The sequence below is a fragment of the Bdellovibrio bacteriovorus genome (assembly GCF_001592755.1).
Classification (GTDB): Bacteria; Bdellovibrionota; Bdellovibrionia; order Bdellovibrionales; family Bdellovibrionaceae; genus Bdellovibrio; species Bdellovibrio bacteriovorus_E.
Genome location: NZ_LUKF01000017.1, coordinates 57,118 through 114,788 on the forward strand (window position 1 = coordinate 57,118; position 57,671 = coordinate 114,788).

Here is a 57,671-nt window from a genome sequence, read left to right on the forward strand (position 1 = left end):
TGGGTATGACCTGCGTAAATTGCGCGGCCAAGGTTGAAAAGACCCTCAATTCTTTTCCAGATATTAAGGCTTCGGTCAATTTTGCGACCGAGAAAGCGCACGTCGAGTTCTTAGGAAATACCGATGTTTCTCAGCTTTTAAAAGCCATTCAGGATATCGGCTATCAAGCTTATGAAGTCAGTAACGAAATAGAATCCTCCAAGTTTAAAGAAGAGGCTGCGGCGGAATATAAAAAGGAACTTCGTCATTTTATTATTTCTTTAGTTCTGACAATTCCGTTTCTTATCGAAATGGTTTGGATGTTCACAGGAGCACATCACGAGTTTATTCCGCGCTGGGTGCAATTGGTGTTAGCAACCCCAGTTCAGTTCTGGATCGGTTGGAGATTCTATCGCGGTTCTTTCTTTGCCTTAAGATCTAAAAGCGCCAATATGGATGTCTTAGTCGCATTAGGAACATCTATGGCTTATCTTTTGAGCGCCGTGGTGACAGTTTTAAATTGGAAGGATCAACACGTTTACTTCGAGGCCAGCACTGCGATCATCACTTTGATTCTTCTTGGAAAATTAATGGAAAGCCGAGCTAAAGGAAAAACTTCCGAGGCGGTAGAAAGTCTTCTTCGTTTGCAGCCAAAGAAAGCCTTCGTTGAAAAAGATGGGCAGATTATCGAAGTCGCGACTTCAGAATTAAAAGCGGGGGATATCGTCGTTGTTAAAAACGGCGAAGGCGTTCCTGTGGATGGTGTCGTCTCTTCTGGAGAATCTTCGATCGATGAGTCTATGTTAACGGGTGAAAGCATTCCCGTGCAGAAAGTCGCGGGCGACGCGGTTTATGCGGCGACATTGAATCAAGAAGGCACACTAAAAATCAAAGCGACAGGGGTCGGAAGTAAAACTCAGCTAGCGCAGATTATTAAGATTGTGACAACGGCCCAAGGTTCGAAAGCTCCGATTCAAAGAATGGCTGATAAAATTTCAGGCGTCTTTGTTCCCGTCGTTGTTCTTATAAGTATCATTACATTCTTTGCGACTTGGTTCCTTGCAGGGGATCTGACTTCCGCATTTATTGCATCTGTTTCTGTATTAGTCATTGCGTGCCCTTGTGCACTGGGGTTAGCGACTCCGACAGCAGTGGTCGTCGGAATTGGTAAGGGAGCTCAAGCTGGAGTTTTATTCCGCGATGCCAAAGCTTTAGAACTCGCTGAAAAAATCAAAGTCCTAGTTTTAGATAAAACTGGAACTATCACTGAAGGTAAGCCACAGGTGACGGATGTAGTGGTGACGCAGGGATCTCAAGAGGATTTACTTCGTTGGGCCGCAAGTCTTGAAATGGGCTCCTCACATCCATTGGCTCAAGCTATTGTTGATGAAGCCCAAAAGTATGGCCCGTCATTACCTGCAGTGACGAATTTCCGATCCGTCGCGGGCCAAGGGGTCGAAGGTGTGGTTGAAGGGCGACAAATGCGCTTAGGTCGTCCTCATTGGGTGGCCCCGGAATATTCTTTGAACAAAGAAACCCTTTCCCGTCTAGAAGGACAAGGAAAGACCGTAATGACCTTGGCCGATGATTCTCGCGTGCTTGGCTACATTGCTGTGGCTGATAAGATTCGTGAAACTTCGAAAAAGGCCATCGCCGAACTTCAAGAAAAAGGCATTCGCGTGATGATGCTCACTGGGGATAATGAAGGCACGGCCAAAGAAATTGCTGCCCAAGCGGGAATTAAAGAATTCAAGCACAGCGTGAAGCCTGCGGATAAGGCGAGTGTGATTGTTGCATTGAAGCGCCAGAAAAACCGTGTGGCCATGGTGGGCGATGGGATCAACGATGCTCCGGCTTTAGCGGTCGCAGACGTTAGTTTTTCGATGTCTTCAGGGACTGATATTGCCATTGAAACGGCAGACGTGACATTGATGAAAAACGATCTTCAGTCTGTGGTTCAAGCTATCGAACTTTCGGAGATCACTTTAAAGAAAATTCGCCAGAACTTATTCTTCGCCTTTTTCTATAATGTTCTAGGAATTCCGCTCGCAGCACTGGGCATGCTGAATCCGGTCATTGCAGGAGCGGCTATGGCTATGAGTTCTGTGTCCGTGGTAAGTAACTCATTGCTTTTAAAAAGGAAGAGCTTGAGCTAAAACGATGACGCCCTCCTAAAACGTTGACTTCAAAAGGACGCGCTTTAGGATTAAGGCATGACGCGTTTTTCAAGAATGAAGTTTTCGCAGAAGATCTTTTTAGCCATCTTTGGCACTGCTTCATTCTCGGCCCTGATTCTGTGTCTTTCGCTTTATGCGACCCTTTCCCGCTATCAATCCAGTGATTTTGAAGACAGTTACGTCGATCATATGAATCTTTTTGGTAAAGCTTTAGGGCGTATTGAATCGGCTCAAGCGCGTATCGCTCTGAACGCGGCTAAGGCTGTGGAACTTCGTGATCAAGACATTAAAGGGAAGTGGACGAATAAAGATCTTCGGGCTTTAGCTGATGAACTGGGTGTTAGCGAAGTGAACGTTTTCAATCAGGATGGCAAAGCCTTGGCTTATTCCGATGACTTGCCGGAACCTTTGTTCACAGAATTTCCGGATTTACTTACGATCAACTCACTTGTTTATCAAACTCATCTTTTACGTGATTCTGACTCTAAGGTTCGTCACCACACGATTCTGCGCACGAAAGATTTGAATCGTTATATTGAGGCCGCACTTTATTTTGATGCCGTGACACTGCTTTTGAAGGAAATGGCCGAACACGATGTGGATAATCTTGTTATCGAGATGTTCGGGCCCGACGGCAAGAGCTTAGGGCGCATCCAAAAAGAAGACTTCACCGAAGCTTTGGATCTTTCAAAGTCTTTGAGTTTGCAAGACGGCGCTCATTGGGATCAAGGGCGGCTGATTGTTTTAGCTTCTTCAACAAACGCGAATCAAAAAACTTATCGCCTAGCTGCGGTGATTTCAGACCGGTTTTTGCGACAAGGGCTGCAGAAGATTCAAATGACCTTGGCAGTCGCCGCCCTTATTTTAATTTTGATTTCTTGGGTGTTGTCGCAAGCCTTAACTAAAACTTTATTGGCTAAGGTTGAAACCATCCGTTCCTTGCTATCACGAATTACGCGGGACCAGGATTATTCAAAACGTGTGTCTATTGTTGAAAAATCAAAAGATGAGTTGGATGAGCTGGGCGGTAATCTGAATCATATGTTAGAGACCTTGCAGGCCCATCAGTTTCAACTTTTAGGGGCGGAACGCGATAAGGCTCGCGCACAGATCGCGGCGCAAGTGGCTCATGATATTCGCAGTCCGCTGATGAGTATGAATATGGCACTCAGCCAAATCGAAAGTCCGCAAAAAGAGTCGTTGGCGATAATCAAAAGCGCCGTCGCCCGGGTGGCTGGTATCGTACAGAAGCTGTCTTCATTGTCGGCCAAACCCGATGAGTCCGCTAAGACGGAAGAGCCGAAATTAACGCTGATGGAGCCGGTCATCGCAACGGTCGTGAACGAACACCGTGTGCGTAAAGCCGATCATCAAAATTTGATATTTACAGGGATGAGTGCGACTCCGCATCTTTGGAGTGTAGTTCAAGTGAACGAAATCCAAACCGCTCTTTCTAATATGATTAATAACTCCTTTGAAGCGGAAGCGACCGAAGTTCATCTGACTCTTTCCGAACAACCCAAAGCTTGGACGTTGGAAGTGAAAGACAATGGAAAAGGTATTCCGTCGACAATTATCGATAAGATTTTTGAACGCAGCTTTACTTTTGGAAAGGCGACGGGGACGGGACTAGGACTTTTTCAAGCAAAAGCCGCCATTGAATGGAGTGGCGGAACTTTAGAGCTGCGATCAGAAGAAGGCAAAGGGACAACGTTTACTATTCGCATTCCTCGAGAGAAAACTCCGGGTTGGCTGCCTTCCTTGATCGAATTGGCGGATGATCAAACCATTTGTTTTGTAGATGACGACGCCCAAATTTTAGAAAGCTGGAAAGCCAAGGCTCAGGTCGCCTCCCTAAAACAGGCCCATTTCTTTGAAAGTATCGAAGCTTTGGAAAAGGCTTTCCCACTATCTGATTGGCCCCCAACAGCATTGCTGGTGATTGATCAGAATTTAAGTGAGACTAAAAAAGGCCTTGAGGTGATGAGTGCTTTAGCCATCGGCAAAAGAGCTTATCTTTGCACCACGGATTTTGACGAAAAGTGGATTCAAGATCAAGTGCGCAAAATCAATGGCTTCCTGATTCCGAAATTATTAGTCAGTCAGTTTGAAATTAAAGTGAGAGGTTCCTAATGCGTGTTTTGATTGTGGATGACGAAACGCTAGTAAGAAAAACCATGCAATCACAGATCGAATCACCGCATGTGGTTTCGCTCGCGGATTCTATGGAGGAAGCATTAGATATTCTGGACAAGCAAGTGATTGATCTTGCTTTTGTAGATCTGTCTTTAGATGACTCCACGGATCGTATTGGTTTGCAGTTGATTCAAGAAATTGCGAAAAGTCATCCAACGACGGTTGTTGTGGCGATGACTGGTCATGACGAAGGCCCTCTTGTGGAAACATGTATGAAGGCTGGCGCCGTTGATTATCTTCTAAAACCTTTCGATCGCACCACGCTGACTCAAGTTCTGCGCAAGGCTCCGGTGTTGCATCGTCTGCTTCGTCGAAATCAAACTTTGAAACATCAAGCAGGGTCAAAGCTGGTTCAGCACATCAATCTATACACAAAATCACCGGCCTTTAAAGCGGTCCTAGATACAGCCAAAAAAATTCGTGGCGCCAATCAGTCGATCTTGATTCGCGGGGAGAGTGGATCCGGTAAAGAGATCATGGCGCAATATCTGTGGAGTCTTGAAAACGACAGCTCACGTCCTTTTATCGCTGTGAATTGTGGAGCTATTTCGGGGCAGCTCGCAGAGTCGGAACTCTTCGGTCACAAAAAAGGTGCATTCACAGGGGCGACGGAAACTCGCTCAGGGAAGTTTGAAAGTGCGGATGGTGGAGATATTTTCCTAGATGAGTTAGCTACTTTGAATATGGACATTCAAGTAAAGCTGTTGCGTGTTCTTAGTAGTGGCGACATTTATCCAGTAGGACAAGATGTCGGTAAGAAAGTAAATTGCCGTACTATTGCTGCTACGAATGAAAACCTAGAAGAACTTATCAAAGAGAAAAAGTTCCGCGAGGATCTGTTCTTTAGAATTAAAAACTTCACGATCACTCTGCCACCGTTGCGTGAACGCAAAGAAGACATTTTAGATTTAGCGCACGAGTTTTTAAGAAAAGGGAACTATGGCGACAAACACTTTAGCTCTCAGGCGGAGGCTTTGCTCTTAAGCTATTCTTGGCCAGGAAATATCCGTGAATTAAAGTCGGCCGTGGAAGTGGCATCCGTACTTGCAGATGGCAATGAATTGCAACCCGGGGATATTACACCTCACTTGGTTCAGTCCGCGCCGGTGTATGAAGAAGTTCTTAAGAATCATTCGATCACGGAAATTGACGAAAAGGCTTTAGAAGGGCGCTTCAGTCACTTGGTTTCCGAATTTGAATTAAAGCTGATCGACTTTGCTATGCAGAAAAAAGGCTCTGAATCGGCAGCGGCTCGTTATCTAGGGATTCCAAGAAGTACTTTAGGGGATTTACGTCGTCGTTTGGCGGGAATTAAGAAATAGTGTCTTAGAAGGATCTCTGATAATTCTGGAGGTCCTTTTTTTAGCCGCATTTAAGTTGCGCGCTATTCTTTGTCTTTCGTTTTAATATACGCTTCCAGAAGCCACTTACGAAGGTGCTTCAGGTAATAATCTTTCATTCCGAAAAACACGAAATGATTCAAATAGCCTTCCCCGGATTTATTGGGTTCGTTGAAGTTCACGGTTCCAATGATCTCGGGCGTATCGAGTTCTTCGGGACGCCATAAGATAAACTCCCTAAAGGCTCCAATGCTGATGGCGCGGTAATATTTTAGAACTAAGCCTGCTTCGGAAATCTGTGTGATCTGAACTGGGTTAGCCACTTTCAGAGCACCTGAATCTTTCACGCTCCCCAGTGTTGTGGCTTCTTTGTTCAGAAGGTGCGGGTTTAAGCACAGTGTCTTTTTTAAGATGTACGACTTATCAAGGGGAGTGAAATAGATCTCTTTCACCCATTCAGATAAGTCCTTCATCACTTCAAAGCTCAGTTTTCGTTTTGAAACCAAATAAAGATCGGGGAAGTTCTGCAGTTGAACTCCGTGTTTGGCGGCGCGATCAGTAAGATATTGCTGAATTTGTTCCCAGCGCTTCTTTTTTTCGATATCAAAGATTTCATAGTTTGCAAAAACCATGTCGAAAGTTTCTGGAAGCTGCTGGCGATGAACCGTGTCTTTGTCAGAAAGGTCAGAAAGAAGCTGACCCAACAAAGAGTATTGGAAAACTTCCGCATTCTTAAACTTATCCGTAAAGAAGTTTTTGACCTCAAGACCCAAAGCGGCGTCTTCATCTAAAACTAGTATTCGTGTCTGACGGCCATGAGTATTTAAAAGTTCCGTTGTTTGATGAGCTTTATCTTGAAGAATATTTCTTCGCACCTGGCTGACCTGCTTGTTGTCGGCCCCAAAAAAGTGAAATTCGCAAAGAAAGTCTTTGTCGCTTACGGGCTTACAGGATTTGCAATAAGCAAGAACGCTCTTGATATTGCCAGAGGTGAACGAGTCACTGTAATACTTCGTCATAGCCCCGATTTTAATCTCGTGATTATTCATCGTCGTAAAGCCGATTTCAGAAATCGAGTTCAGTGAAACCTCTTTCAGCATTTCAATGGTGGAGCTGATGTTCATAGAGGCTACGGTCGTTGAAGTGACCGGGTGGTGGCCTGTCAGTGCATACTCTAAATGCTGCTTTAAGATAAGCTTATCAAAGGGCTTAAAGATGACATTATTGATAATACGTTCTTCGGCCAGGGCGATATTAAAGTCCGGGCTATCAAAAGCCGTCAGAATCAGAGCCGTAGGTTCTTGCTCGGAACACATTTTCTTACGCATAAAAAAATCACGGGCCCGTTTTATCAGGCCCATGTTTTGTATCCCTAGGAATTCATTTTTTGCGATGACCAAACGAAGTTCGTGTGTTGCTGCCGGAGAGACGTCTTCACTTGTGTCGTCTTTGTGTTTACGGCCTCCCGGGGCTAATGCCAAGGGGCCTGCGGTCAGTGCAGTTTTAAGCCATTCGTGAAATTCTGAAAGGTTGAGGAAGAAGCGAATATGAAGCTGGGGATCTATACTTTTTAAGGTGTCGAATAGATCCTTCTGGATACGTTCATCATCTTCGAGGACGTATATGAACTTCATACTTTTATTATATCTTGAAATGAGTCACGAAAGTAAAATTATTTTTAAGGGGACCGAAAAATAAAATAAACAGCTCCAATCAAACACAAGCCAGCCCATAAGAAATCTAGCTTCAGTGATTGTTTCATATAGAGAACTGAAAAGCCGGCAAAGACCACCATGGTGATCACTTCTTGAATGATCTTGAGCTGTGGCAGGGTGAACTGAGTGTACCCTATACGATTGGCAGGAACTTGAAGCAGATATTCAAAAAAAGCAATGCCCCAACTGACAAGAATAGCCACCCATAAGGCAGATTCTTTGAAGGACTTTAAGTGTCCATACCAAGCAAAGGTCATGAACACATTTGAAAGAACTAAAAGACTGATAGGAAGGATGGCTTGGCTCATTACGAAGACCTTTGGTTATAAGCATGATTGCACAGCAAGCTTGCGATACGACGATACTCACTCAACAGATCCAAATGGATGGAACTTGTATTGATCGAAGAGTTCATTCCACGGTTCAAGCGGCTGATGTGGTTTTCACGAAGAGTGATTTCCGTCTTCGCTAAATCACGTTTCAGCTGAATGGCTTCTTCTGAAAGTTCTTTGTTCTGATAGGCATTAATGGCCATCGCCGCCACTTTCACTACTTGTTGGTGCATTTGGCAGATTTCCGACCAACCTTCGGTAGAAAACTCAAGTTTTAAGGCGTTCTTTTTAATGGCTAAAGCCAGGATGTTGATGTCAATCGCGTCAGCGGCTCTTTCTAAGTCGCTGAGGAACATGATCATATTCATCACGTTCTGATGCACAACTGTGTTGGACTTGTTCGCGTGATCTAGAAGGAACATTTTGGTTTCGCGGTATAAGAAATCGACTTTGTTGTCGCGGTCTTTGATCGAATCGAAATCTTTAGGATCATTGGTCTCAAAAAGACGAATGGAATCTTTAATCATTCCTAAGACGATATCCGCTGTGCGCATGATTTCGCGATTCGCATAAGACACGGCCAAGGCTGAAGACTGATAGTTATCAAGTTTTACAAACTCTGTTCCAAACTCTTCGGAAGCTTGTTTGGGGAACATTTTTTCGATCAGCTCTGCACCTTTATTGATGAATGGGTAAAAGATCACCGCTGACAGAATATTGAAGATTAAGTGAGCATTGGCGATTTGGCGCGACGTGGTCGTGTCGAAAGTATTCAGGAAATCAATGAAGAGCTGAGTGAACGGATAGAAGATCACGACACTGATTGTTTTATAGAAGAAGTGAGCCCACGCCACTTGACGACCGATATAGTTACCGCCCGCAGCCGCAATCAAAGCGACTGACGTCGTTCCGATGTTGGCTCCATACACCCAAATCATGGCGTCGTAGAATGTAATCGCTTTTACGGCCGCTAAGCTCATCGCAAGACCGATCGTGACGGCACTACTTTGAACAAAAGCACAGAACACAATAGAGATAAGTAGCGAGTATCCGGGATTGTCACGAACGTTTTGGAAAAGATCCGTCAATAGTGGATTTTCCGCAAAGTGATGAGAAGACACCGAAATCAAATTCAAACCAAAGAACAAAAGACCGAAGCCCATGAAAACCAAAGACAGATTTTTGAAAACGGTTTTCTTGGATTTAAAATAAAACGCAAACGCAATGGCAAATACAGGAAGGGCATAAGAACCCAAATCCAAAGAGATAAACTGAACCGTGAGTGTCGTACCGATGGCCGTACCAATGATCACGCCCATCACTTGGCGAAGATTGATCACGCGTGCTGAGCCCAAGCCCACAAGCATAGAGGTCACGGCGCCCGAACTTTGCATCAATGTCGTAAGAACAACCCCTGTAAGAATCGCGAGAAATTTACTTTGCGAAAGACGATTCAAAAGAATCGTGATTTTCCCCGCCATTAGTTTTTCTAAAGACGAAGAAGCCAGTCCCATCCCGTACAAGAAGAGAGCCACCCCGCTGATCAGGATGATGAAATAGGAGTTGTGCGTATCAATCATGATGTAGTTCCATTGTGCTCATTAAAGTGAATTAAGCTCCAAAAGAATAAGATTGTAGCAATGATGCCAGGAATAAGGAAGCCCCAATACTGTGCGTGAAGATAAACGTAAGCAGATACGAGTGAACCTAGAATGAAAGACGAAATCAGTCCGACACGCATCCAGTTGGCGCGAATTTCATTCGTGCGTGGCTGAATTTTGTGAGAACGCGTGATCACACGCACAAGGCCGATTCCTAAGTCTGTGGTGATACCAGTGAGGTGAGTCGTGCGAATAATGGCGCCGAATGCAGAAGTGACGGTGGCATTTTGAATTCCGCAGGCCAAGCAAAGAGCTGCAAGTAAGATATATCCATGACGAGCCAAAGGAGCACCAAATTCACCAAAGACACCGAGATTTCCCAGAGTCGCCACCATGATGGTTAAGAAAAGAATCAAAAGCATCACAAAAGGATAAAGAGGTTTGCGACCGGTTTGAATGCGACGATCGACGAAGAAAGCTGAAAGCATGGCTCCCCCGATGAAGAAGCCAGGGACAGTCAACATTCCTAGGGACTGTATCCACTTTCCTTGTGCGGCCTCCGTGCCGATCAAAGTTCCAAAACCCGTGACATGAGAAACAAAGCGGTGACAGGCAAGGTATCCGCCCGTGTTAATAGCTCCTGCTTGAAAGGCCATCGAAAGCCAGATGGTGACGTTAGAGCGACTGAAGTGAGAAAGAGTTTGGTGATAGGAGAACATTCTCGAAATAGAGTAAAACAACTCTTCTAAAAAGACAAAAGACCCCTATATACTTAGACCTAAGAAAGAGGAAAGACTCATGACAGCCAAAACACCGGTTTTAGTCGTTGCAGCGGTGATCCGCCGTTTTGCTGACACGGAAAAAAGAATTCTGATCGTGCGCCGGGGTCCAGAGCAAAGTGGCGCCGGTTTTTGGGAGTTTCCGGGTGGCAAGGTGGAATTGGGGGAGTCTCCTGAACAAGCTTTGCAGCGTGAAATCGATGAGGAGTTGGGGATCTCTATCCGCGTAGGAGATCTTATCGGTGAAGCTGACTTTTCTTATCCCACAAAGCTCATACGTCTTCGCGTGTACTGGGCCGAAACCTTGCAAAGTGATTTGGTGCTGACAGAACACGACGCCTTTAAATGGTGTCTGCCTCATGAAATCAAAGTCGATGAGCTTTCCGAAGCGGATCGGCCTTTTGTTGAGAAGATCTTAGGGAAGTAAGTAAGAGCGCTCTTCCGGGGTGGGAAGGCGACAGAACTCTCTTTCGCCAAACCACTTGTAGCGATTTTTTGCCACGTATTTGTAAATGAGATCACGCAAAGGTCCGGGAATGATCATCGCGAGAGAGAAGATTCTAAAAAAGCCTCCCAGTCCCGACACAATTTTAATGACCGCAGCGGAGCGACGATAGATCTTACCTTTCTCAAAGTAGATCACTGTATCAAGATCTGTCCGGTCTTGAGCGGGCAGAAGTTCTTCAGCCGTGCTTCCTTGAAGGGGGGCAAAAAGGAAAAGATGAGTTTTATCGCGACTGATCACAGCGTCGACAAAACCATTACAAAGGTGGCAAACACCATCAAAAAAGACAACGTTTCGCATTTTTAAATCCACCTTTTCCATAGCAATTCCAGGCTACAGTCTTTATAATGAAACTTCAAGTTGAGGAGTCCTGTTCATGGAAGTCTTTTTATTTCCTCTAGTCAACGTCACTTTGTTTCCGCGAACGACGAAGCCTCTCAATATTTTTGAACCTCGTTATCTTTCCATGATTAAAGAAGCCGTGGCCACACAGACGCCAGTTGCGTTGGGTTTTATCGAAGACCCGTCAAAGGTCGCGTCAGTTCGTCCGGGTGAAAACGTCCCTTTTGTTCGCGAAATTGCGGGTTATGGATACGCGCAAATCGTAGAGGAAAGATTGAACGGGACTCTTTTGGTCTTTTTGCAAGGGCAAGGCAAGTTACGTTTGGGCAAGGTCCTTGATCGCGGCACTCCTTACATCATTTGCGAAGGCCACATCATTCCTGAAAAAACAGTTCTTGAGCCGAATTATCAGACAGAACTCAACGCCATTCATCGCATTCTTGTGCGTTGGATACAGACGCACATTCCAGATCCGCAGCAACGAGACATTTTCATGCGCAATCTTGTGCATCCCGAAGAGATCATCGGAAGTTTCGCTTCTTATTTAGTGCGTGATTACGATTTGCAACAAATGGTGCTCGAATATGACGACATCAACGAGAAGGTGCATTTTCTGCACCGTCTGATTGAGTCCAATGAGCTTACGACTTAACCGGGCTCGCTTCTAAATTATCCAAGTGCACAGTCTCTGCACGAACAAAGAAAACCCATTGAAGTAAAATCACCCACACTGAGTGCGCTAGCGCGAGATGCACAATCTTCATCCAAACCGGTGCGTGCAAAAGTAAGGTCAGAATTCCAAACACGATGGCTGTGATCAGCGCTAAGCTCATTTGGTAAGAGCGACGTTCCACTAAAAGAGATTCGGCGGTTTGCGCTTTGATCCAGAAGAACAGGGCCAAACTTCCTCCACCTAAAAGGGCAAGCACCGGATGTAGGCCACGCAAGCGAACTAAGAAGTGAGAGTTCGAATCAAAATCGGCCAGCAAGCCCTCCCACAGATTTTCAGTCGGGAAGAGTGAGTTAGAAAGCGACGCCCAAGCGCCAGTGATGCCGATGATCACAATAGCCCACGGCAAATAGCGATAGCGTTTGTCTTCTTTTGAAGGCGCTTGCAACTCTGATTGCAAAGTCGCCGCCGAAAAAGCCAGAGCCGCAGAGCCCGTCAGCATAAATGAATTCAATTGGTGAAGAGCCATAACAAAGGCGCGATAAGGTGTGTCGTTCGTCGTGACCAATCCAAACAGAACTAATTTTGCGCCCAAAAGAGCTTCGGTAATCGTAAAGATCAAAGTGGCGAAAGCCATCTTTCTGGCAAAGTGAGTTTTCGGATAAATTTTGCGGGCGGCCCACCAAAAGTAAATCACGACGAGCCCGTAAATACCTGACATCAAGCGGTGGCCGTACTCCACCCAGGTCTTTCCGCGTTGGGCTTCAGGAATAAGTTGCCCGTGGCATAGTGGCCATGTGTCGCCACAACCATCACCTGAATGAGAAATGCGCACCCACGCGCCCCAAAGAATCACCAAGATCGTGTAAAACAAAAGGCCAAATGCAAATTTCTTGAAAGTAGGTTTCGTCATAGAAAAAAGAAGTATCATGCCCCGAAAATGCGGTCAATCTCGAGGGGCGGCGATTGACTTCCTGACAAGGAAAAGAGTTAAATAAGGCATGTCAGAAACATCAAAGTCCGCTCACCACCATCATCATCATTCACATGCCCATGGGCATCACCACCACCACTCGCATGGCGCCGTTATGGGTCGTATGAAATGGGCTTTGGCATTGAATCTAGGTTTTGCTTGTATCGAGCTTGTCGGTGGCTTGTGGACGAACAGTGTGGCGATTCTGAGTGATGCCTTGCACGACTTCGGTGACGCCTTAGCCGTGACCCTGGCGATTGTGCTTGAAAAGTTCTCGCATAAAAAAAGTGATGGGAATTTTTCTTACGGCTATAGACGTTTTTCCACCCTCGGTGCTTTGATTACCGGAATCATATTGATTGTCGGGTCGGTGTTGATTTTGATTGAGTCCGTGCCCAGACTTTTGAATCCGCAACAGCCTCATGCTGACGGAATGATTTTGCTGGCCATTTTAGGTGTGAGCGTGAATGGTTTTGCTGCGTACCGAATTTCTAAGGGGGAATCCCTGAATGAAAAGATGTTGATGTGGCATATGATCGAAGACGTGATGGGGTGGGTTTTGGTGTTAACCGGAGCCATCGTCATGAAGTTCTTCGATCTACCGCAGCTGGATGCGGGCATGGCGATCGCATTGGCTTTGTGGATCATGCACAATGTCTTTAAGAATCTGCGCGAAGCTTTGAAAGTTTTCCTAATGGCATCGCCGACCAACATCGAAGTTGAACATGTTGAGCAGGCGATTCGTAAAATCGAAAAAGTCCAGGACGTGCATCACGGTCATCTGTGGTCTTTGGATGGAGAGAATCACATTTTCACGGGACATGTGGTCTTGGGTCCTGATGCGACTGTTTCAGATATGGAAATCGTAAAAACAAAAGTCAAAAAGCTGGTGAAGGATTTTGGGATCGTCGAAGCGACGATCGAAACCGAAGTCGCTGGTTTTACGTGTCTCGATCCGGAACATAAATAAAAATGATGAAAGAATGTGCAATGTTTCTGTCTCACCACGAAACGTTTTAGGCACAAAAATCTATTTATTCCCTCGGTTTAATAAAAGTTTTTCCTAATAAAGTCCGATAAGTACGTTAAGGAAACGTTAGGAAAAATTATGCGAAATACGGTACGTAACTCTGCAGGTAACGTTTTGTTACAAATCTTGGCGGCCACCGCTGTGATGAGTACCTCTTTTTATTTCCTCACCAACTACGTGATTGGCCAGAAAGAACAAGTAGCTAAAACCGCGAACCTCGTGAATGTTCGCTTCGCGCTGAATAGTGCGATGGACTATGTGATTTTCGGCGTTCGTCAGAAGTATTGTTTTTCTAATGATGACATGCTCTTAGCTGAGCCTGCTGAAAAATGCAACCTCACGAACACGGGCAGCGTTGAACGTCTGATCATGTCGGTAGAGCAGGAAAACTTCATTCGTCAATTGCTTGCTAATGGTCAAAGCGTTGGAGACGTTGATCCGAATAATATTCGTTTAAAAACTATTGATCGTTACATCCGCGTGAATGCGGCATCCACAAACCATCCGTTGTTCCCGGTGTTGCAAAGCTTGAAAATGGTCAAAGGAGCTGATGGAAAACCAGTGGCCATTGATGGTATTGGAGTGAAGATCACCCGTGATGACAGTGCCTTTCTTCCTCGTTCAGGCCGTGAAGTTTATGCGACAATCACGGTACTCTTGAAAACTCATCGTGATCAAACGGAGCCTATTCGCATCGGTAATAAAGATTTAAGTATTAGTTCTCAGATTGTTGTGTACCCACGCGAAGTGGGCTCGTTTGCACTCTTAGTTCCAAATGATTTGCATCTGGATTCGACTTGGGACGCGCAAATGGAAAAAGGTGATCTTTCGATTCATAAATTCAATAATCGTGCGGAGCTTGGTAACAGCCAGGGGTTGGTTTTCTTAAGTCCTGTCTTTGTGAATAAAAACATTCATATCGCCGTGGATAATGGTACTGACGAAACGGATCCTGGTGCTGTTCAGTATTCTGCGGTTACCTTTGCGGACCGGGTTTATCTTGGAAACGGTTGGGTGAAATCTAACGGTTCTAACTACACACCTAGAACTTCAGGTGGAATGACCGATCGCTACTGGGCTGATGCCCGCACTTTCGGTGGTTTCCTAAAGGGAATCGAAAATGACGGTGGTTTGGATTTAGGTCTTCACTATTTCGCAAAAATCTTATCAGGAACGGTACCTAAAAGTGATTTGATGAGCCAGTGTATTGAGCTGACAAAAAAGCAATCAAGTCGTGAATATATGTACCAATCAAAGCTGGGTGTGACCCTGAATTCATCAGAGAACAACAATTTTGATTATCGATTATTTCTGTCTAACGGGAATTATTTCAGTAAGCAAACGGATTCTTTAACTCTTAATAAGGACAATTGGGGGACGGGAACGGCTGAGCTGATTTCTGATGACTACAATGACGCCGTCGTTAAAGTGCGCGTCGACATCGGTGACAAATGGGTTGAGGCTCAGATGCCGCGTGATGCGACATTGAAATTAAAAGTTCAAGTCGGATCCTCAACATATTACAACAGCCTCAAATCTGCGGTTTCAGCGAAAGAATATGCCCGTACTAGCGCCGTTGCTAAATATGATAAATTAGAGGATGACCTTGAGGCGGCTCGCGCAAGTCTAACATCTTGGGAAACGAAGCTTGCCTCTGAAGAGGCGAAACCCGAGAAAAAAGCAAGTTCAGGTGGCGGCACTACCGCACCTTCCACGACTTCCACTTCCACTTCGACGAGTGGTGCAAGTGTTCCTTCTAGCACAACAGAAACGGAGATGGCATCTACCTCGACGGAGTCATCTGGCAGTTCCTCTTCTTCAAGCGGCACGACAGTGACTGAAACGTCACCATCCACGGAAGGCTCAACTTCGAGTGGTACTTCCAGTGGGGCGACTTCGGGTGACAAAGTAGAATATCAAGACCCAGCGAAGATTGCTTACTATGAAGATCAGATTGAGGAAACAAAGAAAACTATCACGAGTCTTAATACTCAATTGGTAGATCAACAGAAGGTAGTTGAAGACGCTAACTATCAAGTGAGTGTCGCAAAAAGTGCGGTTTCAAACTACGAGTATTTGGTAGCAAACCCTCCTTATATTGAGATTGAAACTGACAAAGTAAAATCTTATTGGGGATTTACGTCTTACGATAAATTGGATTTCCAAGTGCGCGTTAAAAATGCCGGAAGTTTGATCGGAAAAGATGGTACTAAGATCGCTCCTGTCGTCGGAGTTCAAGCGTACGATGGTACGTACTGGAGAAGTAATCCTATCGTGAATCCAGCTAACGCCAACCTTCTTGGCTATCTGAATTTTAAATTTGATGGAACGACTTCGAACCTCAATCCTCCCAATGCCGTCTCGCGTACGCCAGCAAGTACTGCTGAAAGTTTGAATGAAGGTGGTACGGACTGGGCGAAACTTGCTGAAGACTGCGAAAATGCTCGTAATGCGCAATCCTCACAATCCTTCGGTGGTGCTGGTTGGAATACCAGCTTTGCACCAAGCACAAGAACATCATGGAATTTCGCAGGTGGGGAAGAAGTAGGTAAAGATCCAGGTCTTCCTAGTCTTGAAATCGTGAACTCAACAAGAAGTACAGCGACGTTCCAGGTTCGTTCTATCGTCGGTAAGTGTTTGATCGATTCAACATCTGACTTTGTCACGGGTTTCTTTGCTTGTGATGAATTGGAAATTGAAGCTCGCTCTAAACCTTTACGCATCATTGGTACTTTCATCGTAGGTAAATTGCGTCTGCATCCAGATGCGATTCGCGCGGGGATCACGTGGAGTACCATTTATCATCCGCAATCGACGAAAGAATTGCGCGCTGCTAAAATTCTGAAGCCACTTTCCGGAGGAGAGGACTGTAATGCCAAGATTGTTGACCCGATTTGGCATCCAATTCCTTCGGTCCAAGGAGTCGCTGATCGTATGGCATGTAACACGATCAGTTTGAGAGCTAAAGCGGATCCATTCCAATGGACATCGGTTGATCCGGATTGTGGTCTGATTTCAGGTGCATCGAATACGACATGTAAACGTCGTCTGGTGCGTTTCTTCGTGGCAGAACAGTCCCGCGAAGGAGGCTTATAATGAAAACATGGAATAACAAAGGTCAGACGCTGGTTGAAGCGATCGTGGGATTTGCACTATTGACTGTCGTAGGTACGGCTTTCGTCGGTGGTATGGCGCAGTTAAGAAAAACAACGGCGCAGACCGTGCAGCTTTCGTCATCGGATAAACAAATCAATGACATCGCAGAGAACATCAAGGCCGGCGTTGAAAACTATCAAGTGAACTTTGACTATGAGTCGGGAACATCTTCAGTGTTGGCTTTGGATAAATTGCCTATGGCGTGGGATACCGGACGCGTGGCTAAGCGCGAGGACTGCAAAGAGTGCGCAGGTACTTACGGTTACACGATTCAACCTTATGAAGAATTCCGTGGTCTTTACAAAGTGACTCTACGCATGACTCACAAATCATGGACAGAGCCTTACAAAGATTACGTTTTCGTGGTGAGTGCAAAATGATGTTGATGAATAAAAAAGGCTTCACAGCCATAGAAGTTGCAATTGGTATTGGTGTGGTCGCAATCCTCACAACGGCCGTGCTTGCGACTCAGTTGATGGTCACTAAAGAGCAGGTGAAACTTCAAACCAAGCTTGAAGATTCCATTGATACGAATTTGGCCGAACGAGTGGTCTTCTCTGACTTGAATGCGGTCGAGCCGTCGTACAATAATCTGACGGTGAAAGACGATAGAGGTCTTCCATTCTTCGATTATTATCCGGATGTACCAGCAAACTTGTTGGGTAAAAAGGAAGATCTAGAAAGAAATATTACTTTGAAGCTGGGCGGCCGTACAGAAATGTTTGTTCTGCTTCAAGACCTCAATGCGGGCGCGTTGATGAACTATGACCCGGTGGCGGCTTATGATATTGGAGCTGTTCCGTCGGATTTCAACAAATCAGCAACGCTGTCTTTTTCCTCACTGAATAAAAGCAAATGGGTCGAAAAGCAAAGACCGGCCTTTTGGGTGCGTGGAAGAGCTTTGATGTTAGATACGCCAGCACGTTTGCGCCCAATTAGAACGGATGGTTCTGTTGATATGAAGGTCGCTCCTCGCAGTCCAATATTTATTGGATATGTTGATGAAAACTCCTTAAAAATAGATGCGACAATTAAGGGGCTTGTTGACCTGAAAGAGCCCGAGTTTGGAAGCACATTGGATTCGGTAGATAAATTCTTGCGGGCGGCGCCGTCTATTGGCGGGGGCCAATCGATCGTGCGTATGCGGGCTGTAAGATTGATTCGCTACTTCCTGCAACCTCAAGAAGATGCCCGTTACGTCGGTAAGCCTGCGAATCTTTATAAATCTGTTTATGAAGATGGGAGATGGTCAGAGCCCTTCTTGATGGCCGATGCGGTGGCAGAGTTTCATCTTCGCCGCGATTCAGTTTTGAAACGAATGATTTATTTTAAAGTTAAGAAAATGGATAAAAAGGACCCGACGAAGACCGCCGGTCTTTAAAGGTTTCAGGGGGAATTATGGGTACGTTATCAAAAAACAGTGTCGCTCTGGGGGCGCTTGTATTTTTCAGTATTCCGTCCTTGGCGGCTGATAAAGATTTTCCAATGTCGGTCAACTCGGCGACATCGGGTGACTCTGTCGTGTCGGCGCCGGCCTCAGGGTTGGTGACGAGATCTGGTAAAACGGAAGTCATGATCAAAGTCAATAATTCTTGCTTTGGAACCAACCTTCGCGGTGTAGGGAATCCTTTGGCGCCTAGCTCTATCATTCAGGCAAGTTTTGTTATGGTGATTGGTGGAAAAGAATATCCTATTACAGTTGAATATCCAGCGATGTTAGTAACGGCTGCGGGCATGTCCGGCGGTGGAACTGTAGCTCCAATGTCAGCAGATAAGTTTTCTATCCCTGGCGGTGGATCTGCAGGAATTTTCGGAAACAGCGTTATCTTGAAAACGCCAATTCCAACGAGTGTTACGATTGATGATGAAGGTAACGTAACGGAAAAAGCAAAAGGTGATGTATATCTAAAAAGCTATGCATTCAATCAGGAAATCACATCTTGTAGTGGTTCAGCTGTTTATGGTGCTTACGGACACTCATCTAGTCATGCCACTTATCCATGCGGTGATTACATGGGGAAAAATGGAGCGCTATCAGCCTCCTTCGGCGGTATCTCCGTATCCTCCGATAAATCCAACATCGACATCAACGTCTCTTTCCCAGGGCAAACAGGCTTCTGCGGTGGTTACTGGTCACCTCTGATGGTGTTCTGGGATGATGAAAGACCGAAGTTTGATGCGATCAGTGATTTCCCTCTAAATCCCTTCGGTAAAACGATGTGGCCCGAGGCGAAGTCTCCAGGTTGGTTCGTGGCTTTGGATCGCGATAAGTCGGGTATGATCGATCAACGTAACGAGCTCTTTGGTGATAACGCAGACAAAGTAAATGGCTTTGAAGTCTTAAAGCAATTCGATTCGAACAAAGACGGCTTTATCGATAAGAAAGATAAAGAGTTTAAGAAACTTGTTCTGTGGAATGATGCGAACGGCGACGGTATTTCACAAAAAGAAGAAGTCGTGAAACTTTCTGAAAAGATCACGAAGATTTCTTTGAACTATGAAAAAGGTGTTGTCAGACCGATCGGCCGCTACGCCGAAGCTCGTGAAAGAGCGAAATTCTGGTACAAAGAAAAAGGCAAAGTGAAGCAAGGGGATATCATAGATATCTGGCTGGCTCCAGCAGAAACAAAGCTGAGTCAAAGATAAGAAAAAGGCGGGTGAATCCCGCCTTTTTTATTTTTCACTGCCATCGTGGCAGTAGCAATGGACCCAACGTCTGCACTTCCACAGTGGAAGTAAAATAGACTTCGTTGTCCTCGTCGAAAAACTATTTCAACAAATCCTGAATCGTCTTTTCCAAAAGTGCCGGCTTATCCGGGCCAAATCCGCGATAGAAAGTCACCGGTTTTAAATTCTTATCAAATACATACAGCGTCGGCAGAGCTTGGACTTTAAATTCTCCCAGCATTTTTCTATCTTGATCCTGATAGATATAGAAATCGAATTTCTGGCCTTTTAAAAATGCATCCCGCTCTTTCAGGTCATCGTCTTCATTAACGGCGATAACAACCAGACCCTTATCCTTATAAGCCTTATAAAGGCGATTGTAGTGCGGTAAAGCCTCTTTGCACGGTGTGCACCAAGAAGCCCAGAAGTCCACCAGGACAACTTTACCTCTTAATTTCTCAAAAGAAATTCCTTGGGCGGGGGATAAAGGAGCGGCAGAGATCTTTTTAAAATCCACATCGAAATTCGTGGGTGTCGCAGCTAACGCAGCCACAGGAAAGAAAAGAGAAATAAAAAACAGACGAGCCAACACCTAAGAAATCCTCTCGACATATTTCAGTAAAAGATCACGTCCACGGATCTTCGCGCGGATGATAGATAAGAAAATAAAAACGCCACCCGTTTTACGATCCAAAAAAATCATCTCTTTTGGCGGAGTTCTCCAGGAGAAGTGACGAATGATCTGAAAGGCCTTTTTTGAAAGACGTTGTGGCAGATCCGTATTCTTCCAATCATAAAGTCCTTCGGCATCGACGCGACCTTCTTGATTGCGCGGGTCTTCGGGAGCAATAAAGGGTTCGACGGTTTCAAAACAGAACTCTTCAAAAAGTCGCTTTAGTTCATCGGCGTCACCTTCGCGGATGAAGCGCAAGTCTAATGCAGAAGATTGAAACAAGTCGCGGTCGTTGTATAATGAACCCTTCACCATGCGACGGTAAGGATTTAAAAACTCGACGTCGTATTCACGTGTAGCGCCAAAATCCAAAAGCACCAACTGATCATGTCCTTGAGGATTCAAGCGAATGCGATAGTTGCCGCTGTGAGGATCCGTTTGAACCACACCCCATTCAAAGATTTCTTTGAAATAGAGTTCCAAGAAATTCATCGCCAGTTTGTTGCGACGATCTTGGGGCAGACTTTGAATTAAAGGATCATCAACACGAATGCCGCGCTCAAAAGTCGTCGCTAAAATTTTAGGGCCTGAATACTCACGAATTACTTTAGGGACGATGTAGCGAGAATCATCTTTCAGTCGAGCATAAAAATCTTCGGTCAACTGAGCTTCAATGTCATAATTCGTTTCCTGCACCAGCATTTCACGAACTTCGGCAAAAAGAGGATTTAAATCAAAATCCTTCGGCAAAAGCTTCAACGTGCCTAATAAAGTGCGGATCGCACGCAAATCGCTGTCGATAGCTTTATCCACATTCGGGTATTGAATCTTAAGAACAATACTTTCGCCCGTCGCTTTTACGCGGGCCCGATGAACCTGCCCCATAGAAGCAGATGCCAAAGCCTCTTTTTCAATTTCTAGCTCAGCCAGTTTTTCTGCTGACAGATGTTTCTTCAGTGTTGGTTCAATAGCTTCCCATGTAAGTGGAATAGAATCAGACTGCAAAGAGCGAAGAAGCTGATTGGCCTCGGGAGGAAGAAAATGTTCTCCATACATAGACAACATCTGGCCCGCCTTCATGAGGCTGCCTTTAAGTTCGCCAAGTTCAGAACTTATTAAGGAGGCTTGGTTCTGCAAAAGCTTTTTCCAGTTTTCTTCTTTATCTTCTTTGGATTTTAAAGCGGATGTGACACCATGTGAAGCCAAGGATGCGCCGGCTTGAATGGTCAATTTTGCCAAAGACAAACTACGGGAAAACATCGAAGATTTGATCTTGTCGAGATTCTTAGTTTGTTTTTTGTCAGACTTCTTGCCGTCCATGGAAACCAAATTTACCTTAACTCGCAGAAATATTAAACTTTTATTATGGCAAATGTGACGTTCTTCTGGTTCCGCCGCGATTTACGACTCAATGATAACGCGGGACTTTATGCCGCACTGAAAGAGAAGAAGGAAAATGTTCTTCCTCTCTTTATCTTCGATACGGAAATCTTAGAGAAGTTAAAGGATCGACGTGACGCGCGTGTGTCTTTTATTCATCAAACCATTGCCGATCTAAAGAAAGAGCTTAACGAAAAAGGTTCTGACCTGTTGGTCAGACATGGAAAGCCTTTAGATATCTTGAAGCAACTGGCTAAGGAAAAGGAAGTATCGGCGATCTATACAAATCACGATTATGAACCCTCGGCGCGCGAAAGAGATGAAAAGGTTTCGCATTGGGCGGCCAAGCAGAATATCGAGTTTAAAACATTCAAAGATCAAACTCTGTTTGAAAAGGATGAAATCCTCACTGACACTAAAAAACCTTATACCGTTTTTACACCCTACAAGAAAAAGGTCCTTTCGAAGCTGACGGACTTCTATTTAAAATCCTATCCGAATAAAAAATACGAAAAGGCCTACGCGAAAGTCAGTCGTCCTGAAAAGCTGCTTTCTTTGAAAGACATCGGTTTTGAAAAAACAGAGTTAGCTTTTCCGCCAGCTAAGATTTCGATCAAAATAATAAAAGAATATGCAAAGACCCGTGATTTTCCGGCTCTAGAAAATGGCACGACTCGACTTGGACTTCATTTAAGATTTGGAACAGTGAGTATCCGTGAGTTAGCAAGGATCGGGAAAAAGCACTCTGAAGTTTGGTTGAGCGAACTGATCTGGCGGGACTTTTTTATGCAGATCCTGTGGCATTTTCCCTTAGTTGAAAAACAGAGTTTTCGTCCTGAATACGACAAGATTGAGTGGAGAAAATCTAAAAAAGATTTTGAACGTTGGTGCGAAGGAAAAACGGGGTATCCTTTAGTGGACGCGGGCATGAGGCAGCTTAACGCCACAGGCTTTATGCACAACCGCGTGCGCATGGTGACCGCGAGTTTTCTGTGCAAACATTTATTAACTTATTGGTATGATGGCGAAAGATACTTTGCAGAAAAATTATTAGATTATGATTTAGCTGCGAACAACGGGAATTGGCAATGGGCCGCGGGGACGGGCTGCGATGCGGCTCCTTACTTTCGAATTTTTAATCCCGAAGCCCAGGCAAAGAAGTTTGATCCCGATGAAGAGTATATTAAAACGTGGGTTCCAGAAATAGGCACGGATGAGTATCCTGAACCCATGATAGATCACGCAGAGGCCCGCGGCCGCTGTTTGCAAGCCTATTCAAAAGCTCTAAGAAAGTAGGAAGTGATGCGCATTCTGATGACGGGGGCCACAGGCCTTATCGGTAAAGAATTAGGAAAAGTCTTAGCAGAAAAAGGTCACGAGATCGTGGTGATCAGCCGCAGCTTAAGCAAAGCTCGCGAAAATTTGCCGTTTCCTTGCGAGGTGGTGGTCGGCGATTTGATGGATGGACCAGTAAAGGACGCAAAACTTTTGCATGTCGATACGGTCATCAATCTGATGGGCGAACCCGTTGTTGAAGGTCGCTGGTCGGAAGAAAAAAAACGTAAGATTTATAACTCGCGTGTTCAAGGCACAAGACATCTGATTCAAAGTATTCCGGAATCCACAAGAACTTTTATCTCTAGCTCTGCCATTGGCTACTACGGTGATTGCGGTGACGAGGTTTTGCGCGAAGAACATGCTGCCGGAAATGATTTCTTAGCTCGAGTGACGCTTGCGTGGGAGGCCGAATCAGAAAAAGCTCCTGGCCGAAAAGTTTTTATTCGTACGGGCATCGTTCTTTCTCAGCAGGGTGGAGCCTTAGAGCAAATGATGTTTCCCTTCAGAGCCGGTGTAGGCGGCATACTAGGTTCGGGTCGGCACTACATGAGTTGGATACATCTTCAAGATATCGTAGGCCTTTACGTATTCGCTTTAGAAAACACCCAAGTGAACGGCCCGCTCAATGGTGTTGCGCCTGTGCCGGTCACGAATCGGGAGTTGTCTGAAGTCTTAGCAAGTAAATTAGGAAAAAAATTAGGACCGCCGGTTCCCTCCGCGGCCCTTAAAGTTCTTTTCGGAGAAGTTGCAACAGTGATGCTTTCTTCGATGCGCGGATCGACTGAAAAAAGTGAAGCTCTGGGATATGAATTCCAGTATCGAACGGTCGATCAAGCTCTTGAAGAAATCTGTGAGCCATTCAGATCTGGAGAAGATATTTTCTACTCGGAACAATTTCTTCCCGATCCACCGGAAAAGATTTTTCACTTCTTTCAGGATGCCTATAATTTAGAGCAAATCACTCCGCCGACTTTGAATTTTCATATCGAGAATATTTCAACGCCGGAAGTGCGGCAGGGGACCCTGATCGATTATAAACTTAAAATCCGCGGCGTTCCCGTCAAATGGCGGACTGAGATCGACGAGTGGCAACCGCCACATCGCTTTGTCGATAAACAACTTCAGGGACCCTATCGCATGTGGCATCACACTCATCAGTTTCGTCCTTTCTGTGGCGGCACTTTGATGATTGATCGCGTTCGCTATCGTTTGCCATTGGGACATCTGGGTTGGCTTGTCGCAGGCAAATGGATTCGCAAGGATGTAGAGAATATTTTTGCGTTCAGAAAGCGCTTTATTTCCACTCTGGAAATTCCTAAGAAGGGTTGAGTATTTGCTCCCATCTTATCATTAGGTTTTCAATAAACAGGAAATTCCGTGTAAATGAAAACCCAAAGACAATGGGAGCGATATTTATTGACCCTCCGTGGGTTTGTTTTTAGAAATCGCTGCATTCGATTTTTAAAAACAACAAGGAGATAAAATGAAAAAATTTGCTCTAGCTCTATTGACGACTCTGGCATTCGCTCAAGCTCACGCACAAACTAATCAAGACTTGGTTCTTGATGGCGAAAGATGGTTGGCTAAATTCACTGCTTACGTTTGCGACGACGGTAACACTCAAGTTGCTACTCCTGAAGAAATCGCTGCCAAAGGCATCCAATTCACAACAGCTTCTGCTGATTACTCTTTAGATAACATCTTGTTGAAAGCGACATTCTCTGAAGATGGCGCGACTTGCAGCTACAGCGCTCTTTTGTTTGCTGACAACGCAGCTTGGACTGTAAAATTGGAAAAATCGAATGCTTATGCAACTGCGGGTACTTCTACATGTGCAGCTGGTAAAGCTTTCCTAGACAATCTTCTTTCTTTCAATGCTTACAAATACCTTCATGGTCGCGTAGCGCTTTACGTTCCAGTGGCTGATGCTGCTAAACTTTGCTCTTCTGACAAAGTGGGTATCCATATCCAAGTTACTGGTCGCGTGAAATAATTGCTCGTTTGCATAGCAAATAGAGGGGTCGCAAGGCCCCTTTTTTTTAGAGTAAATCTCGGTCTTTTTTGCTCTCTGCCAATCTAAGTCCCTTATAGGGCCGCTCGAGGGAAATTCCCTCTGAGTCTCTCTCAATACGTTTGCAACAAATTCTCTATAGGCTTTCAGTCGACTCTCGAGGGACAAACCACCTTGTTCCACTGTATTCCCCATGTTAAAAGCTTTGTTCCGTATTGATTCCTATTTGCAGGTAGCTCGTGAAAAGTCGCTTTTTTAAACTCTTTTATAAAATTCATATCTACGCCGGCTTTTTTGTCGCTATCCACTTATTTGTGTTTATAACCACCGGTGCGGTTCTTCTTTTCAAAGATGAAATCGAAGGCGGGGAGTCTCACGCAGAACATCACGAAGCCATCCAGCTTCCCGCATTGGATGCTCACTTACAAAAAATTCTAGCTCGTTATCCAACGGATCGCCCCTTAGCCTTCAATATTGAAGAGTCCGACCCGGATGTGGCGCAAATTCGCATGGGTCTTAATGGCTCAAAAATGTTTCGGGAATCTCGCCGTGTGTATTTCAATATTCACACAGGCGAGGAAGTCGCAGCGCCGCAGAAAACCAGTTCGTTAATGGATTTTATTTTGCGTCTGCATCGTGAACTCCTCATGGGTTCCAACGGCAAAATCTATGTGGGCTTCGTTGGTCTTCTTTATGCCTTTGTTCTTATTTCGGGATTTTTTATTTATGGAAACTTCGCCAAAAAAACGCAGTTTGGAGAAGTTCGCCAAAACACCTCACGCATGTTCAATAGCGACCTTCATCGCTTTTTGGGAATGAGCATTTTTGCCTGGGGATTGATGATTGCGCTTACAGGTCTTCTTTTAGGAGTGTCTTCAACGCTCATCAAGGTTTTCCAATACAGTGAACTCCAAAAGCTCACAGCACAATATCCGGAAGCTCCGGAGCCTCCTTATGCTTCGTTAGATCTTGTCTTGGCGGAGGCACAAAAAGCTCTTCCCGGTACAAGCTTTGATTACTTGGCGTTTCCGAATTCCCAGTTTTCTCCACCAGGGCATTTCTTGGTGTTGATGCATGGAAATACCGCTTGGACGGAGCGCTTGGTGGAGCTTGTCGTTGTCGACGCGGTTACTGGCAAGCTTACCGAGGTTCGCTCTTTACCGTGGTACTTAAAAGCGGCCATGCTTTCTGAACCGCTTCACTTTGGTAATTACGGCGGTCTGTTTTTAAAAATCGTGTGGCTGATTCTTTCAGTGATTTCTTTATTCTTACCGATCTCAGGCCTGTACATCTGGTGGGATCGTCGCAGCAAGAAAGGGGCAGCGAGCACGGCAACGGCGGCAAAGTCTTCTTTAACCATCGGAAAAGGTAGACTCTTTAAGCGTCCGTACTTAATGCCCACGATCATCGCTCTGACTTCGGTCACAGCCGTCGTTGGAAGTTTCTTAACGACGGGACTCGTGAATACGCTCCTTGCTCTCTTCCTCGCTTTACCTGCGTACTTCGTTCTTCGCCTGGTCGTGCGCTGGCTTCGTAAAGGATCCGTATGAATTTAAGAAGCCTGCTTGGACACTTGAATAGCGCCACTTTCAGTGCGGTTCAAATGATGACTTTCACCTTCATCCCCTTGATGGCGGAGAAGGGAAGCTTAAGTCTTTCTTCTGTAATCTTGAGTTTCAGCGTGGGCTCGTTTTTGTTTTTGTGGTCCAGTCCTTTCTGGGCGGCCCAAAGTGATCGTTACGGACGCATGAAGATCTTAGCTGTGGGCATGCTCGGAGTTTTTGTTTCATCGGGTTTAATTCTGTTCCTGCTTTTAAACCCTGGCTCCATTTTGCAAAACGAACTTTTAATGTGGAGCAGTCGTTTGTTGTACGGTCTAACAGCATCAGCGGTTGTGCCAGTAGCCCAGGCTTTACAAATTGATCTGCATCCAGAACAAACAGCCCTAAAATCCATGCTGAGCAATTCGATGAGTTTAAACATCGGACGCGCTTTAGGTCCGCTCACTCTGCTTTTAGGTGGAGCTAGCAACATGCTAGGAATTCTGCAATTAGCGACAATGTGGTCTTTTGTTCTTTTGGTTCTTAATATTATTGGAACTAGACAATCATTACCAAACCGCACAGTGGCTTCAGAACAAAGTCTGATTAAAACTTGGTGGTCTGATGTGGTGCGTGTTCAAGACGTCGTGATTCTAGCTCTGCTTTTCACGAGCTATATCGGTATCTTGAATTTTTCATTAGCATCTCTTTTGAAGAAAACTTTTGAGCTGACCAGTGCCGATTCGAGCGTCCTTATGGCGCAAGTATTATTGGGAAGCGCTATACTTGCTGTCGTCACCCAGGCCATCGGGAAAATGCTTTTTAAGAATCCTTGGCAAGGCGCGATGGTCTTTGGAGGAGTCAGCCTTTTGCTCGGCAGTCTTGTTCTTCAATACATGCAAAACAAAACAGAGCTCGGGATTGCGATCACTTTCTTATCGGTGGGTATTTCCCTGATTCCACCTTGCTATCTTGCTTTGATGGCGGCTCGTGGCTCCCAAGATCATTTCGGTCGCAGAGCCGGGCTTGCGGCTGCTGCTAACACCATCGGCTATGCGGTCGGCGGAGCTATTGCTTCTTTCACTTTCAAAATAAATCTGATCAGCATTGAAATGGTCATGACTCTGGTCTCTGTGCTCATGATCGCAAGTATTGCCCTGTTATATAAAAACAGAAACCGCGAGGCGAAGTATGTCTAACTTCCAGAGCTTGGCACTGAAACATACGATCTCTTGTTTCTTTAACTCTTTATTTAGAGAGTATCAGAATTATTCCTACCAAAATATTTCTGCAGAAAACGCAAAAGTCGCAATCGTTGTCGACGTCCCAGAGAAGGGGACCGTACTGATCCCACTCGCTAAGAAATCCTTATTGGGTCGCCACGAATATCAAGGAGACTTTCTTCTTAAATCCGCGCTGGGAACCGAGGCTATTAGCTTTGAGACAACAGTCGATCTTATTTTAGATCTTCTGTGCCAGCATTGGAACGAACCTTCAGAAAAGAAAAGCATTTTCGTCGATCGTCTGAAGAACAGTTTGCACAATATGGAGCTTTCTTTAAAAGCTCGTCATCAGGACTTAAAAAACCTTTACAGCCAAAAGATCTCTTTTGAACAGGCGGAGCAGGGCTTGATGATTGGTCACAACTTTCACCCGTATCCGAAAATGCGTGAAGGTTTTGATGACAAGGATTTTGAAATTTACTCTCCAGAAATGGGCGGGCATTTCGGTCTGCATTGGTTTTTTGCGAAGCCAGAAATCTTGCATTTACAAAAAGCAGCGTCCTTTACCACGTCGGCGTGGACGAAAATGCTTTTTGAATCAGAAGTATCCTCTGTCATTCCTGAAGGCATGATTCCATTCCCCGTACATCCTTGGCAAGCACAGCATCTTCTAAAAAACGAGGCTGTACAAAGCTATCTTAAGTCAGGACAGCTCGTTGACGCCAGATTGAGCACGCCGAAGACTTGGTATCCAACTTCCTCTTTACGCTCGGTGTACTCTCGTCAAAGTCCTTATATGCTGAAGTTCTCTTTAACACTCAGACTGACGAATTCAATTCGTCACCTGACGGACGTCGAAGTTGTTAGAGGCCTTCAAGTCTATGACGTGATGAACACAGCGACCGGTCAACAATTCCGCAAAGAACATCCGCAGTTTGAAATTATCTTTGAACCTGCGTTTGCCGCTCTTAAAAATCAACAAGGCGGTATTATTTCTGAGAGCATCGTGGTTTGTCGCGAAAATCCATTCCAGAAGGAAGAAGCGGCGTTTGAAAACATTGTGGTGTCCACTTTAGCTCAAGACAACCCATTAGGTGGCGAAACCTTGATTTGGCAACAGGTGGAAAAGCACGCGGGTTTGTCGAAGGTCTCTTTAGCAAAAGCTAGTGAACAGTGGTTTCAACAGTATCTTCACGTAGCTCTAAGGCCTTTCGTAGTTGCGCAATCCGAGTACGGCGTTTTATTAGGCGCCCATCAGCAGAATATGATTTTGCAAATCAAAGACGGCTTGCCGGTCAAAGCCTACTTCCGCGATTGCCAGGGCACAGGTTATAGCGAGCATGGCTTTAAACTCTTTCACCAAGACGTGGCTTCTTTAACCCGCGAAAATGGCAATGTCCTAGATAACAAGGGCAATATTCTTTTTGCTTACTACCTTCTAGTAAACTCGACATGGAACGTGATGGCCGCTTTATCACATCCCAACGGCGTGAGTGAAGAGCGTCTTTTAGAAATGCTTATCGAGTTTATGACAAGTATGAATAAGCCCACCTTGCCGGACTCAAGCTTTTTAGATTACGTCCTTAAAGAGGCACGTATCTATCAAAAGGGAAACTTCATTTGCAGTCTGCAAAACTTGAATGAAAATACCGCCACCAACCCTCTGGCGATTTACAATTTAATTGATAATCCTCTTGCTACAAAGAAAACGGAGACCGTTCTATGAGCACGATACAAGTATTTAAAACCTATGCCTGCGCGACGGCCGAAAACTTTCAAGTTTCTTTAGAACCTTCGGGCGGTACTGTGAAAACGGGTGCTCAAGCTTGGAACTTTAAATTAGATCAAACAGAGCAAACGAAGATTGTGTCTTTAGAAACGTCTATTTCTTTAACGGGCGCTTTAGCGACTCTTGAAGCTCTGTTTGGTTTGGATCCCGCTTGTCAGAAAATTTCTTTATCTTCGGCTCATCCAGAACTAAAAAACCTTTTGGCTTCAAAGACAGATTCATTGGAAGTCAGTCGTACGGACTTCTTCCAACTTCGTCCTCTATGGGTTCATAATGGTCTTGAAAACGTCGGTCCTGAGCGTTGGACTGAAACTAAAGAAGTACAGCATCCTGTCCGTTCGCGTATTCAAGAAGGCCAAGTGCTTTATCAAAGAACCATCCCGGGGATCGATAAAGTTTTGCGTTTCCGAGTTGCTGATATTGAAAAAGACCTGGATATTTTCCACGAGTGGCACAATCAACCTCGCGTCCTCAAATTCTGGGAACTTGATAAGCCGAAAGAAGAATTGCGCGACTACTTAAAAAAAGGTCTTCAAGACCCTCATCAATTCCCGGTGATCTTAGAGTTTGATGAAACTCCGATTGGTTACTTTGAAATGTATTGGACGAAGGAAGACCGCCTGGGGCCCTACTATGACTCTGAAGCTTTTGACCGTGGCTTCCATTTTCTTATCGGAAATATCGAAGTGCTAGGTTTTAAAAACACAGACGCGATTTTAAAAGCTGTATGTCACTATCTTTTCTTGGAAGAGCCTCGCACACGTAAAATCATGGCAGAACCTCGCTCTGACAATACGAATGTGTTGAAGTATCTGGAAACATTTAAAGCGTGGAGAAAAGTGAAGGAATTTGATTTCCCTCACAAACGTGCAGCCTTGCTTGAATGCAAGCGTGAACTTTTCTTTGGGAATAACTATCTATGATGTCTGTGACCGACTGGCGAAAAATCAATTTGCAAATGATCGCAAAAAGTTTGCAAGAGTTGACCTATGAACAGGTTCTGAATCCTGTTGCGACAGAGACTCGCGAGGAATCTACAGTCGGTCCTTATGAAGTGAAACTTTCTTCAGGCGTCAACTACAGTTTTCAAGCTTGGCGTGGCGCTTGGACTGATTTGAAAGTGCAAGCGGGCAGCATTCTTCGCAACGGCAAATTAGCCGAAAGCGCGGGGCAGTTTTTCATCGATATTCAAAAAGAGACCGGAATGGACGATATCATTCTTGGTAATTTTTTAGAAGAAATGCACAACACGCTTTACGCGGATCTGCATATCCTGCAAAGAAATCGTGGTTACAGTCTAGAACAAATCACCGACATGAGCGGTGAATCCGTGCAAACAGTTCTGAAAGGGCATCCTAAGATTTTACTTAACAAGGGACGCATCGGTTGGAGCGCGAACGATCAAGATCAGTATGGTCCTGAATTTCAAAAGCCCATTCAGTTTGCATGGCTTGCCGTGAACCGGTCATTGTGTCTTGCGGGAATTGATACCTCGTTAGAAGGTGAGGCCTTTTTAGCAGAATGCATTCAAGACGTAGACGCATTTAAATTAGAACTTACCAAAAAATCTATCAAAGAAGCCGATGTCTATTTTGTCCCGGTTCACCCATGGCAATGGGAGCGTTACATAAAAATTCAGTTTGCCGAATATCTCCACACGGGGAAAGCACATTATTTGGGAACTTGGGGTGATCGGTACATTCCACAGATCAGTCTTCGCACTTTTTCAAATATTTCTCGTCCTAAAAATTTAGACGTAAAACTTCCGATCACGATTTTAAATACGTCAGCGATTCGTGGCATCCCAGGTAAATACATGAAGCAGGGGCCCGCGCTCAGTCATGCGCTGACAGCGCTTTGTCGCGGTGATCATCAACTTAGCGCCGTCACCGTCCTAGAAGAAAAAGCGGGTATTTCGGTTTCTCATCCTCTTTACCAACAAATAGGGGAAGCCCCGTATCGCTATAACGAGTTCTTGGGTGTTTTGTGGCGCCAAAGCTCTTCTTCGCACTTAAAGGACGGTGAGAAGGCATTAATCGCGGGAAGTCTTTTCCACGTCGACGAAAGCGGTCGTTCTTTGGTCGGCGCCTATATTGAAAAATCGGGGTTGAGCACCGACGAGTGGCTAAAAGCATATTTCAATAGTGTTTTCATTCCGCTTTATCACCTTCAAGTTCAACACGGGGTGGGGCTTGTGGCTCATGGGCAGAACGTCGTTGTGCGTATGAAAAATCACACGCCTGTAGGGCTTTTCCTAAAAGATTTTCAGGGTGATTTGCGACTGAGCCAGGATTCCGAGGCTCTTTCTGGATTTGATCTGACTCGTTTACCGAAACACTATTTGATTCATGATCTTTTGACTGGTCATTTAGTCACGGTCTTACGATTTATCTCTGAAACTTTGCAAGAATGCGATAAATATCCCGAGGACAAGTTTTACGCAGTTCTCGGACAATGTCTGCAAGACTATTTACAGAAAAATCCTGCGCTCGCGACTTCAAAAGACTTTAAGAGCGTGGATCTTCTGCAGGAAAAGTTTCACCGCGTGTTGGTGAATAAAGTGCGATTTAAGATTGGCTACGCGGATTCTGCCGAGCGTCCGCTGCCAATACTGGGCGATGATTTAGTGAATCCGATTGCCCAGGCGTTGAAAAAGGTGAGTTTATGAACAGACATTATGACCTAATCGGACTCGGTATCGGTCTTTTTAATTTAAGTGTGGCCGCTCTTCTGCACAAAACTCCGGGCATTAAGTTTGCGTTTTTTGATCGTAAGCACCGTTTTGATTGGCATTCTGAAATCATGTTCGCCGACTCTGAAATGCAGACGTCTTATCTTAAAGATCTGGTTACGGCGGCTGATCCTACAAGCCCGTTCACTTTCATGAACTATCTGGTGCAAAAGGGATTGTTTTATTCGTTCATCAACACGAATCGTAAAACCATCACACGTCGTGAATTTGAAATGTACTGTCAATGGGTCAGCCAAAATATGCCTGAACATCTTCACTTCGACAGTGAAGTGCAGTCTGTGCGCTATGATGGCGAGAAGTTCATTTTGCAAATTAATAATGAAACATATACGGCGACAAATATCTGCATCGGCACAGGCCTTGTTCCGCATTTGCCAGATTTTGCGAAAGAACTGGAAGGTCCCGATGTTTTCCATGCTAAATCCAGTTACATCAAAGTATTAGATGCCACGAATAAAGACGTTGTCGTTGTGGGTGGTGGTCAAACGGGCCTAGAGATTTTCCGCAATTGTCTTCAAGGAAAATGGGGGCATCCGAAAAGTTTGAAATTGATTGCTAGTCGCCCCAATCTAGAACCCCTAGATAATTCTCCATTTGTGAACGAATACTTTGCGCCTTCCTACGTGCATGAGTTCTTGCAACTGGATCAATCCTTAAAAGATCCTATCGTGAAGTATCAAAAGCTTGCGAGTGACGGAAATACTCCAGAATACTTAGATACACTGTATCGCGATCTTTATCAGTTAAAGCACGTGTGGGGTGATTCCCGCGATATTCAAATTCTTCCCTATCGTCGTGTGACAAGCATGCAAAAGTGGGGAGAGCGTTACACCTTGAATATTAAAAACGGCTTCAATAAAGCTGAAGAAACTTCGAATGCGGATACGGTGATTCTAAGCACAGGCTTCCGAGTCAATATTCCAAATATTATTGAACCGTTGCGCACCTTGATTGAATTTGATGGCGACGGACGTTTCATCATGAAAGAAAACTTCCAGGTTTCCTGGAAGGGGTCCGAGAAAAACAAAGTTTATGCCTTGAACTTTAGCCGTCACGGTCACGGGATTTCAGAACCACAAACAAGTCTGATGGCGTGGCGTTCGGCGAAAATCATCAACGATTTAATGCAAAAAGAAGTTTTCCCTATCAACAGAGCAGTACCAAATTTTACGACATACACCTAGGTGACACTATGAAAAGACTAGCCCTTCTATTATTGCTTCTTCCGATCAGCGTTTTAGCCCAAGATGCTGAAACAACAACGCCTTCCGAGACTCCACCTGCAGCCACAGAGCCCACCGAAAGCCGCATTGAAGGTATCCAGGTTCAGGGAAATAAAGAAAATAAAACTTATCAAGAAAGTACTGAAAGTATTTCGGTTCTAAAGAGCAATGAAGTTGATGCTCCGGTGCAAAAGGATTCTTTGCAGGTGATTAACGCCGCTCCGAACGTCACCGTGAACAAGAATGACGACAGCTTTAGTATTCGCGGTATTAATAATACGGGTGTCACGGGCTTCCAAAAAGACAATCTTTCATCCGTTATTATCGACAACGTCTTTCAAACAGATCTGGCGATCAAAGCAGGAAGCTTCGAGCTGTGGGACACAGAACAACTGGAGCTTTACCGAGGGCCTCAGTCGACAACTCAAGGTGTGAATTCCTTGGCAGGAAGTATTTTGCTTTTCCATAACAAGCCTTCGGAGCAAAACGAAGTGATGGGACGTTTGGGGTATGGAAGTTACAACCACTTCAACTTAGCCGCTTTGGGAAATACGGCTTGGCTTGAAGGCGCCCTCAAAGGTCGTATTTCTTATAATCACGATCAAGATGACGGCTTTATCAAAAACATCACGACGAACAATTCCAAATGGGGCAAAAAATCAAAAGACGCTTTAACAGTGGACTTGGTTTACGACCTTAACGCCACGGATTTTCTTCGTTGGAATACAAAACTCTTTCAAAACGAAACAGGCGGAAACTACGTGCAAAGCGCCAATCCGTTTGATTATGAAGTGAGTGAAGACGTTGATTCTGACAGCAAGACAAACAATCAACAGACCTCTTTGACTTATTCAAAACAAATCAATGAGTCGTGGAGAAACGAAACTATCGCTGCGTACTCAATGGCGAAAAACGATGAAACAAGTGATGCCGACGGTACAAGCAACCCTTCAGCGGGCGTACGTACCGAAGAACATAACGACCGTTTCATCAGCATCGAAAATCTTTTAAAATACCAAAGTGCGAATGTGAAAAACGTCTTGGGTTTCCACGCGCACGATTATTATCTTAAAGACTATGCGCACTTTAATATTCTGTACCCGCTACCTGGCAACGTCTATACGCCGATTGATTCCATTCAAGAAACTGAAAAATACCGCACGGTCTTTGCCCTATTTGATTCTTATCTTTGGAAGTTTACCCAGAATCAATCGATCAACCTGGGCCTGCGTTATGAGTTCGTGAAAAACAAATACGGTGCTTTGGTCGACGCGACGAGAACTCAAAACTTAGGTGCCGGGATGAATGCGGTTGTCGATAATTACTTGAACAGCGTATCGGGCAGCTACGAAGATACTGACGAAAATTCCATTCTTCTTCCCAAAGTGGCGTACATGATCACTCAGGATCAACATACGTACGGCTTAACTTATTCAGAAGGGTATAGAACGGGTGGCTTAAGTATCAACCGTAAGCGTGTTCAAGTAGATAAGTACGATCCCGAAAAAACGAACAACTATGAATTGTCTTACAAGCTCGCTGAAAGCTTTGGAACTTTAAGCTCCAACGTTTTTTATACAGACTGGCAAGACCAACAAGTCTTGGTTCAGCTTTCGAGCGACATCTTTGATACCCAAGTCGTCAATGCGGCTTCGTCTGAGCTTTATGGTGCAGAGGTCGAGCTGACGATGACTCCCGCTGTTCGCCACCAAGTCACCGTGGGCGCGGGTTACGTGAAAACTCGCTTTAAGGACTTCGTCAGCGGAACAAAAGATTATTCGAACAATGAATTTCCATTCGCACCTAACTGGACGGGTAAGATCAATTACGGGTATCAAGTCAGTGCTGAATGGACTCTCACAAGCACACTAAGATACTTGGGAACATCTTACGGCAATGCCGAAAATACGATTGATTCTCCGGAGCAATTCTATTGGGATGGCACCGTTCAGTATGCTTTAAGCCAATGGAATATGGGCGTGGATTTTTACGTCAGAAATATTTTGAATTCACAGTATGTGATCTATGACCGCACCTCTTCTATCGGCGGGCAGACCGTGAATTACAAACAAGTCAATTCACCTCAAGAGCTGGGCGTGAATCTATCTTGGTATTTATAATCTAAAATCAACCTTTGTTGCGCAGTTCGCGTAAATAAGTGAACTGCTGCACATTGCGTGCAAGTAAAAACGGATTGACCTTTTTTTCGATAAAAAGTTTTAAAGGGACGCTCGGGATATCAAGGCCGCGTCTGTTGGTGAGTTCGTTTTCGTAAAGCTCTAAGTCTTCATCATCGCCCGTGATCGGTGAATCATCCAAGCTAGAAAGCATCTTACAGAACTGAAGATTGGTTTCTGTATATTCGTGAGTGCAGTAAACCAGAGTTTCTGGAGGTAACGCTTTAATACGTTGCAAGCTTTGATACATCTGATCGTAAGTGCCTTCAAAAAGACGTCCACAGCCTAATCCAAAAAGCACATCTCCAGAAAAAAGCCACTTTTTATCGGCACACCAGTAGGCGACGTGTCCCAAGGTGTGACCGGGAAGTTCCATCACTGAAAAAGAAAAGCTTCCAAGTTGAACTTTGTCGCCCTCTTGCACGTATTCAGAGGCAAAGGGGATTTGATTCTTATTTTTCAAGGGGGCATAGATCGGGGCTTTAAAAGCTTCGACAAGCTCTTTCGTGCCACCGATATGATCGTTGTGGTGATGGGTCAGAAGAACGCCATCCAAAGTGAGCTCTCGGTCTTTCAGATACTGAACAATAGGGGGCGCCTCGCCGGGATCCACGATCAAAGCTTTGCGCTCATCTTCATCAATCAAAATGAACACGTAGTTGTCTTCAAAGATAGGGACGAGTTCCACTCGCAATAGGCCTGAGCTCATCCCACTATTGTCCCTTTAATTTGTAGGGACGACAAGACCTAGGTGGGATTGATTGATAACAATAACTGGCCTTGGACGATGACAGACTTCCATCTAAAATAAGTATTCCTATGAAAATCAAAGTGGAACTCGAAGGCCGAGATTTAATTGAAGTAGATTGTGAAGGTGAAAATCTTCAGAAACCAGGAGCTATTAAAAAAGTCTCTATTTTGGGCTGCTCTGAATTCATGGGAATGATGCAACAAATGCGTCGTCATTTTGGAAATGATCTAAGCAAGTGGCCCGTGCCCGAAGGTCACGATCATTCCAGTCTTTTGCTTAAAGAAATGATTTTAAAATTGCGTGGAGAGTGGAACTTTCCCTATGACGAAGAAGAACTTTGTCATTGCCGAAGTGTTCCCGCTCATACGGTAGATCAGACGATCGTTGCTGGAGCACATTCACCGGAAGTCGTGACTCGTCAGACATCGGCAAGTTCTAATTGCGGCACCTGCCGTCCTAATGTTCAAAAAATCATTGATTATCGTTTAGGAAAAAAGACGGCCTAGTCTTTCTTGGGTCCTGGGACTTTTCCAGTCAGGTCCTCGGTTATTTTATCGGGGAAGGTGCCATTTTTAAGGTAATGTTCTAGCAGAGGACCTAGTTTGCGACGGCAAGAACCTCCGCAAGGGCCAACGCCAGCTGAAGTGGTGTCGAATATGTCGTTCAATGTATGAGCGCCATTGCGAATCGCTTCTTCAATGGCTTCCCGGCTTATATTGTTGCAGCGACAGATGATTTCGCTCTTCTTTTTGGCGCCCATCTCACGATTGTAATGCCGTGCGATGCAAAAGGATACGGTGGACAGGCCAAAAGTGCGGTGCGTTATATTGCATTGATAAGTCCAGGAGAATCCTGTAAAACAAGTGTCCTTCTAACAACGGAGAAGAAATGGCCACTAATACTACTGATAAACTTCCCATGACAATTCGCGGAAAAGCGATGCTTGAGGCCGAACTCAAGAAACTTCTGTTGGAAGAAAGACCTTCTGTGATCCGCGCGATCGAAGAAGCTCGCGCTCAAGGCGATATCTCAGAAAATGCAGAATATGAGTCTGCAAAAGAACGCCAAGCTATGATCGAAGGTCGTATTGCTGAAATTCAAGGCAAACTTGCCGGCGCTGAAGTTATCGATACGGCTCAAATCAAAGCAGATCGCATTGTTTTCGGTGCGGTTGTTCAAATCGTGGACACGGAATCTGAAGAGGAAGTGACTTATCAAATCGTAGGCGTCGATGAATCTGACGTTAAAGGTGGTTTGATCTCTATCCTTTCTCCATTGGCTCGTGCTTTGATCGGTAAACGTGTGGGTGACACAGTTACGGTGCAAAGCCCCAAAGGTGACAAAGAATTCGAAGTTCTTAACTTCCACTATAAGTAATTTTCTTTGAAAAGACATTGTCGGTCCATGGCCTCCAAGAGACAATAGGTCATGGACTCGCGCAAACGCTCTTACTCTCGCTCCGCATCTGATAAACATCTCATTGCTGAACAGCCTGGAATGGTCCTTCTTATTTCAGGCTTTTTATTGGCGTTTTTCATTGGCTATACAACGAAGTCATTGTTGTCGCCCTCGCGTGTAGCGGCCCGAATTGAAAAAGCAGCGAGCCACATTCACAAAGACATCAAAGTCACTTTCAACTCGGCCCACTTTAGTTTGGCTGATGGAATTCTTCCACGTATCGCGGTGATTATCACCGGTGTGCGTATGGAGTCCGCAAAAGAATGTTGGGGAGCTCCGGTTCTTGAAGTGGATGAGTTGCGTTTGCCATTTTCGTTTTTGAATGTTTTGAGAGGCCGTGGTCCGATAAAGAATATTGAAGCCAATCTTGTGCAATTGAATCTACGAAATAGTATTAAAGATTGTGCTGCCGAAGAGTCAGAGCAAATGCAAGAAAACGGGACTGTTGCAGCGCCGCTGGTGAGCTTAACTCCGTCAGAGCCTTCAACGAAATACCGCAATGACATCAGTGGAGTTTTCGTACAAAAACTGCGCATCACCGCAGAAAAGTACCCGCAGTATTATTCTGAACTTTTGAATTTTGCCGTGAAGGTGAAATCTTTCGAACCCCGCGTGATCGAACTCACGGCGAAAAGTCATCTGCTGAAAGACGATCAGGTCGGAGACTATCTTTCCCATGCTAATTTGTACATGCAGTACAAAGAATCCCCTGAAGCCACTGTGCAGACGCATTTCTTCGGAAACTGGCGCGAAGGGCATTACAGTATTATCGCCAACTACACCATTGATGACCGCATGCTGGCCATCGAGTCGGACTTAAAACACATTCCTTTAAGTCAAATCTTGGGCATTCTTCAAAAGTACAACCTGGCTTCAAAGGATTTAAACGGTCGTCAAGTGTGGATCTCTTCTAAGGCTCGCATGATGGGAGCTCTTGATGATCTTTACAAGATTCCTTTGGAAGTGCGTGATTTAAGACTTGAAGGCGACCTGGGTGAAATGAAGGTCGATAAAATCGACATCACAGCTTTAGAGCCTTTGAAATATTCGCCAATTATCGTGGATGTAAAGAGGCTGGATATTGCAAAGCTCTTAGTGCTGTTGAATCGTCCTAAGGACACAAGTGTTCTAGGGGATCTTGGAAGCTTCACGGGCCGCGCCGAAATTCATTCGGATCGGAAGATGAAAATGTCCGGAGAACATCGCGGGCTGGAATTCGTATTTTCAAATAAAGGCCAAAGAGAAACACAAGTCATCGAAAACATGGTGGGTGATATCAGTCTTGATGGCGATACCTGGAACTTTCAAGTAAAGCGTGTTGAACCACGTGGCGGCGTTTTCATCGGGGATGTGAAAGTCAAAGCGGACCGTGATTTTGAAGAGATCGATATCAAAGCGGGTGTGGATGAAATTTCTTTTGCAGCCCCGGTGCAAAGCTTGATGACCAATGGTGGAGAAGTCGGTCTTGTCAGCATCGATGGCGATATTCGTTTAAAAAAAGGACAGCTGGATTTCTTAAAAGGCCTTGTGCGTGTCGACGCCATGAATGTCGAAGGCATGCAGTTTAATAAAACCAAAGCGACTTTGGATTGGGCTCATGGCGAAGTTCAACTTAACACCCAGGTCCGCACACTGAAAGTCAGTGACACCTCTGCGGGAGCTGGAATTTTAAAGCAAGTAACGGAACCTGCATGGTGGAACGGAAATACTTTAACCATGTCCGACCTGACGGGGCAGTTTCAGTTTAAAAGTCTTCAGAATTTAACGTGGAAGAACTTCCAAGCGCACACCAGTAGAAACGGTCGATTGCTGACAGAGGGATCATGGAATGAGGAAGGCCGCTTAAAGGGTCAAGTGCACAATCGCGAAGGCAAAGTTCATCGTCGCTGGATCATTGAGGGAACTCGTGAGACGCCGGTGTTTGTTGAGGATAAGAGGAAGTGATGATTTTTTTCGTCGCGCTCTTACTGCTGGGACTCTTTCTTTTCATAAAACACTTCACATGGAAAGCTTTACCTTGGCCAGAAGGTGCGGTGAAACCTCCTCCTTACCAAGGGCATCGAGGCTACTGGAAGGGTGGAGCTCAAGAAAACACTCTAGCGTCTTTTGAGGCAGCAAAACGACGGGGCCTGATGATGATCGAGTTGGACATCCGATTGTCTGGCGATGGTGTGCCGGTTGTTTTTCACGACACGGATTTGAAACGCCTTAAAGAAATAGAAAAGATCGTTTTGCATATGACGGCGACAGAATTAAGAGCGGAAGCTGGAGCCCCCAGTCTTGAAGAGGTTTTTCAGTCTGAACTTATTCCTTCGTTTATCAATATCGAATTGAAGACTTCAGCCATGTGGGATGGAACTTTAGAAAGAGCTGTCGCTGATTTAATTAAAAAATATAAAATGGAAAAGCGGGTCCTCTTTTCAAGCTTTAACCCTTTATCTTTATGGAGACTCAGTCGTCTTCTGCCACAGGTCCCGCGCGCGCTTTTAGCAACGCAAGAAGAAGAACCAGAAAATAAAATCTATTTAAAGCATCTGTGGCTGGCACCCTATGTGCGTATTCACGCTTTGCATTTGGATTATCACTATGTCAGTGTCGAAGACTTAAAGCGGTGGCAGAAAAGAAAAGTGCCAGTGGCGCTCTGGACGGTGAATGATAAAGAAAAGGCCGAAGCTTACTTAAAGGCGGGAGCTTTGAGTATCATTTCAGATACGTTAGGAGAAAAGCCCTCAGCAAATCTGTGAAGGCTTTCCGATAAAAACAATTAAGAATTTTGTGTTTCTGTTTGTTTTTGCGATTGAGTCGTTTGTTGAGACGTGTGGTTCACTTGTTTGTGATCCTGGATGTCTTTTGGATCCACGTCGATTTCATTAAGACCTTGTTTAAAACCACGGATGGCTTTACCCAAACCTTGTCCCAATTGTGGAAGACGGCTTGGTCCAAAGAAAATCAAACCAAGAATTGCAAGAAGTAGAATGTGCGTAAGGCTAAACTCACCCATGGGGTTCCTCCCAGAAATTTCTTTAAGAATACACTTTTTAGACCTGTCTGGGAGGAAAATCAACGAGAACGGCGGTTATTCGACGGGCATTTCGACGATTTCAACCTGATCCGCGTCAGAGGCTTCTTGTTCTAAAGCGTTTGGAGCGTCTTCAGAGCCCACTGTAACAACTTTCGTGCCTTCAGATACTGTCTGTACCGGGGCTGTTTCCGTTGTAATAGCGGTTCTGCCAGGAAGTTCTTTAGCAATACCTTTAACTGGTCGAGCAGCTTGAACCTCTTTAACTGTCGGAGCTGAGTTTTTTGCGGATTTCTTTCCGCCCATCTTTTTCAACTCTTTATCGTATTTGGCTTTCAGCTCAGAAAGCTCTTTTTGATAGTTTTTTCGGATTTCTTCGACCTGGTTGTTGCGAGCCTCTGTGATACACGCAGAGTAAGTTTGCATCGCGATTTCTTTAGCGGAAGCGCGGCATGTAAGCTCAGCGGAAGTCTGCTGAGTAAAAGCATTCGCACCAAACAAGATTGTCGCAAAAAATGAAAGAATCGTTTTCATAAGTTACCCCATTCAACAGGGCTTCCTAATCCAAGATCCGTGCCGCGCCCTTGTTGCTCAAGAGGCCTTTTAAACCTGAGTTCCTTGTGTTTTTTACATTGGTGTACAGACAATTGGCGTCCCTAAAGCGACTGCCCAATTACATATGGCGTGCGGGTAGAGCCCAGTTAAAATTAAAGGACGACGGGGGTCGCCGTGAAAGTGCTGCTCGCCTTACTTATTGGTTTAATCATAAATATCTCCTATGCCCAAGACACTTTTGTGCAAAGAAGTAATCGGCCTACCGTGCCTTGGGCCGTGACGGATCTTCCTCCCTTTTATGTTCTATCAGGCCCGCATGCTGGGGAAGGCCGCATAGATCGAATCCGTGTGTTGATTCAAAAAGAAATTCCCGAGCTTCAGTTTGTGGATATGAATATCGGCATCGGTCGCGCCGTCGAATTGTGGAAGATGAATAAAGAAGTTTGCTTCGGATCGGCTTTGAAAACCAAAGAACGCATGCGCTGGGCTTACTTCACTGTCTCTGCATTTCAGCCGGGTAGCGAGCTGATGCTTGTAACAATGAACCGCGCTTTATTAGAAACGCCGGCGAAAAAAGTGTCCTTGAAAAAGCTTCTCCGAGAGAATCGTTGGAAAGGCTTCATCCCGATGGAGAGATCCTACGGCGAGAACGTCGATAAAATCATCAAAGATAACTATGTTTTGGTGGACGCCAAAGAGTCTCGGACTTTAACCCCAGACTTCGGCAGCATTCTTAAAGTGGTCGCCAAAAAAAGATATGACTTCACGATTGAGTATTCTTCGGTAGTCAACGCTTACAACGCGCGCAATATCACCGAACCGGCTTTGATGATGAAGCCAATCCTAGAGTCGACGGGCTATGTACCGCTTTATTTTGCATGTACGAAAAATGACTGGGGTCGAAGCGTGGTGCAAAAGGTGGATCAAGCTATGCAGAAAATCGCGCCGACCAAAGAATATCAAGAAGCCATCGAGGCCTGGATGGAGCCTCAGACTTTGAAGAAGAATCACGAGGCCCTGCAAGAGTTTTATCATCGCAGGGCTCAGGGACCGTGGAATACTCTTAACGACGAATAGCTTTTGGATCAATGGCGTTTTGTAAGCCGTCGCCAAGATAGTTAAAGCTGATAGTCGTGATAAGGATCATCACACCGGGAAGAATGGCTAAGAACGGAGCTTGGTAAATAAGTTCTTGCGCATTGTTAAGCATATTTCCCCAGCTTGGCATCGGCGGCATGATACCCAATCCAAGGAAACTTAAAGCAGCTTCAAACAGGATGGATTCGCCCACGCCCAAAGTGATGGAAACCAGAATGGGAGCAATCACGTTCGGGAACATGTGACGTACGATGATGGTGCTGTCTTTTGCGCCGAGTGTTCTTGCGGCTAAGACGAACTCACGCTCACGAATTGAAAGAATACTTCCTCGCACTAAGCGCGCGACCGTCATCCAAGAGAAAATACAAAGGATGATGATCATCTTAAAGACACTCTCATTCGATGTGCTTACCAAAGCTTTCAGCCAAGGGATCTTAGTCAAATCGATGGCGGCAATCACGATAAGAACCGGGATGTGCGGTAAAGAAAGAAGGGCATCCGTGACACGCATTAAAACAGTGTCAATCAGTCCGCCATAGAAGCCCGCGATACTGCCGATAAGAAGTCCCACCAAAGCAGAGGCGATGGCGACAAGGACGCCGACACCCATAGAAACGCGCGTTCCATAGACCAGACGAATGAAAACATCGCGGCCCAATTCATCTGTTCCAAAAAGATGGAAGGTCTCAAAGTTTTTAAATAATGAAATCAAGCCTGTAGCTTCTGCCAGGTTCAAAGATTCAAGATGAGATACGGCTTGTTTTACATCTTGAGCCGCTAGCTCATAAATCGCATCGGCCTCTGCAACTTGCACAATGCCTTTTTCGATAAGGGCTTTTTGAATTTTATCAGCGGTCTCTGGATGGACCGTGATGTAGCGTTCGATATCAGTTTCACGAACGTCTTGACCTACTTGCGCCGTTGTCATGGGCGCTAAATAACGGTTTCCTACGTTCTGTGCATCGGGGTCTAAATCTGTGATGCTTTGAATTTGATTTGCAAAGATCGCAATCAGCATCAGGAAACTGATAACAACAGCACCGGCTACGGCTGCTTTATGCTCCATAAACTGCGTAAGCACCATTTTCCACATGGGCTGGGCTTTTTCAATTTTGGCGCGTTCCTCAAGGGAAAGGCCGGTGTCGATTTCAATTTCATTCATTGTGATTTCATTTGAACTCATCGTCTTAGCCCTTATTGGTACGAAATTCTTGGATCTGCAAATCCATACAAGATGTCAGCAAGAAGATTCGCCAAAAGAACCATGCTGACAGAGATAACAAAAGAAATCATCGCGACATTGTAGTCGTTACCGATGATGGAGTCGTAAACCAGTTTACCCACACCTTGGTAAGCAAAAACGGTTTCCGTTAAAATTGCACCCGAGAAAAGACCCGAGAAACTTAACGCCAGGATCGTGATCAAAGGAATCAAAGCATTGCGGAATCCGTGTTGCCAGATCACGCGACGACGCGAAAGACCTTTGGCGCGGGCCGTGCGGATAAAATCATTTCTCATGGCTTCAAGCATTGCCGAACGAGTGAAGCGAGAAAAACGACCAATCTGTTGAATAGCTAAACTGAGAACCGGAAGAATGAGATAGACAGAACGATCCGCAAGATCCGCCCAAAAACCCATAGGGCCCGCACCAATAGTTTGAGTGCCGCCCGCAGGAAGAATAGGTATCTTCACGGCGAAAATAATAATCAAAACAATCGCTAGCCAGAAAGAGGGAATGGAGATGCCGGCAAAAGAGAAAAGATTCACGAAGTAATCTGTCTTACTTCCTGGTTTCAGCGCCGAAATCACACCCAGCGGTATTGCGATCAATAACGAAAGTGCCAAGGAGGCAAAAGAAAGAATAAATGTGTTCCAAAGGCGAGGCCCCATAAGTTCTTGAACAGGAACACGGTAGGTACGGCTGTAACCCAAATCACCTTGGGCGATAGAAGCCACCCAGTTTGCGTATCTTTTGTAAACGGGCTGGTCTAAACCATACAAAGCTTTCAGACGGGCTACGTCTTCAGCAGTGATCTTAGGATTCGAAGCGACCATCATGTCTACAGGATCCCCGGGCATTAAGCTCATCAAATAAAAACACACGTACGAAAGCACGGCAATCACAGCGAGTGTTTGTAAGATTCTACGGGTAATAAATGTAGTCATGATGGTTCCTCACTCAAAGCTCTGTCCTGAATTTCAAAACAGAGCCTTTAAAAAATATCTTAGTTCAATGACCAGTCTTCTACGTTGTTAGTTTCGTAGAATTGGTGACCTGACATTTTGTAGTTTTTCAAATTCTTAGGCGTTACAGAAATGTCTGAACGGTAGTAAAGCGGAAGCACTGGAACATCCATTGTGTAGGCTTTCAAAATGTCATGAACAAGAGTGACGCGCTTTTGCGGGTTGAACTCGACATCCAAAGCATCCAAGTTTTTATCCACTGCTGGATTTGCCCAACCGTGGAAGTTTTGTCCAGACCAACCGTTAGAGTTGTTAGGAATTGCTTTAGAAGAAACCGTGGAACGGGGGCTGTTTTCAGGTGAAGACACCCAAGCAAACAAGGCCAATCCGTCGAACTTACGTTTTGTCATAGTTTCGGCGAAGAACACACGCGCCGGCTCGTTTTTCACAAGAACTTCGATGCCCGCTTGTTTCCATTGATTTTGCAAATAAACCTGAACCAACTCACGAGTTTTATTTCCCGCTGTTGTTTGGAATACCAAAGAAAGACGTTTGCCATCTTTTGCGCGGTATCCATCAGCACCCATTTTCCAGCCAGCTTCATCCAAAAGTTTACCGGCTTCACGCTTAGAATAGCGGTACACTGTGACCACTTTAGGATCTGCCGTGAACCAAGGATCTTTCGGAGACAGGTTGTGAATCGCCACTTGTTGTTTGCCTTCGAAAAGAGCTTTTACCAAGTCATCGCGATTGATGGAGTAAAGAAGAGCTTTACGTACACGCACATCTTTAAGAATCGGGTTGTCCAATTTAAGGTCGATGTGTTCGTAAGTCACGGACGGAACGAAGTGAACGTCATAAGGAAGGTTTTCTGTTTTAGCTTTCTTTTCAAAAGCCAAAGCCTGGTCGAAATCCAAACCCAAAGTAGAGATCATATCGATCGTGCCCGAACGAAGATTCGCTTCCATTGTTCCTGTATTAGGAATCAACTTCACGATGATTTTTTTGATCTGAGGTTGTTTGCCATAAAAATGAGGATTTGGAGCAAACGCCACGTGCGATCCCAATTTCACTTCAGAAATCACGTAGGGTCCGTTGTAAAGACCTGGGTTTGTCGCGTTACGAACATAGTTTGAGTTCTTTTCGTAGCCCTCTTTTTGTTTTCCGTACTTATCAAAAACCGGCTTTTCGATATGAGTAGGAACCGGGAAGAACTGAGCTAATTGATAGAAATCCCATTTCGCCTTGTCGTATTTGAACGTACATTTCTTAGGATTTTTTGGATCAATGTCGATTTTTTCAACTTGCGTCCAATTTTCTTTTTCACCAACGCTGACGTTGTTGCTAGTGGCGATTGTGTGAGCTGTGATGAAGTCTTGGCAGATAACGGGTTTTCCATCACCCCATTTTGCACTCTCAAGAATCTCCCAAGTCGCAACAACTTTCTTTTTACCACCGTCATCGACGATCTTAGCCGTGCCCTTGTCCAAAGAAGGAATTTCTTTAGCCAATTGAGCGACCCATTTACCTTCTGGTGTCAGGTTCACTAAAGAGCGGCCTACCAAACGGTACATGTAAGCAGAAGCCGACATGGTCATGATCAACGGATTCATCGTCTCAAATTCTTGAGAGATTCCGATTTTAAGCTCATTGTTAGATGGAGCAGCCAAGGCCTGACTTGTAAAGCCAACACCTGCTACCAGCATGAGTCCTTTCGCTAACTTATTCAACATACGTACTCCTTGTTGATTAAAATAATTCCCAAAAATTATTATTTTGCCGTCGTCAACCAACACGCCTTTTGATGCGTGCCTTCGCCCTCTAAAACTGGAATCTGTGAAGCACAGACATCCATCTTATGTGGGCAGCGCGGATGGAAAGTACAACCCGATGGTGGGTTGATCGGACTTGGAACTTCTCCACCCAAAGATTTCTTCATGACTTTTTTACCGTGACCTACGCGAGGAATCGCACTGATCAAAGCTTGCGTGTAAGGATGTTTGGGATTGCTGAAAAGCTCGTCGCGGGAAGCGATTTCCACGATTTTACCCAAGTACATCACCGCAATACGATCGCAAGTGTGTTCGATCACAGAAAGATCATGAGAGATAAAGATATAAGTCAGGTTTAATTTCTCTTGAAGGTCCTTCAGAAGATTCAAAATCTGCGCTTGGATCGAAACATCCAAGGCGCTGACAGGCTCGTCACAGATGATAAGTTCGGGATTCAAGGCGATGGCACGGGCGATACTGATACGCTGACGTTGGCCCCCTGAAAACTCATGCGGGTAACGATTGACGTGGGCTTTGCGAAGTCCCACAAGTTCAATCAATTCCAAAACACGGGCATTGCGTTCCGCCGGTGTCCCCACGTCGTGGATGTCCATCGGCTGACGAATGATTTGTCCTACGGTCATGCGTGGATCCAACGATGCATACGGATCTTGGAAAATCATCTGCATGTTTTTACGTTTTTTACGAAGAGCTTCGCCTTTTAAAGTTAAAAAGTCTTGCCCGTCAAAACTGATCGCACCACCTGTGGGCTCATAAAGACGAATCAAGGTGCGACCTAATGTGGATTTTCCACAGCCAGATTCGCCAACAAGACCTAAAGTTTCACCTTTACGAACATAAAGGGACACATCGTCGACAGCTTTTACGCTAGCCACTTCACGCAGCAAAAGACCTTTGCGGATCGGGAAGTGCTTTTTAATGTTCTTTGCATCAAGAATGATATCGCTCATTTTCTTCCCCGCAATTAAAGTGGATTAAAACAAGCCACATTGTGACCCGGTTTGATTTCCACCAATGGTGGTTTATTCGCCGTGCATTCACCTTTAGCGCGAGTGCATCTGTTTACAAACGGACAGCCGCGCGGAAGATCAAAAGGAGCTGGCACGCTGCCTTCGATAGTATTCAGACGTTTCACTCTTTCGCCGAATTTAGGACGGGAAGAGATCAAGGCTGCTGTATAGGGGTGGCGAGGGTTTAAGAAAAGTTCTTGGGTTTCAGATTGCTCGCATGTTTGTCCGCCGTACATAACTAAAACGCGGTCGGAAATTTCAGAAATCACTCCCAGATCATGGGTGATGAACTGAACGGTCATATTGAATTTAGCTTGGAGGGTTTGAATCAGCTCCAGAATCTGCGCTTGAATTGTTACGTCCAAAGCCGTCGTTGGCTCATCGGCAATCAAGAATGTAGGATCGCAAGAAAGAGCCATGGCGATCATCGCTCTTTGTCTCATACCGCCTGAAAGTTGGTGAGGGTAGGCGGTATAGCGCTCTTCGGGGGAAGGAATGCCGACCAAGCGAAGCATTTCAATCGCACGCTCTTTTGATTCTTTCGGAGAACACTTTTTGTGTTTCATAATTTGTTCATCCATCTGATAGCCGATGGTAAGAACGGGGTTTAAAGCTGTCATGGGCTCTTGAAAGATCATGGCCATTTCACCGCCACGAACTTCAGACATTGCGCCTTCAGAAAGTTTTAAAAGATCGCGGCCATTTAACAGAACCTGGCCCCCGGAAACTTGTCCCGGTTTTTCAATCAAACGCATCAAAGAATAAGACGTGACGGATTTACCACTTCCGGATTCGCCCACGATGCCCAGAGTCTGTCCTTTTTGGATGGAATAACTGATGTTATTCACCGCGCGCACAGGTCCGGCGTTGGTGTGAAAGGTCGTTTCTAAGTTTTTAACTTCAAGTACTGGAGTTTGCACCGTCACATGTCCTTCTTAAAGAAAGCGTCGAGTTTCTAATTCTTCCAAAATGGAAAGGCTGCCTTTTTTGAACGCCTTGCCGATAATTCCCGTGAGTTTATCACTAAAACTCTCATGATGTTCGTACTTTACTTTAACTATTTGATGCTGTTGTGAAAGATCGAGCAAATAATCGTCGCTGGTGCGGATTTCATCAACCAAACCCTTCGCGATAGCCTGTTCACCGTACCAATATTCGCCAGTCGCGACCTCATTCAAATTGAGATTCGGGCGGGATTTATGAACGAAGTTCTTAAACAAAACGTGAGTATCCTCAAGTTGTTCTTTAAATTTTTCTTCACCCTTGGGAGTGATTTCTCCTAAAAGGCTGACCGTGCGTTTGTATTCGCCCGCTGTGTATTCTTTGAAATCCACGTCGTGCTTTTTAAGAACGCGGTGAAGATTTGGAACTTGGGCGACAACGCCGATAGAGCCCACGATCGCAAACGGCGCACAAAGAATTTTGTTCGCCGTGCAAGACATTAGGTAGCCGCCGCTTGCCGCGACTTTGTCCACACAGATTGTCAGAGGAATTTGTTTTTCACGGATACGCAAAAGTTGAGAAGCCGCCAGTCCATAGCCATGAACAACGCCTCCAGGACTTTCCACGCGAACCACGACTTCGTCTTTGGGCGTGGCAATTGTCAGGATGGCAGTTACTTCTTCGCGCAGGTTTTCAACCGCTGAAGCTTTCACATCGCCTTCGAAATCAATCAGGAAGATTTTCTTTTCTTGATCGCGGGATTTGTTTTCAGAACTCTTCTTTTCTTCTTTAAGTTTTTTACGCAACTCTTTGCGTTCGTTTTTAGTTAAAGTTTGCGCTTTAAGAAGGGTTTTAAAATTTTTGTATTTCTTGTGAAGAAGTTCGACTTGAATTTCGTTTTTATGACCGGCCTTCGCCGCGACCATGGCGATCACCAAAATGACGGCGATGATGGCAAAAAGAATCAAAAATGTCTGCGCTGCGAAAATACCAATGTGTTCTAATGCGTTCATGAGGCTCCTTCGAACAAGGGCTTACGTTATTCAGGAATTGGCCAAAGGTCGAGCATCTTTTTTGTTTGCTCAAAAAAATTCTGGGAGCCTGATAAGCTGGTGCCAAGATGATCCATTCACGCGCGTTTTTCATCAGCATTGTTGTAGCTCTTTTTTGTGCCAATTCGTGGGCGCAAAATGCTGAAATTGAACGCCTTTCCGGTTTTGCTCAGCATCAAAAAAATCTCGATCAATTCGACGTCGCTCGTAGCAAAGGGGAACGTGCTCATCTCGAAGAAGAAGAACAGTGGGAGAACCAAAAACTGCGCGCCCTCGATGATTACAAAAAACGTAAATCGAGCGTGAAGATGAGTGAGGATGGCGCGGAAGCTCAAGCTGATGCGGCTGCTAAGAAAAAAGTGGCGCAGGAATATGAAAATTCTCGCGAACAGTATGCCGCTCAAAAATCAAAGCTTACAGCGATGGACCGACAAGCTCTTCATTTGCCCACCGAGGCTACAGAGTTAGGACTCGATGAATTGCGTCCGCGCTATGATTATCGCAAGCGTGCGATGTTTGGTGCTCAGACGAAGTTTGCTCGTCCTGGTTCTTCTTCAAGTTCAGGTGGAAGCAGTGGATTTGGTGGGGGAGGAGGCTCTTCATTCCCACCACCGCCTACGTTTGATGATTTCGGGGGAGGAGACGGAGGTTACGTTCCGGCTCCCAATATGTCTGATGATTTCGGTGATGTTCCGCCACCGCCGCCGCCGCCACCTCCAGGATTTGGAGATGATTTTGGAGGCTTCCAAGGTGGATCTGACTTCCCACCGCCACCGCCTCCACCGCCGCCTTTTGGTGATGAAGGTGGAGAATTCTAACTTTCTTTAATGAGTTCCTCTGTTGAAAGACCGGAGAACTCTTTGATGCCTCGCATGAGATACCAAAAGATTCCCAAGAGGAAAATAATAGAAGGAACCATGATGATGGCCATCGACCACGTCGTCATCTCTGCAATTTGATCGTTGAGCACTAAGGACTGTGCTTCCGATGACAAGTTTGAATCGATATTAATGAAAATACGTCGTGCCAGTACGAAGTTGCAAACCGCACTGAATGCGAAAGAAAGAGAAAGCCATATAGTCGCCTTTCTCATGTGATCGTGAAATTCGACCTGCTTGCCATGTTCTTTCAAACGGTCTTCCAGCAGATCTACTTTCATGATCGAGGGATTTAAAAACAAAGTCTCGATAAACGGGCGCTTCGTGAAAGCGGAACCCAAAACGAAAAGTCCCACGAGCGCTGGAAAGGCCGCCTCTTTAACGGCAAACCAGAATCCGTGCAGACCCAATAAAGCCAGGCCCCCTGTGAGAAGGACATTGAGAAGTCCTAGCGCCGAAAACGCATTGGCTTTTTTGCGCTTGATTAAATCATAGGCGCCGTATCCTAAAGGAAACGCCAGAGCTAAGATCAATGCCCAAAAGGGGCCGATGAATTTGCTTAATTTATTTAAAATTAAAACAGGAAGTACGATATTGAAAACGAGGTTCAAAAGCCCGTTTTCCTTTGGCGGATTTTCTTGGACAGATTGCATCCCAGCATAGTTGTCGGCTTATCTAAAAAAGGCAAGCTGCGCTGTGCGTAGAAATGCAAATTAGCACAGGGTCTACATAATCCGCAGAAATGGACTAACATGGGCTATGCCTGAATTAGCCGAAGTCGAAACAGTCCGTCGTCGCATCGAAGAGCAGCTTAAGAAAAAGAAAATCAAAGAAATCACTTTGGATAAAAGTGACCGGCACTTTTTCGCTTTTGCTCCCGTCAAAGAAGTCGAAAAAGCTTTGGTCGGTGCACGTATCACTGGGGCAGGTCGCAAGGGAAAGTATTTTTGGATCGAGCTGGATCGTAAACCCTGGCCGCTGATCCATTTAGGAATGAGTGGAAATACCACATTCTTAAATCCAAAGATCAAAGGATCATCTCACGAACATACCTGGGGAGGAGCGCAGCTTTGGAAAGAGCGCGATAAAAAACTTATTGAAAAACTTTGGTTCAGTCGACTGCTTTTACATCTAGAAGGTGGAGTTGAAATGTCCATCGTCGATCCACGTCGTTTCGGTCGTATGTGGTTGACGGAGGATCCGTGGACTCATCCACGCATTAAAAAGTTAGGCTATGATCCACTTTTAGATTTTCCTTCGGTGAAAGTGCTTTCCGAAAAACTAAAGAAAAGAAAAAAGGCGATTAAAGCTGTTCTATTGGATCAATCTCTCTTCGCCGGCATCGGCAATTGGCTCGCCGACGAGATCTTATATCAATCAAGAATTTCTCCACATCATCTGGCTTCGCAATTGACGCCGGCTCAAATAAAAAAACTGCACCAACAAACGCTCGCCGTCGTCAAAAAAGCCGTCGCCGTGGACGCAGACTACGAAAGATACCCTAAAACCTGGCTTTTCCACGAACGCTGGGGAAAAGCTAAAAACGCGAAAACTTCCAAAGGAAAAATCATGCATGAAGAAGTCGGCGGCCGCACCACCGCCTGGGTCCCAGGCTGGCAGAAATAAACAAAAGGTGCCGTGTTAAAGGTTGATCAAAGTCTAAGACTCGTCATTGCTTCGCGCTGCGACTGGTCAATTTCTGGAAATGCACTATTATAAGAGCATTGCCACAAGGTGGGTGCTCAAATGCCAGAACTTCCCGAGGTCGAAGTCGTTCGCCGCGGATTAGAAAAAATCCTTAAAGATGAACCCGTTTTAGAAAAGATCGAGTTGAAAAGACCCGATTTGCGCGAGCCTATTCCTGCTAAAAAATTAAGCACTTTGGTTGGGGAAAAACTTTTATCCGTAGAAAGAAGAGCGAAATATCTTCTGCTTTGGACGAAAAAAGGCGCGATGCTTTCACATTTAGGAATGACGGGGACGTGGCGCGTGGCTCCTCCCGGAGACGAGCGGTTGCACGATCATATCTATCTTCATTTTTCTGGAAATCTGCGTTTGGCTTACCGGGATCCGCGGCGATTTGGTTATTTTGATTTTGTGCAAAATCCCTTGGAACACCCGAAATTAAAGGGTTTGGGGCCAGAGCCCTTAACCAAAAACTTTAGCGGCAAAGAACTTTGGGAAAGTCTGCGCGGTAAAGAAGTCGCCATCAAAGTCGCGATCATGGATCAAAAGATCGTCGTAGGGGTGGGGAATATCTATGCCAGCGAAGCCTTGTTTGCGGCGGGAATTAAGCCCACTTTATCGGCGCAAAAGCTGTCACGGGAGCGTGCGGACGTGCTTGCAAAAGAGATTAAAAAAATTTTATCTCGGTCCATCGAACTCGGTGGATCCTCGATCAGTGACTTTGCTCAAGCCAGTGGAGAGAGCGGTTACTTCCAATCAACTTTCAGAGTGTACGATCGCGCGAAACAGCCGTGTGTGACTTGCGGGCAACAGGTGAAATCCAAAGTTTTGGGCGGAAGAAATACGTTCTGGTGTTCAACTTGCCAAAAATAATTTTAAAAATTCGTTTGCTATCCGGCGGCACTTTTGTGTAATTTGGTCCTTAGTCGAGTTTTAAAACAAAAATGCGGACCGTCTCGAAACGTTAAAGAACGTGGCTGAGTGGAATGCACAAATTAATAAACGAAGGGACAACAACAATGAAAGCAATCGTTATCGCTGCTTTGCTAGCACTTTCTTTCACAACTGGTTTCACTTGCTCTAAAAACCAACCTGCTGAGCAAGCACCTGCAACTACTGAAACAGCTCCTGCTACTGAAGCAGCTCCAGCTGAAGGTACTCCTGCAGCTACTACTGAAGCAGCTCCTGCTACTACAGAGACTGCTCCTGCAGCTCCTGCTGGCGAAACTAAGTAATTTTAGCCTTCGGGCAAAAATAGCTTAGAGCTACAAACGAAGCCCTCGAAAGAGGGCTTTTGTTTTTTCTCAGACTCTTCCTCATATTTTTTCTACCTTCCGTATATATAGACAAGCGTCTGAACCGCTTGCACATACTCACATTCCAGAGTCTAATTACTGTGTATCAATTTAAAGGATTAAAGGAGATACATCGTGGATTCTATCAACTCTCTTTATGGGTTTTTCTTAGAGAGCTGCACATGGGCCTGGGTTTTGGGCTCCGTCGCTCTTTTGTTGTTTGTCGGGTTCTTTGGCAGCCCGCTGATCGTGTGGACGATCGCGCTTGCAGCGATCTTGTTCGGTTTCGGAGCTCCAACATGGTTGTGGATTGTGTTCGCTGTTTTGGCAGTGATCTTCAACATTCCACCAATTCGCGCGGCCCTGGTGACTTCGGGCGTGTTTGGCATCTTCAAGAAATTTGAATTCTTGCCAAAAATTTCTGACACAGAAAAAGCGGCATTGGATGCCGGTGTGGTGTGGGTAGAAAAAGATCTTTTCTCTGGTAAACCTAACTTCACGAGCTTGATGAATGAGCCTTATCCAAGTTTGACGGCTGAAGAAAAAGCTTTCATGGACGGCCCCGTGAACACGCTTTGTGCGATGATCGATCACTGGCAAATCTATAAGACAAAAGAAATTCCACAAGATATCTGGGATTACATCCGTAAAGAAAAATTCTTGGGCATGATTGTTCCGAAAGAGTACGGCGGTTTGGGCTTCTCGGCTCTTTGCCATTCTGAAGTGATTATGAAACTTTCTTCGCGCTCTATTTCGGTCGCGATCCAAGTGATGGTTCCAAACTCTTTGGGCCCTGCAGAGCTTCTTGCTCACTACGGGACTGACAAACAAAAAGACTACTGGTTGCCTCGTTTGGCTGATGGCCGCGAGATTCCTTGCTTCGGTTTGACAGAACCCACAGCGGGTTCGGATGCCGGTGCGATCACATCAACAGGTATTTTATTTAAAGACACTGACGGTAAAATTAAGATCAAATTGAACTGGAATAAACGTTGGATCACTCTAGCGGCGATTTCTTCAGTGATTGGTTTGGCATTCCGTCTTCGTGACCCGGAAAATCTTTTGGGTAAAGGCGAGGACGTAGGTATCACTTGTGCCTTGATTCCTTCTAAAACTCCAGGTGTTGTTCTGGGCCGTCGTCACGATCCATTGAACACTCCGTTCTACAACTGTCCTACGCAAGGTAAAGATGTTGTCGTCGATGCTGAAGAAGCTATCGTCGGCGGTCTTGGTGGGGCCGGTCGTGGTTGGATGATGTTGATGGAGTGTTTGGCTGCAGGTCGCGGTATCTCATTGCCAGCTCAAGCAACAGGCGGCGCAAAACTTGCGACTCGCGTGACGTCAGCTCACTCTGTGGTTCGTCGTCAGTTCGGTGTTTCTATCGGTAAATTTGAAGGTGTTGAAGAACCTTTGGCTCGTATCGGTGCTTCGACATACGCTCTAGAAGCGATGAGAATCTACACTTTGGGTGCTCTTGATAAAGGTATCAAGCCAGGTGTGATCACAGCGATGCAAAAATACTATTCTACTGAGATGGGCCGTAAGTCGATCAACGACGCGATGGACATCATGGGTGGTGCGGGTATCTCTATGGGACCTCGCAACGTTTTGGCTGAAATCTATATCGCGACTCCAATCGGTATCACGGTTGAAGGTGCGAACATCATGACTCGTACTTTGATCATCTTCGGTCAAGGGGCTCTTCGTGCGCATCCATTTGCTTACGCAGAAGTAAAAGCTTATGAAGCAAATGATTTGAAAGCGTTTGATAAAGCCTTCTTCGGTCACATTGGTCACATCGTACGCAACACCTGCCGTGCGATCCTTCTTTCATTGTCTCGTGGTTACTTGGCAGCAACTCCAGACTGTCATCCACAAATGAAAATCTACTTCCGTCGTCTTTCTTGGACTTCGGCAACATACGCATTGCTTGCTGACGTAGCGATGGGCGTATTGGGTGGATCTTTGAAAATGAGAGAGAAAATCACGGGTCGTTTTGCGGATATCTTGGCAAATATGTATATCGCGACTTCGATCCTTCGTCGTTTCGAAGCAGAAGGTCGTCGTGAAGAGGATCTGGCTTTCGTTCACTACAACTTGAAATACAACATGGCTGAAATCCAAAAAGGTTTCGATGGTATCTTTGACAACTTGAAGATCCCTGGCCTTCGTTGGTTCTTCAAAGGTTGGATCGGTGCTTGGTCTCGTATCAACTCTATCGGTTCACAAGCTTCTGACGGTTGGTCCCACGCGATTGCTTCAGCGATGATGAAAGAAGGCGGCATCCGTGATCGTTTGACAGCGGGTATCTATATGCCAACAAATCGCAATGATCAGTTGGGTCGCCTTGAGTATGCAATGTCTGTGACTTTGCAAGCGGAAGCAGCAGAAAAGAAAATCAAAAAAGCCATCCGTGATGGAGCTCTTCCTAAGAAGAAGGCGCATCTATTGTTGGACGAAGCTAAAGGTAAGAATATTATTACTGAAGCTGAGTATAAACTTATGCAGGAAGCCGAGCCAGTTCGTTATGACGCTATCCTGGTGGATGACTTCTCAGAAGAACAATACCACGCAAATAAAGTTCTTTAATCTAGGACTTTGAATTGTGAGTGAAGCCCCGGCCTATTGGTTCGGGGCTTTTTCTTTTTTCGTGGCTGGGTTGGGCTTCGGGCGGGGCTTTGCGTGGGAAGGTATTTGTGGATATTTACTTTCGGGCGGCACGCCATCCGGGCTCATTGCCGCCGCACTTCGTGCGGTTCGCGCATCCATGCGCCGGCAAAGGCCTTTCTTCAGTAAATCTCCACAAATACCTTCCCACGCAAAACTGCTCGAATTTCCAATTCATCGTCTAAAAGGAAACAGCTTTGAACGGGTGTTTTAAAATAGAGAGTTTGAATGAAGAATGTTGGTGGATCTTTTCTTTTGAATCACCAAGATGGTTTTTCGTTGGGAGTGGGGTCCTGCAGACGGCAGATTTTTGGGATGGCTAGTGATTTTTTTGAGCGCCTGGAGGGGGGCGCTCTTTTTTTTAGCGGCGGCCAAAGGGTCTGCGGGATTTTGTTGTTAGCAGACGTTTTATCAATCCGTCGTCGTCTTCATCTGCTATTTCGCCGATGATTTCTTCAAGGATGTCTTCCATGGTTATGATGCCTACGACCGTGTCTTTGTCGTAGACAAGGGCCATGTGACTTTTCTTTTCTTGCATCAGTTTTAGTGCCTTGAGGGCGTCGTCGCCTTCGGCTACTTTGAGGATCGGTCTTACTATGGACGGCCAGTTGGTGTCGCCGCTACCGATATAGGTGATGAATTCTTTTGTGTGTAACAGACCTAGTGGGACGCCGGCCTCATTCACTACCGGAAGTCTTGTATGGCCAGAGCCTACGGCCAGAGTTAAGACCTCTGAGACGGGTAGATCCACGGAGACTTTTACGGTGTTTTCCCAATCAACCATCATATCTTCGGCTTGTTTGGCTTCGATATTCACGAGGTTGATCACGAACTGTCTGTGAGTTTTTGATAGCGAGTCGATGCTAATCGAAGTTTCTTCTGTCGGAGAAGGCTCTGCTAAAGCACCGCGCGCCGCTTTCTTTTGGAAAATGCGCACGATCGCGTGGGTCATATTTTCTAAAAGGTTCACGACGGGTGAAAGAACCTTATCGAAAGTGAAAAGGCCTTTTGCCGAGATCAACGCGATTTTTTTTGAGTTCTTTAAAGCCAAGCTTTTCGGCACGAGTTCGCCGATCACAACACTCGCGACAGTGATTGGAATAACCACGATCAAGATTGAAAGAGCTTCGGCAAAGTCCTCACTGATTCCGAAACGGCGTTCGAAAATAGGTGACAGAGATTCTTCAGCCCCCGCTCCGCCGACCGCCGCAGAGATGGCGCCGACCAGGGTGATCCCGATTTGCAGAACGGAAAGCGTTCTTTCAGGAGTGAGACGCAGGCGAAGTATCAAACTTGCGTTGGAGTCGCCTTTGTCGGCGAGCTTTCTTAATTCAACGCGGTTGACGCTGACGAAAGCCATCTCCACCGCAGAAAATACAGCATTCAGCGCTAGGCACACTAGCACTACTATAAATTCGATCATGGGGAGATCTCCGGTTTTAATAGAGAAAGAAATACTTTATAGGTCGGGTAAGGGTCAGGATCCATAGATTGAAAATAACGATATCAAATATAGCAGGGCTCTAGCTAAGTTATTTGCGCTGCGTTAATGAAATGTGGACATTCTAATTGCCTTTTATGTCGCTCCTAGGCAGAAGAAGCGGCACAGCAACTGTACATTCTTAATGACTTAGGGGGTCCCATGAAAATGATGACGATTGTTTTCTCTCTTCTTCTTTCATCCACAGCTTTTGCCACGTGGGCCGAAGACTTT

The 57,671-nt window shown here is 45.4% G+C and carries 52 protein-coding genes (2 of these 52 only partly in view); 32 read left to right on the forward strand and 20 right to left on the reverse strand.

The window, feature by feature from the left end:
• The 3 genes in view from AZI85_RS12705 to AZI85_RS12715 are tightly spaced (at most 57 nt apart) and all read left to right on the forward strand, a layout consistent with a single transcriptional unit that may run on beyond the window.
• A protein-coding gene (locus AZI85_RS12705; protein ID WP_063244430.1) for a heavy metal translocating P-type ATPase crosses the window boundary here: on the forward strand, positions 1–2,135 show its 3' portion. The gene continues 52 nt to the left of window position 1, outside the view; 2,135 of the gene's 2,187 nt are visible here — the last part of the coding sequence; its start codon lies beyond the left edge, outside the window; its stop codon occupies positions 2,133–2,135.
• A gap of 57 nt (positions 2,136–2,192) precedes the next feature.
• The gene (locus tag AZI85_RS12710) at positions 2,193–4,289 is read left to right on the forward strand and encodes a sensor histidine kinase (protein WP_063244431.1); all 2,097 of its coding nucleotides are present in this window, start codon (positions 2,193–2,195) and stop codon (positions 4,287–4,289) included.
• Positions 4,289–5,674 carry a sigma-54-dependent transcriptional regulator gene (locus tag AZI85_RS12715; RefSeq protein ID WP_063244432.1) on the forward strand — a complete coding sequence of 462 codons (1,386 nt, stop codon included), beginning with the start codon at positions 4,289–4,291 and terminating at the stop codon, positions 5,672–5,674. Before AZI85_RS12710 ends, AZI85_RS12715 begins: the two co-directional genes overlap by 1 nt.
• Before the next feature lie 62 nt (positions 5,675–5,736).
• On the opposite strand, the gene AZI85_RS12720 is transcribed toward AZI85_RS12715, so the two are convergent.
• The 4 genes from AZI85_RS12720 to AZI85_RS12735 are packed head-to-tail and all read right to left on the reverse strand — an operon-like array spanning position 5,737 to position 10,059.
• On the reverse strand, positions 5,737–7,326 hold the full coding sequence (locus tag AZI85_RS12720; protein WP_063244433.1) for a hypothetical protein: 1,590 nt from the start codon (positions 7,324–7,326) through the stop codon (positions 5,737–5,739).
• A gap of 44 nt (positions 7,327–7,370) precedes the next feature.
• Positions 7,371–7,715 (reverse strand): DMT family protein, encoded by a 345-nt coding sequence (locus tag AZI85_RS12725; RefSeq protein ID WP_063244434.1) that lies wholly within the window; start codon positions 7,713–7,715, stop codon positions 7,371–7,373.
• Positions 7,715–9,319 carry a Na/Pi cotransporter family protein gene (locus AZI85_RS12730; protein ID WP_063244435.1) on the reverse strand — a complete coding sequence of 535 codons (1,605 nt, stop codon included), beginning with the start codon at positions 9,317–9,319 and terminating at the stop codon, positions 7,715–7,717. The genes AZI85_RS12725 and AZI85_RS12730 overlap by 1 nt, the downstream gene beginning before the upstream one ends.
• Positions 9,316–10,059, reverse strand: coding sequence for a YoaK family protein (locus tag AZI85_RS12735; RefSeq protein ID WP_063244436.1), 744 nt, complete (start codon positions 10,057–10,059; stop codon positions 9,316–9,318). Before AZI85_RS12735 ends, AZI85_RS12730 begins: the two co-directional genes overlap by 4 nt.
• 79 nt (positions 10,060–10,138) lie before the next feature.
• Between AZI85_RS12735 and AZI85_RS12740 the strand changes: the two genes are divergently transcribed.
• Entirely contained in the window at positions 10,139–10,546 is a 408-nt protein-coding gene (locus AZI85_RS12740) for a (deoxy)nucleoside triphosphate pyrophosphohydrolase (protein WP_063244437.1), read from the forward strand.
• Here the strand turns inward: AZI85_RS12740 and AZI85_RS12745 are convergent.
• Positions 10,535–10,945, reverse strand: a complete 411-nt coding sequence (locus AZI85_RS12745; protein WP_063244438.1) for a thiol-disulfide oxidoreductase DCC family protein — start codon at positions 10,943–10,945, stop codon at positions 10,535–10,537. The genes AZI85_RS12740 and AZI85_RS12745 overlap by 12 nt on opposite strands.
• 55 nt (positions 10,946–11,000) lie before the next feature.
• Between AZI85_RS12745 and AZI85_RS12750 the strand changes: the two genes are divergently transcribed.
• Positions 11,001–11,618, forward strand: coding sequence for an LON peptidase substrate-binding domain-containing protein (locus tag AZI85_RS12750; protein WP_063206767.1), 618 nt, complete (start codon positions 11,001–11,003; stop codon positions 11,616–11,618).
• On the opposite strand, the gene AZI85_RS12755 is transcribed toward AZI85_RS12750, so the two are convergent.
• Entirely contained in the window at positions 11,608–12,567 is a 960-nt protein-coding gene (locus tag AZI85_RS12755; RefSeq protein WP_253720979.1) for a COX15/CtaA family protein, read from the reverse strand. The two genes, AZI85_RS12750 and AZI85_RS12755, sit on opposite strands and share 11 nt — an antisense overlap.
• A gap of 70 nt (positions 12,568–12,637) precedes the next feature.
• On the opposite strand from AZI85_RS12755, the gene AZI85_RS12760 reads away from it, so the two are divergent.
• The 5 genes from AZI85_RS12760 (at position 12,638) to AZI85_RS12780 (ending at position 19,441) form a co-directional block, all read left to right on the forward strand.
• The gene (locus AZI85_RS12760) at positions 12,638–13,579 is read left to right on the forward strand and encodes a cation diffusion facilitator family transporter (RefSeq protein WP_063244439.1); all 942 of its coding nucleotides are present in this window, start codon (positions 12,638–12,640) and stop codon (positions 13,577–13,579) included.
• Between the two features lie 138 nt (positions 13,580–13,717).
• Positions 13,718–16,735, forward strand: coding sequence for a hypothetical protein (locus AZI85_RS12765; RefSeq protein WP_063244440.1), 3,018 nt, complete (start codon positions 13,718–13,720; stop codon positions 16,733–16,735).
• Positions 16,735–17,175, forward strand: a complete 441-nt coding sequence (locus AZI85_RS12770) for a hypothetical protein (protein WP_063244441.1) — start codon at positions 16,735–16,737, stop codon at positions 17,173–17,175. Before AZI85_RS12765 ends, AZI85_RS12770 begins: the two co-directional genes overlap by 1 nt.
• On the forward strand, positions 17,172–18,176 hold the full coding sequence (locus AZI85_RS12775) for a type II secretion system protein (RefSeq protein WP_063244442.1): 1,005 nt from the start codon (positions 17,172–17,174) through the stop codon (positions 18,174–18,176). The genes AZI85_RS12770 and AZI85_RS12775 overlap by 4 nt, the downstream gene beginning before the upstream one ends.
• A gap of 17 nt (positions 18,177–18,193) precedes the next feature.
• Positions 18,194–19,441 (forward strand): EF-hand domain-containing protein, encoded by a 1,248-nt coding sequence (locus AZI85_RS12780; protein WP_063244443.1) that lies wholly within the window; start codon positions 18,194–18,196, stop codon positions 19,439–19,441.
• A 121-nt stretch (positions 19,442–19,562) separates the two neighbouring features.
• On the opposite strand, the gene AZI85_RS12785 is transcribed toward AZI85_RS12780, so the two are convergent.
• Entirely contained in the window at positions 19,563–20,054 is a 492-nt protein-coding gene (locus AZI85_RS12785; protein ID WP_437435126.1) for a TlpA family protein disulfide reductase, read from the reverse strand.
• Complete coding sequence (locus tag AZI85_RS12790) at positions 20,055–21,455, reverse strand: ABC1 kinase family protein (protein ID WP_063244444.1); 1,401 nt, start codon at positions 21,453–21,455, stop codon at positions 20,055–20,057.
• 45 nt (positions 21,456–21,500) lie between these two features.
• Between AZI85_RS12790 and AZI85_RS12795 the strand changes: the two genes are divergently transcribed.
• The 10 genes from AZI85_RS12795 to AZI85_RS12840 all read left to right on the forward strand — a co-directional run bounded on the left by AZI85_RS12795 (position 21,501) and on the right by AZI85_RS12840 (position 35,512).
• Complete coding sequence (locus AZI85_RS12795) at positions 21,501–22,811, forward strand: cryptochrome/photolyase family protein (protein ID WP_063244445.1); 1,311 nt, start codon at positions 21,501–21,503, stop codon at positions 22,809–22,811.
• Positions 22,812–22,817: 6 nt separating this feature from the next.
• Entirely contained in the window at positions 22,818–24,182 is a 1,365-nt protein-coding gene (locus AZI85_RS12800) for a TIGR01777 family oxidoreductase (protein WP_063244446.1), read from the forward strand.
• Positions 24,183–24,336: 154 nt separating this feature from the next.
• On the forward strand, positions 24,337–24,846 hold the full coding sequence (locus AZI85_RS12805) for a hypothetical protein (RefSeq protein ID WP_063244447.1): 510 nt from the start codon (positions 24,337–24,339) through the stop codon (positions 24,844–24,846).
• Between the two features lie 257 nt (positions 24,847–25,103).
• The gene (locus AZI85_RS12810) at positions 25,104–26,414 is read left to right on the forward strand and encodes a PepSY-associated TM helix domain-containing protein (RefSeq protein ID WP_063244448.1); all 1,311 of its coding nucleotides are present in this window, start codon (positions 25,104–25,106) and stop codon (positions 26,412–26,414) included.
• The gene (locus tag AZI85_RS12815) at positions 26,411–27,604 is read left to right on the forward strand and encodes an MFS transporter (protein ID WP_063244449.1); all 1,194 of its coding nucleotides are present in this window, start codon (positions 26,411–26,413) and stop codon (positions 27,602–27,604) included. Before AZI85_RS12810 ends, AZI85_RS12815 begins: the two co-directional genes overlap by 4 nt.
• Complete coding sequence (locus AZI85_RS12820; RefSeq protein ID WP_063244450.1) at positions 27,597–29,354, forward strand: IucA/IucC family protein; 1,758 nt, start codon at positions 27,597–27,599, stop codon at positions 29,352–29,354. The genes AZI85_RS12815 and AZI85_RS12820 overlap by 8 nt, the downstream gene beginning before the upstream one ends.
• On the forward strand, positions 29,351–30,340 hold the full coding sequence (locus AZI85_RS12825) for a GNAT family N-acetyltransferase (RefSeq protein WP_063244451.1): 990 nt from the start codon (positions 29,351–29,353) through the stop codon (positions 30,338–30,340). Before AZI85_RS12820 ends, AZI85_RS12825 begins: the two co-directional genes overlap by 4 nt.
• Entirely contained in the window at positions 30,337–32,085 is a 1,749-nt protein-coding gene (locus tag AZI85_RS12830) for an IucA/IucC family protein (protein ID WP_063244452.1), read from the forward strand. Before AZI85_RS12825 ends, AZI85_RS12830 begins: the two co-directional genes overlap by 4 nt.
• The gene (locus AZI85_RS12835; RefSeq protein ID WP_063244453.1) at positions 32,082–33,353 is read left to right on the forward strand and encodes a lysine N(6)-hydroxylase/L-ornithine N(5)-oxygenase family protein; all 1,272 of its coding nucleotides are present in this window, start codon (positions 32,082–32,084) and stop codon (positions 33,351–33,353) included. Before AZI85_RS12830 ends, AZI85_RS12835 begins: the two co-directional genes overlap by 4 nt.
• Before the next feature lie 8 nt (positions 33,354–33,361).
• On the forward strand, positions 33,362–35,512 hold the full coding sequence (locus AZI85_RS12840; RefSeq protein WP_063244454.1) for a TonB-dependent receptor: 2,151 nt from the start codon (positions 33,362–33,364) through the stop codon (positions 35,510–35,512).
• Between the two features lie 7 nt (positions 35,513–35,519).
• On the opposite strand, the gene gloB is transcribed toward AZI85_RS12840, so the two are convergent.
• Positions 35,520–36,278 (reverse strand): hydroxyacylglutathione hydrolase, encoded by a 759-nt coding sequence (gloB, locus tag AZI85_RS12845; RefSeq protein ID WP_063244455.1) that lies wholly within the window; start codon positions 36,276–36,278, stop codon positions 35,520–35,522.
• A 110-nt stretch (positions 36,279–36,388) separates the two neighbouring features.
• Here gloB and AZI85_RS12850 point away from each other — a divergent pair, with 110 nt between their 5' ends.
• Complete coding sequence (locus AZI85_RS12850) at positions 36,389–36,826, forward strand: (2Fe-2S)-binding protein (RefSeq protein ID WP_063244456.1); 438 nt, start codon at positions 36,389–36,391, stop codon at positions 36,824–36,826.
• Here AZI85_RS12850 and AZI85_RS12855 read toward each other — a convergent pair.
• Complete coding sequence (locus tag AZI85_RS12855; protein WP_063244457.1) at positions 36,823–37,080, reverse strand: (2Fe-2S)-binding protein; 258 nt, start codon at positions 37,078–37,080, stop codon at positions 36,823–36,825. The two genes, AZI85_RS12850 and AZI85_RS12855, sit on opposite strands and share 4 nt — an antisense overlap.
• A 128-nt stretch (positions 37,081–37,208) precedes the next feature.
• Between AZI85_RS12855 and greA the strand changes: the two genes are divergently transcribed.
• Genes greA through AZI85_RS12870 form a run of 3 tightly spaced genes read left to right on the forward strand, consistent with a single transcriptional unit; the run spans position 37,209 to position 40,522 of the window.
• Entirely contained in the window at positions 37,209–37,697 is a 489-nt protein-coding gene (gene greA, locus AZI85_RS12860; protein ID WP_063244458.1) for a transcription elongation factor GreA, read from the forward strand.
• Positions 37,698–37,748: 51 nt separating this feature from the next.
• A complete protein-coding gene (locus AZI85_RS12865) occupies positions 37,749–39,722 on the forward strand; it encodes a hypothetical protein (RefSeq protein WP_253720981.1) in 1,974 nt (657 codons plus the stop codon).
• Positions 39,722–40,522, forward strand: a complete 801-nt coding sequence (locus tag AZI85_RS12870; RefSeq protein WP_063244459.1) for a glycerophosphodiester phosphodiesterase — start codon at positions 39,722–39,724, stop codon at positions 40,520–40,522. Before AZI85_RS12865 ends, AZI85_RS12870 begins: the two co-directional genes overlap by 1 nt.
• Before the next feature lie 20 nt (positions 40,523–40,542).
• On the opposite strand, the gene AZI85_RS12875 is transcribed toward AZI85_RS12870, so the two are convergent.
• Positions 40,543–40,779, reverse strand: coding sequence for a twin-arginine translocase TatA/TatE family subunit (locus AZI85_RS12875; protein WP_063244460.1), 237 nt, complete (start codon positions 40,777–40,779; stop codon positions 40,543–40,545).
• A gap of 75 nt (positions 40,780–40,854) precedes the next feature.
• Positions 40,855–41,331 (reverse strand): hypothetical protein, encoded by a 477-nt coding sequence (locus AZI85_RS12880; RefSeq protein ID WP_063244461.1) that lies wholly within the window; start codon positions 41,329–41,331, stop codon positions 40,855–40,857.
• A gap of 195 nt (positions 41,332–41,526) precedes the next feature.
• Between AZI85_RS12880 and AZI85_RS12885 the strand changes: the two genes are divergently transcribed.
• A complete protein-coding gene (locus AZI85_RS12885; protein WP_063244462.1) occupies positions 41,527–42,429 on the forward strand; it encodes a TIGR02285 family protein in 903 nt (300 codons plus the stop codon).
• Here AZI85_RS12885 and AZI85_RS12890 read toward each other — a convergent pair.
• From AZI85_RS12890 to sohB, 6 genes are read right to left on the reverse strand one after another with little or no spacing between them, the layout of a single operon-like run.
• On the reverse strand, positions 42,416–43,633 hold the full coding sequence (locus tag AZI85_RS12890; RefSeq protein WP_063244463.1) for an ABC transporter permease: 1,218 nt from the start codon (positions 43,631–43,633) through the stop codon (positions 42,416–42,418). The two genes, AZI85_RS12885 and AZI85_RS12890, sit on opposite strands and share 14 nt — an antisense overlap.
• A gap of 11 nt (positions 43,634–43,644) precedes the next feature.
• Positions 43,645–44,616 (reverse strand): ABC transporter permease, encoded by a 972-nt coding sequence (locus AZI85_RS12895; RefSeq protein ID WP_063244464.1) that lies wholly within the window; start codon positions 44,614–44,616, stop codon positions 43,645–43,647.
• A gap of 59 nt (positions 44,617–44,675) precedes the next feature.
• A complete protein-coding gene (locus AZI85_RS12900; protein WP_063244465.1) occupies positions 44,676–46,367 on the reverse strand; it encodes a peptide ABC transporter substrate-binding protein in 1,692 nt (563 codons plus the stop codon).
• A 38-nt stretch (positions 46,368–46,405) separates the two neighbouring features.
• Positions 46,406–47,377 carry an ABC transporter ATP-binding protein gene (locus AZI85_RS12905; protein WP_063244466.1) on the reverse strand — a complete coding sequence of 324 codons (972 nt, stop codon included), beginning with the start codon at positions 47,375–47,377 and terminating at the stop codon, positions 46,406–46,408.
• A gap of 14 nt (positions 47,378–47,391) precedes the next feature.
• The gene (locus AZI85_RS12910) at positions 47,392–48,357 is read right to left on the reverse strand and encodes an ABC transporter ATP-binding protein (RefSeq protein ID WP_063244674.1); all 966 of its coding nucleotides are present in this window, start codon (positions 48,355–48,357) and stop codon (positions 47,392–47,394) included.
• Positions 48,358–48,372: 15 nt separating this feature from the next.
• On the reverse strand, positions 48,373–49,392 hold the full coding sequence (gene sohB / locus AZI85_RS12915) for a protease SohB (protein WP_063244467.1): 1,020 nt from the start codon (positions 49,390–49,392) through the stop codon (positions 48,373–48,375).
• A 107-nt stretch (positions 49,393–49,499) separates the two neighbouring features.
• Here sohB and AZI85_RS12920 point away from each other — a divergent pair, with 107 nt between their 5' ends.
• A complete protein-coding gene (locus AZI85_RS12920) occupies positions 49,500–50,249 on the forward strand; it encodes a hypothetical protein (RefSeq protein WP_063244468.1) in 750 nt (249 codons plus the stop codon).
• Here AZI85_RS12920 and AZI85_RS12925 read toward each other — a convergent pair.
• Positions 50,246–50,920: a VC0807 family protein gene (locus AZI85_RS12925; RefSeq protein ID WP_253720982.1), complete on the reverse strand. Its 675-nt coding sequence runs from the start codon at positions 50,918–50,920 to the stop codon at positions 50,246–50,248. The two genes, AZI85_RS12920 and AZI85_RS12925, sit on opposite strands and share 4 nt — an antisense overlap.
• Positions 50,921–51,068: 148 nt before the next feature.
• On the opposite strand from AZI85_RS12925, the gene AZI85_RS12930 reads away from it, so the two are divergent.
• From AZI85_RS12930 to AZI85_RS17670, 5 genes are all read left to right on the forward strand, one after another.
• Positions 51,069–51,935, forward strand: a complete 867-nt coding sequence (locus AZI85_RS12930) for an Fpg/Nei family DNA glycosylase (protein ID WP_063244470.1) — start codon at positions 51,069–51,071, stop codon at positions 51,933–51,935.
• A gap of 120 nt (positions 51,936–52,055) precedes the next feature.
• Positions 52,056–52,868, forward strand: a complete 813-nt coding sequence (mutM, locus tag AZI85_RS12935; RefSeq protein ID WP_063244471.1) for a bifunctional DNA-formamidopyrimidine glycosylase/DNA-(apurinic or apyrimidinic site) lyase — start codon at positions 52,056–52,058, stop codon at positions 52,866–52,868.
• Between the two features lie 146 nt (positions 52,869–53,014).
• On the forward strand, positions 53,015–53,230 hold the full coding sequence (locus AZI85_RS12940; RefSeq protein ID WP_063206864.1) for a hypothetical protein: 216 nt from the start codon (positions 53,015–53,017) through the stop codon (positions 53,228–53,230).
• A 195-nt stretch (positions 53,231–53,425) separates the two neighbouring features.
• Positions 53,426–55,879, forward strand: coding sequence for an acyl-CoA dehydrogenase (locus AZI85_RS12945; protein ID WP_063244472.1), 2,454 nt, complete (start codon positions 53,426–53,428; stop codon positions 55,877–55,879).
• Positions 55,880–55,895: 16 nt separating this feature from the next.
• On the forward strand, positions 55,896–56,171 hold the full coding sequence (locus AZI85_RS17670; RefSeq protein WP_155724035.1) for a hypothetical protein: 276 nt from the start codon (positions 55,896–55,898) through the stop codon (positions 56,169–56,171).
• Positions 56,172–56,318: 147 nt separating this feature from the next.
• On the opposite strand, the gene AZI85_RS12950 is transcribed toward AZI85_RS17670, so the two are convergent.
• Complete coding sequence (locus tag AZI85_RS12950) at positions 56,319–57,380, reverse strand: hemolysin family protein (protein ID WP_063244473.1); 1,062 nt, start codon at positions 57,378–57,380, stop codon at positions 56,319–56,321.
• Positions 57,381–57,599: 219 nt separating this feature from the next.
• On the opposite strand from AZI85_RS12950, the gene AZI85_RS12955 reads away from it, so the two are divergent.
• Positions 57,600–57,671, forward strand: partial view of a hypothetical protein gene (locus AZI85_RS12955; RefSeq protein ID WP_063244474.1) — the start only. The gene runs 501 nt beyond the window's last position; the window shows 72 of its 573 coding nt (coding positions 1–72); the start codon lies at positions 57,600–57,602; its stop codon lies beyond the right edge, outside the window.

Coding starts and splice junctions, on each gene's coding strand:
- AZI85_RS12710 (WP_063244431.1), top strand. CDS start 2,193: ATGACGCGTTTTTCAAGAATGAAGTTTTCGCAGAAGATCTTTTTAGCC.
- AZI85_RS12715 (WP_063244432.1), top strand. CDS start 4,289: ATGCGTGTTTTGATTGTGGATGACGAAACGCTAGTAAGAAAAACCATG.
- AZI85_RS12720 (WP_063244433.1), bottom strand. CDS start 7,326: ATGAAGTTCATATACGTCCTCGAAGATGATGAACGTATCCAGAAGGAT.
- AZI85_RS12725 (WP_063244434.1), bottom strand. CDS start 7,715: ATGAGCCAAGCCATCCTTCCTATCAGTCTTTTAGTTCTTTCAAATGTG.
- AZI85_RS12730 (WP_063244435.1), bottom strand. CDS start 9,319: ATGATTGATACGCACAACTCCTATTTCATCATCCTGATCAGCGGGGTG.
- AZI85_RS12735 (WP_063244436.1), bottom strand. CDS start 10,059: ATGTTCTCCTATCACCAAACTCTTTCTCACTTCAGTCGCTCTAACGTC.
- AZI85_RS12740 (WP_063244437.1), top strand. CDS start 10,139: ATGACAGCCAAAACACCGGTTTTAGTCGTTGCAGCGGTGATCCGCCGT.
- AZI85_RS12745 (WP_063244438.1), bottom strand. CDS start 10,945: ATGGAAAAGGTGGATTTAAAAATGCGAAACGTTGTCTTTTTTGATGGT.
- AZI85_RS12750 (WP_063206767.1), top strand. CDS start 11,001: ATGGAAGTCTTTTTATTTCCTCTAGTCAACGTCACTTTGTTTCCGCGA.
- AZI85_RS12755 (WP_253720979.1), bottom strand. CDS start 12,567: ATGATACTTCTTTTTTCTATGACGAAACCTACTTTCAAGAAATTTGCA.
- AZI85_RS12760 (WP_063244439.1), top strand. CDS start 12,638: ATGTCAGAAACATCAAAGTCCGCTCACCACCATCATCATCATTCACAT.
- AZI85_RS12765 (WP_063244440.1), top strand. CDS start 13,718: ATGCGAAATACGGTACGTAACTCTGCAGGTAACGTTTTGTTACAAATC.
- AZI85_RS12770 (WP_063244441.1), top strand. CDS start 16,735: ATGAAAACATGGAATAACAAAGGTCAGACGCTGGTTGAAGCGATCGTG.
- AZI85_RS12775 (WP_063244442.1), top strand. CDS start 17,172: ATGATGTTGATGAATAAAAAAGGCTTCACAGCCATAGAAGTTGCAATT.
- AZI85_RS12780 (WP_063244443.1), top strand. CDS start 18,194: ATGGGTACGTTATCAAAAAACAGTGTCGCTCTGGGGGCGCTTGTATTT.
- AZI85_RS12790 (WP_063244444.1), bottom strand. CDS start 21,455: ATGGACGGCAAGAAGTCTGACAAAAAACAAACTAAGAATCTCGACAAG.
- AZI85_RS12795 (WP_063244445.1), top strand. CDS start 21,501: ATGGCAAATGTGACGTTCTTCTGGTTCCGCCGCGATTTACGACTCAAT.
- AZI85_RS12800 (WP_063244446.1), top strand. CDS start 22,818: ATGCGCATTCTGATGACGGGGGCCACAGGCCTTATCGGTAAAGAATTA.
- AZI85_RS12805 (WP_063244447.1), top strand. CDS start 24,337: ATGAAAAAATTTGCTCTAGCTCTATTGACGACTCTGGCATTCGCTCAA.
- AZI85_RS12815 (WP_063244449.1), top strand. CDS start 26,411: ATGAATTTAAGAAGCCTGCTTGGACACTTGAATAGCGCCACTTTCAGT.
- AZI85_RS12820 (WP_063244450.1), top strand. CDS start 27,597: ATGTCTAACTTCCAGAGCTTGGCACTGAAACATACGATCTCTTGTTTC.
- AZI85_RS12825 (WP_063244451.1), top strand. CDS start 29,351: ATGAGCACGATACAAGTATTTAAAACCTATGCCTGCGCGACGGCCGAA.
- AZI85_RS12830 (WP_063244452.1), top strand. CDS start 30,337: ATGATGTCTGTGACCGACTGGCGAAAAATCAATTTGCAAATGATCGCA.
- AZI85_RS12835 (WP_063244453.1), top strand. CDS start 32,082: ATGAACAGACATTATGACCTAATCGGACTCGGTATCGGTCTTTTTAAT.
- AZI85_RS12840 (WP_063244454.1), top strand. CDS start 33,362: ATGAAAAGACTAGCCCTTCTATTATTGCTTCTTCCGATCAGCGTTTTA.
- gloB (WP_063244455.1), bottom strand. CDS start 36,278: ATGAGCTCAGGCCTATTGCGAGTGGAACTCGTCCCTATCTTTGAAGAC.
- AZI85_RS12850 (WP_063244456.1), top strand. CDS start 36,389: ATGAAAATCAAAGTGGAACTCGAAGGCCGAGATTTAATTGAAGTAGAT.
- AZI85_RS12855 (WP_063244457.1), bottom strand. CDS start 37,080: ATGGGCGCCAAAAAGAAGAGCGAAATCATCTGTCGCTGCAACAATATA.
- greA (WP_063244458.1), top strand. CDS start 37,209: ATGGCCACTAATACTACTGATAAACTTCCCATGACAATTCGCGGAAAA.
- AZI85_RS12865 (WP_253720981.1), top strand. CDS start 37,749: ATGGACTCGCGCAAACGCTCTTACTCTCGCTCCGCATCTGATAAACAT.
- AZI85_RS12870 (WP_063244459.1), top strand. CDS start 39,722: ATGATTTTTTTCGTCGCGCTCTTACTGCTGGGACTCTTTCTTTTCATA.
- AZI85_RS12875 (WP_063244460.1), bottom strand. CDS start 40,779: ATGGGTGAGTTTAGCCTTACGCACATTCTACTTCTTGCAATTCTTGGT.
- AZI85_RS12880 (WP_063244461.1), bottom strand. CDS start 41,331: ATGAAAACGATTCTTTCATTTTTTGCGACAATCTTGTTTGGTGCGAAT.
- AZI85_RS12890 (WP_063244463.1), bottom strand. CDS start 43,633: ATGAGTTCAAATGAAATCACAATGAATGAAATTGAAATCGACACCGGC.
- AZI85_RS12895 (WP_063244464.1), bottom strand. CDS start 44,616: ATGACTACATTTATTACCCGTAGAATCTTACAAACACTCGCTGTGATT.
- AZI85_RS12900 (WP_063244465.1), bottom strand. CDS start 46,367: ATGTTGAATAAGTTAGCGAAAGGACTCATGCTGGTAGCAGGTGTTGGC.
- AZI85_RS12905 (WP_063244466.1), bottom strand. CDS start 47,377: ATGAGCGATATCATTCTTGATGCAAAGAACATTAAAAAGCACTTCCCG.
- sohB (WP_063244467.1), bottom strand. CDS start 49,392: ATGAACGCATTAGAACACATTGGTATTTTCGCAGCGCAGACATTTTTG.
- AZI85_RS12920 (WP_063244468.1), top strand. CDS start 49,500: ATGATCCATTCACGCGCGTTTTTCATCAGCATTGTTGTAGCTCTTTTT.
- AZI85_RS12930 (WP_063244470.1), top strand. CDS start 51,069: ATGCCTGAATTAGCCGAAGTCGAAACAGTCCGTCGTCGCATCGAAGAG.
- mutM (WP_063244471.1), top strand. CDS start 52,056: ATGCCAGAACTTCCCGAGGTCGAAGTCGTTCGCCGCGGATTAGAAAAA.
- AZI85_RS12940 (WP_063206864.1), top strand. CDS start 53,015: ATGAAAGCAATCGTTATCGCTGCTTTGCTAGCACTTTCTTTCACAACT.
- AZI85_RS12950 (WP_063244473.1), bottom strand. CDS start 57,380: ATGATCGAATTTATAGTAGTGCTAGTGTGCCTAGCGCTGAATGCTGTA.